This window comes from Longicatena sp. 210702-DFI.1.196 (assembly GCF_020563125.1).
Taxonomy (GTDB): domain Bacteria; phylum Bacillota_I; class Bacilli_A; order Erysipelotrichales; family Erysipelotrichaceae; genus Longicatena; species Longicatena caecimuris.
This window is the reverse complement of record NZ_JAJCPX010000001.1, coordinates 57,672-115,342: the sequence shown is the minus strand read 5'-3', so window position 1 is coordinate 115,342 and position 57,671 is coordinate 57,672. Positions and strand designations below refer to the sequence as shown.

Here is a 57,671-nt window from a genome sequence, read left to right as displayed (position 1 = left end):
TGTGATACAGGTAGTCTGTAAAACAGCCAAGCACATGTTTCTCTTTGATTCCCAACAATTCAACATCTAACACTTTCTTTACCTTAAGCATCAGTTCACACCTTTCATATCGCTTGGTTATTGTTTATCATTACCAAGCAAGTACGCTTTCCAAGCGTCCTTATCTTCGCACTTCACATGACAATCCTTCTCTGATTCTGACGGGCAATCATTAATACAACAAGGAGACTGCCGTGCCATATCTGCAAGTATTTTGCATGCTTTATCTAGCGCGTTATCAAATATCTTAATATCGTTATCCTTCTCAGCATTTGTCATTTGTCATTTTCTCCTCTTACCTCTTCAACGCTTCGATCAAAGTTTTTTGCGATATATCCTTTTGCTCCAAGGACCGTATCATATCCTCATCGACGGTTCCTTTAGCAATCAGATGGTAGATCATTACGGTGTTCTGCTGCCCTTGTCTATGAAGCCTTGCATTTGCTTGCAGATACAGTTCCAAGTTCCAGTTGGGCAAGGTATACCAGATGATAATATTGCCCCCTTGCTGAAGGTTCAATCCATGTCCCACAGAAGCCGGATGAACGAGCAGCATCTCGATCTTTCCATCGTTCCAATCCTTCACGTCTTGCTGGCTTTCGATCGCCCGGATCTCTACATTAGGGAAATAATCGATGATTCTATCACGGTCATGCTTGAAGTAGTAGAACACCATAATCGGATTACCGTTAGCGGCCTCTAGCAGGTCCTCCAGGGCGTTTAGCTTTACTTGATGTATCTCTTGTACTGCATGGTTTTCGTCGTACACAGCGCCCGCAGTGAACTGTAGGAGCTTGTTAGTGACCACTCCGGCGTTAGCTGCGGTGATGACACCATCCTCACAGATCTGCAATATCTTTTCTCGCTTGAAACGATGATAGGCTACCATCGTCTTCTCATCCAGGATGACCTCATGATTGATATATCGACATTTAGGTAACCGTAGCCAATCTTCGGCTTTTAGGCTCATGCAGATATCTCCTATGGCATCATAGATTCGTCGTTTTGCACCTTCCTGCAGCAACCATTCATAGATGACGTTGCCATTTCTCCTACCAGGTATCAGGAATCTGCTTCTGAACGATGTCAGTGTTCTTCCCAATCGTTTCCCTTGATCCATCAGATAGAGCTGTGGCCATAGATCCGGGAGTCCTTTCGGTGCAGGTGTTCCGGTCAGACCGATGAACCTCTCTACCAAAGGTATAACTTTCCTCAGTGCCTTGAAACGTTTTGCCTTGGGATTCTTAAAGCTGGACAACTCATCGATCACGACCATATCGAATGGCCAATCATGATCGACCTCATCTACCAACCAAGGAACATTTTCACGATTGATCAGATAGATATCAGCCTTTTCTTCCAAGGCTTTCATGCGATGTCCTTTGCTTCCCAGCACACGGCTATAGGTCAGATGTCTTGTGTGATCCCACTTTTCAATTTCATCCGGCCATGTAGTTTGGGCGACCCTAATCGGTGCTATGATAAGCACCTTCTTCACCTGAAACATGTCATACATGAGATCTTCTATGGCGGTCAGTGTGATGCTCGTCTTTCCCATCCCCATTGGCAGGAACAGCCCCGACTTCTTCTTGTTGATGATCCAATCGTATGCCTTGATCTGATACTCATGCGGCGTATATCTCATTCTGGCAGGACACCTTTCATCATCTGCTGCACCAAATGGTCGACCTGCTCCTTGTTCTTGATCACATATGCCTTCATTCCTTGCTTTCTCAATTGCTCGATCCTCCACAGCTGCATATCTGAAACGCGTCCACCTTTTGGTCTTTTCAGTTCTACGAAGCAGATCAGGCCATTCATGATGATGATGCGATCGGGAACACCTGCCGTGCCCGGTGATGTAAATTTCCAAGGCAGTCCCCCAAGGTTCGTTATCCTGTTGACCAGATATTTCTCGACCTGCTGTTCTGGGTCACTTCTCGTCGTACTATTCCAAGCCATCTGGATCCACCCAATATTGCTGACCTTTAACCGGGACCGATACCAATCCTAGAGATTTTTTGATTATCTGCATGTCCGCTTTTGACGTTCCTGTTTCTTTTCTGATCTCTCTGATCAGATCTACACTGATCCATGGTCTTTTTTGTATTAGTTCACTTATCGTTGATTGTGCGTCTTCCATCGTTTTTTCACCTTCCTGTTTCTATCGTGACAACAGTGGAACAGTCCTCGCGCGCGTAGCGTTACGTCACATTAGGCGGGTATGGTGTGCTATATCTACCTAAATATATATTTATATTAAAGTATATAAATAATTGTTGTCACTGTTGCCAATCACTTCTAAAGCCTTTATTTAAAAGTCTTTTATAGACAACAATCAATCATTTTTTATGTTGCCGAATTTGTTGTCATTGTTGCCACCGTTTTTTTGACTTTGTTGTCAGAGCCTTACTTTGTTGTCAATCTTTTATACGCTCTTTGTCTTCCGTATTCGTCATTTATACGTACCGGATTAGGTAGTTTTATCCACCCTTTTAGTCTTGATAAGATGCCATTCAATTCTCTTGCATCTGCATTACTCATCGTACCTTTACCGCCATTAAATAGCTCACACCACAATTCTAAAGCACATATCCTGGTACGTTCTTCTGTACCAACATTATCTTCATCCTCCATCCATGCTATACGTTCATAGCAGCTCATATCGTTCCATCCTATAGGTACTTTTCGTTCGACATAATCAAGTATGAGACCCTCTTTCGGACTTCTATAGGTATATCTTTCCTGTATCTCTTTAGCTTCATTTTCCAACTTGCTTTCCAAGAATAGAGGTTCCTTTTCTTTGAATCTTGCTACTGCTTCCGCCCATAGCTGATCACGTACATCAGGGGTGAGATCCTTGAAGATTGATTTCTTCCGTTTATCTGCATCAGTATCGACTGGCCAGAATCTTCTATTGCCTGTATAATCTCGCAGGAACTCATCGTCGTTTGTCGTCCCAAAGAAAACACACTGTCGTGGATTATCGGATACCCTGCGTGCGTACGCCTTCCTATAGCGGTCCTCTCGCTTTGATATGAACTGCTTTATAGATTCCACTTCCTGCTTCCTTGTCGCTGTCAGCTCGGCCATCTCAACGATCCATGAACCATGTAAAGCCTCGTATCCTTCTTTGCCCGATATCGTGGTAATAGAATCAGAGAACCATACACCGCCCATTACAGACAGGATATGAGACTTTCCTATACCTTGTTTTCCGACAAGTACAGGCATGTAGTCATATTTACATCCTGGCATGAATATTCTTGCCACAGCGGCCGTAAATGCCTTCCTGGTCACTGCTCTAGTATAAGGTGTATCGCTGCTTCCCAGATAATCGATAAATAATGTATCTAATCTTTCTATGCCATCCCATCTTACTGATTCTAGATATTCTCTTATAGGATGAAATGCGTTCTTTTCATGTATATACATAATTGCATCCTCTGTCTTTCCTTTGGCTACGATGCCATAATCTTTTTCTAATAAATATCTTAATGCTGCATCATCTGCATCTGACCATGATGGTTTATGTGGATCATATCGCCACCATGGAAGCGAACCTTTCTTGACCGGTTTCTGTGAGAATACATCGATACCTCCTATGCCGTCTTTAAGTCTCGGGTCATTTTGAAGGATGATCACTATATTGTCTGTTGTTGCTTCATAGTTACCTCGTTTATCAGTAGCTAATCTTGACAGCCAATCAGTATCCATCGTATTAAAATCATCTTTGAAGTCTTCCATAGCTGTTTGCAGTTTCTCTTCACCAAGTGTTTGAAGTGTCGGCTTGTCTTGTCCGATGAAGTCCATCATGGCCACCCAAGAAGGCAATTTGTTTACAGGTATCTTTGGATCAGCATCGATATCGAGTTCTCCAAATTTATGTATCCTTACGAGATCGAATGCATTGCATAATTTCATGCTGCATGGATCCGTTGCATGATTACTGTATGCGAAGCGATCGTTGTATGTAACGAGGCCTCCTGCAGTGGATCCTTTAATATATGTATATCGGTTATTATCTTTACATCTCACATATACATCTGGTAGGAACGTTTCAATCGCTGAATGGATATCGTAGGTCCTGCAAAACGCGCCAATGAGACCATCTTTTTCTAATGGATCACCCTGCTTCTTTGCCATCTTCTTCTTGATCTCAGTAACTCTGGAAGACATAGGCCAAAAGCTGATATCATGCCAATCAGGATAACGATCGAGTATTGATTCTGGATCCAATATCGGAGCGTCCAGGTAATGGAATACGTAGTCACCATCAATAGGTGTGGATGGCCAATACATCAATCTGGAAGCCTGAAAGGTCGTATCATCGAAGTAATCGATATTAAAATCTTCTGCTATCTTTCTTGCAATGGCTTCATACTCTTCCGGTCCGACATTTTTAGCTAAGGGGATGATGAGACGATATCGTGCATTCCCTTTTCTATGTTTGTGTGTACTATACAAACAGCACGCGTTTCCATAAAGCATATCGATATCGTCCCATAGATCCTCAGGAGCATAATCGACATCCAACGTGATGAGTGAACGCGATAGGACGTTCCCATCCAAACGCCTGCCATCTTTCAACGTGCCGCCGACGAAACCTCCGATATCTTTTATCTCATCTTGTTTCTTCTTTGACAACTTGAGATATTCATCCATCGTCTCTCGTGTCCTATAGGTCTCTTTGAGTCGGTCAAGGAAATCCACCCACGACATGGACATATTTTTCCATTGTTTCTCAAATCGGCTCTTGCCTATGGCTATTTGGAACTCCACATCGTGCATATATCTTACCTCCGCTATTTCTTTTTACGTTTATGAATCGCTGTCATCAATTCAGCTACCGCTACACCGGTTTCTGTTAACTCTTTATCATCATGACGTAGGTGATTCTGATTCAGCCTTGCATTTGCAGCTTTCGTGATTGCCTTTAGATTGTCTAATTCAAAGTTGCGATTGTTTCCATCAAGAAAGATCACGACGTGTCCTTTAGGCAAGGGACCATGTTCATCTTCCCAAATTTTCACATGCTTTAATTTCCAATTCTTATTCAGCTTTCCATCTTGTACCTTGACTTGAATATAACCATCTTTGTCATCACGTTCACTACCTATCGGCAATCTGTTTGCTGGTGTGTTACCTTTCTTGAACATAGTAGGCTTCGCTTTATCATACAGCTCTGCCGGCATCTTCTGTCCTTTGTTCGCAGGCACATGACCTTTTTCAAAACGTCCTGTAAGTCCTGAACTGATTCTATGGTTACACTTATATCTTTTGATCTGCAGCACTGTAAGATTCATATCAAATCTAGCGTTGATGAGTGCTGTAAGTTCTTTATTTGTCATACCTATGACATGAGCCTTTAAGAAATCCGCCTGCTCGTCATTCAACAAACGATTCGTGGAATGATCAACAAATTCCCAAGGCTTCTTTCGAGAGCTGATCTTATGCCTACACCTATATGATCGGATTTGAGCAATACTGAAATGAGTATCGAACTTCTCATTTATGAACTTGGTGCATTCCTTAACGGAATGATATAGGGCGATCTTTCTAAGATAGCTATCCTGTTCTTCCGTCAAGAGCCTGCTCATTTTTTATTCTCCAGCATGCCTGGCAGATGGATCTCACGATTTCCATATTCTGCTCGCAATTTTTCAGCGCTCAGCCCAAGCGCTGCGTTTTCGATGATCTTGCTCGATACATCTGTCATTGCTTTCGCACGTTTTATTTCTTTATCTAATTTTTCATCGTCTAATTCTTCATCGTTCAAACGTTCGATCTGTTCAAATAGATGATTATTTAGATCTACTAACGTATTCTTCATTATCGTTTCTCTCCTTTAGTCCTTTCTGTAATATTCACTGAGGAACCCATCAGCGGTCAGGATCAGTCCAGGTGCCCACGGTATTGGTTTACCCATGATCCTTTCTATATCTTTCAAGCAACTTTCGGCTGTACCACTAGGTACTTCAACGACTACCTCATCATGGATATGCATGATGATCTTATAACCGACCTCATCCAGCTCCAACATCGCTCTGGCCAGGCAATCTCTTGCAATGGCCTGTATCAAGTTCTCGAATAGTTTACCGCCCCATGTCTTCTGTCTTCCCCATCGATGTGTCTTTTGATCCGTTCCATCATATGTAAGTTCATTTCCATACTTCCCTTTGACCAGTTTAGGTCGAACATAAGCCAGTCGTCTTTTGGAAGGCAGCTCTGCAAACAATATCCCCGATGAATAGAAATAATTTACACCATGAGCTACAGAAACACGCTTACGTTCCTGTACTGCTGAATAAGCAGCTTCCTGTACTTGATACCACATTTTTTTGATATTAGGCGATGCTAGTCTCCACTTGTTTACTATGTCCTGCATCTCTTCTTCAGATAGTCCCATATCAGCACCACCCATTCTTTCCAAAGCAGACACACCACCGCCATAGCCTAATGCCAGCTCCGCCACTTTGCCTTTCTTACGCAAGTCTGATCCCTTTGTCACAGATTCGATTGGTACATGAAACATCTGTGCAGCAGAAGCTTCATATATCTTACCAGTCGTCGCAAAGACTTCTTGTCTCCACATTTCATTACAGAACCATGCAGTTAGTCTTGCCTCGATAGCAGAATAATCAGCAATCGCAAACATATATCCATCTGGAGGAATCACTGCTGTTCTGATCAGTGTACTGAACACTTCGTTATAGCTGCTATATAAAAGATTTATTATCTCAAATTCTTTGTTCTTGACTAATTCTCTTGCCAATCCAATATCTTCGAATGCGTTCCTTGGCAGGTTCTGTGGCTGGAAGATACGTCCCGCCCATCTTCCTGTCCTGTTCGCTCCATAGAACTGTAGGATGCCATGCAGCCTTTCATCCTTGCATAAGGCTCTAGCTATCGCATCATATTTCTTCACAGATGTCTTGCCTGCTTCTTGTCGTAATTCTAACAAACGCCTTGTATCACTGCTGATCGTTTCATCCTGGAGCAGCATAATGACATCGTCTTTTGTAAGACTGTTTATCTCTCTATTTTCTTTTTTGCTGATCCATTCTTTCAACTGCGAAACGCTATTTAGATTGATGCCGTTCGTGATCCTTCTACATTCCTTTTTCATATCATCTTCATTGACGGAACCAAAGGACAGCACATCTCGCATCAGTTCTTTATCAATCTTTGCACCATAGTCATTCATACGCTGATCCCAACACCATAGACGATGCTCTTGATCCGGTATTGGAAATCGATCTAGCTTATAACTGATCTCTCTTTCAGTCTCAACATCACGCTTACAATATTCTTTGAACAGCTCCCATTTTTCCGGAGCATGTTCAGGTAGATTTCGTGTTCTATAGCCATTAGTCCTGGTGGGCTTACATGGCTTACAGAAATAGGATATAAGGGCCGTTCCGGTTCTAAGCTTTTGCTTATCTTCTGATAGGCCTAGTGCAGCTCCCACGTCTTTTAATGCACCTGGAAGTCCTAGCATCAATGCATGTACCATGGAACAATGCCATGTTTCCGGCTGTAGATTGATACCAAATTCTCTTGACAAACACAGCCTTTCAAAAATTGCATTATGAGCATACTTTATGGCTGTATCCTCATCATATATGGCTTTGCATACTTCATCAGGTATCCTATTATCTTCTTGTGTCAAATCAATAACTTTAACAGGCTCATCATCGAATGCATATGCAAAGAGGAGGATCTCAAAGTCCTCGCTCTCTACATACTTATATACACCACATGATATCAGATCTACAGAGCTATAGGTTTCCAAATCTATATGTAGTGTCCTCATGAGATTAGCCTAACAAATCGTCTTCTGTATCATTAAATCCTGGAAAACTTGATTCATCCTTAAATTCATCAGCGAAATCTACTTCTCCAGAAACGCGACCTCCAAGATTATCTCCATCTCTTGTTTTTAAAACATTGTTCAATCCGACACCGATACCAGTATTACCTGCTTTACTATAAGGATAAAGGTTGAACGTGACTTTACCATAGCATCCGGAATAGACGATTTCTAGATCATCCATTGTCAGTTTTCTAGTACCAGTCTCTTTTGAATAGACACCGGGTGCTGTGGAACACTTACAATTCATGATATATTTCCCAGCATAGGTTTCTTTATCATCACTATATCTTGGATCGGTATCGCCATCACGCACTAACCCGGTCTTGTCCCCAGGCTTACACATCAGGTCATTGACCAACTGACCAAATTTCTGACCAAACTTATTGATACCATTCTGCTTTGCATTCTTATAGGCTTGACTGATCGCTGCTGCCGTTTCTTTGTCATTCTTATCAAAGATGATCTGTACAGAATACTTTGCATCCTGCCCTTCATCAAATGCGTGGGGTTCAAATAGATGACAGTACGATAAACGCACCTCACCTGTCTTAACCTTTGTGCTCAATTGTCCATTATTTGCCATTTTCATTTTCCTCAACTTTCTTATTTATTAAATGCTCTAAGGCATATCTGTTTTCAAACAGATCCGCATGTTCTCTTGCGAACCTTACATCTATAGGATAAAGGTCATTCATATCTGTACATGCCGCTGTATCTCCTGTGTGATACCATACGAATGCTTTATTCTCAAAATATGGATTAATCCGTTTAACTTTTCCAACCTTGCATTTGTATCCAGGGTCATATATGACCAATTGACCAACTTCAACTCTCATAATATATCCTACCTCCTCTTCTAATCGCATGTTTCGCTTCTTTCCAGAACCCTTTGCTGCCTTCATTTGAGCGTAGATTTTCAAGCATGTAATCCTTATATCTTTCAGCACCATAACGTGATAGCTTTATATCACGTTCTTTGATGCACAGGGCTATTAGATCAGCATGTTGATCTGCCGAAAAGAAATATCGCGTATAGCCTTGGTCGTTCGTATGTTCATGCTTCACATTGAAACCAATATTATATCGATATGATAGACGCTATTGGTAGAATATGCGTCATATCTCTGAATCTTAAATCCGGCTTTTGCTAACCCTTCTACCAAGATGGCAGCCAGTTCTTTCGTATCAGCTGGGCATCGCTTGCAATTCCTCTTGAAAATCGCTCACACCGCTGTTGTATTCAGGGCGTTTATCACTCACAGGTGCAATTGCCGGTGAACCCTTAGGTTTTTCAATACATCCAGCAGATATGATCGCAAAATCTTTCTTTCCTGCCAGTTTCTCTAATTTTGTGACGGGTTGCAGCTTCTTTTCATATAACAACGCTTCTTCATATCCTGCGTCCTTCATATTATCGACCAACAGCTTCTCATCTGTCACCTTGCGGATGCTGCGTCCTTCCACGACCTTGAAGCCGGGAATTTGTGCCCCTTTGAGCATGGCATCGAGCGCATACTCTTTTACATCAGTGGTCCATCTGGTGAGTTCGTCCACTTCTGCAAGGATCTTACTGATTTCCTCATTATTCAGCAGATCCGGATCCATGAAGCCATATCTGCGGAGATGCTCATTATGTTCTGCTCTTGCTTTACATGCCCCTTTGGCACGACACCAGCGGCACGTTTCTTCGCTTGGATGATATTCACCTACACCTTCGAATGCCTGTTCTGCAGCGGGCTTCACGACCTCGTCGCCCCAATTGATCAGATCATCCACTGACATGACCTCTTCACTTATTCCATCGCTCACACGAGGCTGATAGATATGCATATGTACCTTTGTGAGATCATAAAGCAATTGATATTCTCTTATGGCCCCCAATGCATAAAGCCTGATCTGCGGATTGTTCTTTGCGCTGACCGCAACACCTTTTCCATACTTCAGGTCGATGATATGCAGCGTGCCGTCACCAATGATGATCGCATCTGCCGTGCCACCATCCTCTTTGATCCATTCCTTCAGATCGAGCTTTTGTTCAATTTTAAAGACTGGATCCGTACAGTCCTTTTTGACCCGATTATATACTTCGATGACATAGTCACGATAGCCATCAGTATAGGTATCCATATCCTTATCTTCACAGACGATCTTGTTTCGTTTACGGTTGATCCATTTATTTAATTTTTGTTCAGCGATAGAGTGTGCTAGCGTACCTTCCTTTGCAGCTTCACTTTCCCCTTTTTCAGGAAAGTTCTGTTCCAGCTTTACCGAAGGGGTGCAAGATAGCCATTGTTTTGCACTGGAAGGGCTGAGAAAGGCATGAACCCCTGGCATATCACTGTACCTCCTTTTGCAATCTTTCATATAATGCCGGATAATCAGCAGTCATGAATTGGGATAGCTTTTCTTTATCATATTCCTTAAAGATATCATGAAGGACATCTTTTCCCTTATCTAGCTGCACCTTTCTTGCCAGTGCTCTTACCGTTTCAAGTGTATAGCTCTTTTCGGTTTCTTTTTTTACCGTACAGGCCTTGATGACCTTATCCCAGTTAGCAGGTCTTACACCACCATACTCGCCATTTTCGCTATATTCTGCCAAAATCTCTTTTGCCTTAGTTTCTCCTACTTTATCCAAGGCCTTGCACATCTCATCCCATTTATCATAGGTCGTGATGCCATCATCCTGCAGGCCATAATGTAAATGTTTGACACTGATATGTTCTTCGAGATGATCTGCTGTGGTCATTTCCGTATCACTCAATGCCGCTTGATCTTTCTGTTCATCTTTTGATTCTTGAAGGACAGTCATCGTATTTAAGTTGTTGTTCATTTGATTCGCTTGATCATCATTCATTGATAACGATCTTTCTGTAACGCTTGCTAAGCGCTCCAATACATTCAATAACCTGTTTTCTGCTTTGATTAATAAAACTAATTCCATTTTTATCTACCTCCATGTGATTTTATTTCCCGTTTAAGCCGGTCTGACTCTCTTTCTGTTTAAAAGTTTTTCTATGTTCCTCTATAACTTGTGCTACCGTAAACATAAATTCTGAATTCGTTATCCGACACTTATAAGGTGTAATGCCAATGATCTTCTGCATCTCATCTTCATAATCTGCCCTTATAGCCACAGAGATTGCATAGCGTATACTTCGTTCCACACGCCCTGGTGTCGATCCTGTTTCTTTGCGATATCCGGATATAAGGATTTCGTTATCTGATGATACTTGCTCTTATCAGCAATTATTAAACTTATGCCTTGCTTGATGCTGTCGAATCCTTTCAGATTTGGTGTGATGCCTAATCTAAATAAGATACTGGTTATATCGTCCATATGGTCACTTGCTCCTATTTTCAAGCTCATGAATTCGATTTTCCAAGATTGCTACTTCTCTCAACTTCTGATCAAAAGCACCTTGCATATTTTCCATATCCATCTTTGCATCTGCTGCTTCCTGCATCTTATGATCTGCATATTGCTGCAAACGCTCATTTTCTTTTTGCCAATTAAAGTTCACTACGATGAGACCTACACAAAAGAAGGATAGCAGCACGATGATAGCTGTCTTGCTGATCTTAGGTATGGCCATTTCTGATGTTGTGATTGATTTTTGCATTTCTTTCCCTCCTTGCTTTTTACCTTCGATTCCCTTATAATAAAGACGAATCTTTATATAAAGGTTTGATGTTAGACACTCGTTAGTTTGGTCGCCGACTGAGTGTCTTTTATTTTGCGTTCTTGATTTGCCATGCGTGTGATATCACTTTCGTTTATTCCAGTAAGTTGTAATAGATGCTTGTAATATATCTTACCTTCTAGATTCGTTTTTCCTTCATCAATGCATTTTTGCCTACAGGCCTCAAACAATCTATTTGCTTTATCATTGCCCCAATGCATGAAGTTTCTGACATCTGTTTTTGTTAAATAAATCTTATGCAAAATCATTTCACGCTCAATGTTTATATCGTTTCGATATTTTTGCCTCATGTTTTAAACTCCTTATGCCGCATCCATAAAATGGTTGTACTCTTTATCATTTTGGTAATCACTTTTAAAATTTCCATCAATTTCAATTACAATTTTTGTACCTGCATAATCTGTTTTGCTAGCAACTGATAAAACATCTTTGATCTCATTACCGTTTATAAACAGCTTGCCATCTTTGTTTAGGTACACTTCATTCATAAACTTCACCATCCTTTCTTTTACATACGTTATTTTTATTTGTGTTTGCATAATTGACCTTTCCCATACGTGTGATAATATTTACTTATACTGGGAAAGGGGGTGAAAATGTGAGTGTCAAAATCAAAAATTTTAAAGTGAATATAGATAAAGATAAATTAAATCAAGCTATCGAAGAAGCCGCTAATCTACGAACATATGACGTAACATGTCCATTCTGTAAGAATATAGTCAATGTCCCAACCGGTAAAAGCCTGTGCCCTTCGTGTGGTAAAGAAATTGATTTAACATTGAACATCACTCACAAAAGTTAATCTTCAAATCCATGGAAGCTAAGTCATTCGCTAATGATTTGGCTTCTTTTAATGTTTTCACAAGACGCTCTGCCTTTTCAGATGCCTCATCAATACCGTTTATCTCAATATTTAGCTCAACCTTTCCATTCGCTTCTTGATAACTGCTTACGTTCTCCATTTCATCACTCTCCTTTCTACAATAAATCCTTGATATCTACGCCAAAGTAATCGGCTAAGATTGTGAGCATTTTAACACTTGGCTTGCATCGCCCACGTTTCCAATCACTTATTGATGATTGAGGAATACCGGTTTCTTTAGCCAATCTATACGCAGTCACTCCTTTCTTTTTCATCAATACTTCGATTTTTCGATACAAAATTACACCTCCTATCTTGATATACTAAGAAAATGTGATATACTTTGATTGGGTTTAATAATAATCTTAGTATTTTGCTCGGATATTTCCTAGTACGTACATATCATACTTTAAATGTTCCGTTTAGTCAAGCAAAAATACTAGGAATTTTCCATGTGATTTTAGAGAGGACTAAATATGTTTAATTATGAAAGAATAATAAAAATTCTCGAGGAAAAGAATTTAACACCGTATCAGGTATCAAAAGATACAGGTATATCACAATCAAGTTTTTCTGATTGGAAAAGAAAAAAAGCAGCACCGAGCTATAAAAAGTTGCAAATATTAGCAGATTATCTTGATGTCGATATAAATTTTTTAGGTGGAATAACTGATGAGCGTATAAAAAAACCAGATATAAAAGAACATCAAATTCAAATGCCGTTGTTTGCAAGATTGTCATGTGGTACAGGCAGTTTTGTTGACGAAGATATTATTGAATATATATCTTTACCGGATACCATCCTAAAGCCTAATAAAGAATACTTTGCTAATTATGCAAAAGGTGATAGTATGATAGATGCAGGTATTAATGATGGTGATTTATTAGTATTTGAAAAAACCAACATCTTAGAAAATGGTAATATTGGCGCATTTTGTATCAATAATGAAGAGGCTGTTTGCAAGCGATTTAGAAAAAGTGAGCAAGGTTTAATCATGCTATTGCCTGCAAACGAAAAATATGACCCAATTATCGTAGATGTGGAAAATACTTGCTTCAGAGTAGTTGGCAAATTAGCTTTAGTTATTAGTAAAAGGTAAACACATCATATGATGTTTACATAAAACAATATGGGAGGAAGAGGGAAATGAAAAAACGTTTTATCTTATTTGTGTGTATCGTTACGCTTTGTTTACTTAATGGCTGCTCTAATGCAAAGGATGCAGAAAAGAAAAAAACTGATGATACATCAACTTCATCGTCTAATACAAAAAAAATAAATAAAGAAGGCACAGAGAAAGCTATTAAGATATATAAGACCCTAGAAGCAGGAGGGATACCGGTTGTATATTACATAGCATATACAAATGAAACTGATCCAAATATAATATGTTCTTATATTGGTAAGTTAAATTTTTCTGATTCTACCGTAGAAAAAACTTACAATAAAGAAGAACCATTAAGTGGTTCAATTGAAGTTTATAACACAAAAGACGAAGCTGAATTAAGGGCAATTGAATTATCTACATACGAGGCTACTCAAATGGATAATTATGGTAATCATATATTATTGGAAAATATATTAATTAGACTAAATAAAAAAATGACAAAAAAGCAAGTAGATCAGTATGCAAAATGTTTAAACGCTGAAGTATACCGTTATCATGATAGCATTCAAGATTCAGAAGAAGTAGTTAACAATGAAAAACCATTAGATATTCTGCCACGTATAAAAGCAAAAATGTCAACTAAATTCAATGAATTTAATGGCAATTACAGATATGATTGGGGCGATAATGGAGAATATCATTTGTTGTTCGAATTTTTTGATGATAGCAAGGATAATAACGCAACATTCTCCGATGACAATTCTGGAACAACCGTAACATATTTCTACAATAAAAATTTGTTATGGACAGGGAATTGCAAATTGAATGCTGATAATTTAAAAGCAGAAGATGGCTCACAATGCACAAAACAGAATAAAAAAGATGTATCAAAAATCAAAGATCTAGTAAATAAAGTTTTAAATCTTGTTGACCTATCAATAGACGATTTAAAATCAGTGTAATAAAAAACACCCGCCGGCGGCATCCGGTGAGTGTCTATAGAAAAATGTGACTTGCTCGGTCTACACTTTTTCTATACCCTATTTTAACAGAAATGGAGGTATTAAGCAATGGCTGTAAAAAAAGATGAACGTATGGTACGTAGCAAAAAGAATAAAGAGAAGATGGTCAAAAAGGTGACGTACAAGTGTGAAGGTAGCTATGTAGACCTAAACGGCACGCCACATCGTTATCACAAAAGAGGATTTGCGAGTAGCGCAGAAGCAGCCGAATGGGAACGCGAATTTTTGTTAAAAATGAGAACAGAAATTGATACAAATATGACTATGAATGATGTTTTTGTTTTATACTTGGGCTCAAAGAAAAATATCGTTAAAGACAGAACATATTGGGAGTTGCAAAAAACATATAAGCGCTATCTTTATCCTTATTGGGGGGATTTAAGATTACGTAAAATACGCATCGAAAATATACATGAATTTCAATCGTTTTTGCTAAATGCTAAAACCATCAAAAACACCCTGTACTCTAACGCCATGATATCAACAATACAAACAAGGTTAAAATCGATATTACGTTATGCATCTCATAACGGATATATATCTGACCCTAAATTAACAAACTTTAATATTGTAAAAAGAAGTAACGAACCGAAGAAAGAGATGTGTTTTTGGCATCCAAATGAATACAAACAATTTATAAGCGTAGTAGATGATCAAGTGTATATAGCGTTGTTTAATGTACTTTATTGGTGTGGGCTAAGAATCGGCGAAGCTTTAGCATTACGTTGGTCTGATGTAGATTTAAAAGCTAAAACTATTTCCGTCAGTAAGACTTATACCAAACACAGGCGGCAAACCACAACACCTAAGACACGTAACAGCTATAGGACTGTAATTATGCCAAACGAATGTTTTTTGTCTGTACAAGCACTTTATGAGCGCCATAGCAGTATCATAGGTTTTGATAAAGATAAGCTTTTATTTAATTTTGATAAGCCACTTGATGATAATACAATACGCTTAAAAAAAGATAAGTGGATAGCCATTGCTAAAGTTCCCAGAATACGTATACACGATTTTAGACACTCTCACGTATCTCTTTTAATCAATTTAGGATTTAGTCCATTTGATATAGCAAAAAGGTTGGGACATACCGTAGAAATGGTCAATGACGTGTACGGGCATTGGTTTGATGATGCACAACAAAAAATGGTAGATAAGCTTAACACCATTACTTAAGACAATAAAAATTTGGTGTAAATTTGGTGTAAATTTCTAAAACATACAGACAAAATCTAACGAAATATCCCTCTTTTAACCATATAATACACCAAAAAAACATATAAAATACTGATTATATGAATCCCTGAGGGGTCACCATTACATAAACAAACGGAAATTTAATAAAATTTCCGTTTTTTATATTTCTATGCCGCTCTTCTGGACCCACAATAAGAAAGCTTGCTCTGCCATAGCATATCATCTATGGTGCTCATATGATAATTAAAAAATGAAAGAAAAACGATCTTTCATTCATTAAGCTAAATTTTCATAACAGGCAATTAAATGAGCAATGAGTTGTTCCTTCCCTACATCTAACACAAATGCCAGTTCATCACAAAGGCGCTCCTGAATACGCTCCAAACACTCCTGATTTTTCATGCCACATTTTCTTTCTGCATATTTCCAATTCATTAAATAAATATAAACATCCACCAGTGCATTCATATCAATATTCGAATAATTCCGCATTTTTAAAAGTTCACTTAATTCTTTTCCATAATCCGCGTGAATCGCCGGATGAAAAATTCTGTCCAGAATCAATCGCGCTGTAGCAATATCCATGATTTCTCTGACACCGGCCTTATCCATATTTTTATATGGAATGACGCTTTGGTTACCATCTAAAGATATCATCGTGATACGATCACTTTTACGGTCATATTCCGTGATGGTACAAATGCCCAATGTGGGATGAAACACTTTTTTTTCGTTAGTTGTCATTTCCTTACCTCATATAGTAAGTGTATGCTTTATTTACACGCTTGTCAAACGAATTCTTTTTTAAAACACTTGCTATTTGAAATTATTATGTTATACTGAAGAAGTAATAACGAGCAAAATAACTATGATTTCAATATTCACATATCAGAAATTGTAATTATCTCAAAGTACAATTTCACATATGTGTTTTTTAATACCTTGAGGCGCCTCTTATACAGAAAAATGGAGGTACTATAACATGAGTACAGGAAAAGTAAAATGGTTTAACGCAGACAAAGGATTTGGATTTATCACTTCTGATGAAGGAAATGATATTTTCGTACATTACACAGAAATTCAGGGTAATGGTTTCCGTACATTAGAAGAAGGAGCGAAAGTAAGCTTCGATATTAAAACAAATGATCGTGGAGATCATGCCGCAAACGTAAACGTTCTATAATCATCACTTGTTTATGTAGACATCCCAGATGGGGTGTCTTTTTTTATATATGGTGTAGCACAGCTGCGGATGCCCAGCCCAATCCATTATTGATAAGGAATGGATGCTTTGCACCTTTTATTACTTTTGTTATCCTTCCTGATTTTATCAATAATTGATCTTTTGAATACCAGATACCTCCATCACTGGCTGTCCATAAGCCATCAAAGCGAACAAGCTCACCCACATGGAAATGAATGGATGGTTTTTGTGCATCTTCAATTACCTTATTATTTGCCCAGCCAATATTATGCTCGATAAGATACGGATGTTGCGCTGTTTTTATCACTTTTGTTATCGTGCCTTCTTTCACCCTCAGTGAGCTAAGAGGATACCAATTGCCACCATTGCTTTGTGTCCATAAACCACTGTAATGTACATGATCCCCTACATGATAGCGTAAATATGGTTTTGGTTTCTCTGGTTTCGAGGAATTTCCATCATCTTTACTGAACCCATTGAAGCCTTTTTCCTTGATAATTTTTGGATAATCCTTATAGGCATAGTCAAAATCCAACCATCCACGATATCCATTAATTGTTCCCTTATCACTAAATTGCCACATGCCATATGGTTTATCATATGTGATTTTGCTAGCCCATTGTGCTACCCATTTATCAAATCGATCTAATCGCGGCGAATTTATACGATGCTCAAGCCAATCCAAATTTGCATAAACACCGGGATAATATCCTGCTTTTTCTAAGGTATCACAAGTATAATATACCGTTTCGATATTCATTGCATCACTCACACCATGTCTGGCTTTCCAACCATCAGCATCTTCCATATCAATAAAACAAGGATACGCTGGCTTACAGGAACGACACTGTCGTAAAAAACCTTCTGCCTCCTCTTTCATTTGTGCATGATTGGCAACATAGGAATAATGATAAAGGCCATATGGTATCTTATATCTTTCACATTCTTTTACATTACGACGAAATTGCTGATCTTCTACAAAATGTCCATAACTTGATCGTATAATGGCAAACTCTACTCCAGCCCTTTTTATAGCTTTCCAATCAATGATGCCATTATGTTCAGAAACATCTATCCCGAATCGTTTCATTTTCTTCACCTCTTGTTTTACTCTATGTATCTGAAAGAAAACGGTTTAGGTTGCAGCCATGATACCATCATAAAAAATGAAGATGATATAGGGCATAGCATCTTCAGGTAAAAAAGCCATAAGCAGAACCAAAAAAAGTAACTATCAAATAAACCTTACTAAAATAAAAAAGAAATAATATAATCTTTGATAAAACATCAAAAGATCTTTATTTCCTTTTTTTATGATAACACCTTTTCCAAGATATAATCATCCATGATGAAACCACGACCGATATCTGTCTGCACTGCATTGATATCCTGAAATCCCTTGCCATGATATACATCCAAGCTATGCTGATTATATTTATTACAAGTCAGATAAATCGCTTGTTTGTTTTGTTCTTTCGCAAACTTGATTGCTTCCTCTAATAAATAAGAAGCCAAGCCCTGCCCACGTTTATCTTTTCTTAAATACAGCTTACTTAAAAATAAGCGTTCCTTTTCCGGTTTCACCCCACAATAGCCAATCAATTCAGTTTCCTCAAAGGCTAAAAAATACGTATACTGTTCTTCCTCTATGGCTTTTTTTAATGCCGGATAGCTTTGAAATTTCTCCACCATATATTCTATTTGTTCGAATGAAATAATATCTATAAAATACTCATGCCATATCTCATTTGCCAGCTTTGCTAACTGTTGGATATCCTCATCACTTTGACACTTGCGTATCTGCATATGCCTCGCTCCCTTCTTATATAGCCATTATTATAGCACTTTCTTCCTAAAAAGCAGGCATCAAAATAAAAATCTATTCCTTTTTTGCAGCTTATCTTGTCGTTATCATTTGCTTCTTCTATCACCCTTTCATCCTAGAAACGTTTTCAGCTTTCCATTAAGCATGAAAAAAAGTGCTAATCATCAGCACTTTATAAATCATATGCAGATAACACCTGCATCCATTTTGCAAATAATGCTTCCTCTTTGATCGTGCGATTCGCATTGCTGGTACTAGGCAAATAAATTACTTGCTTATCCAAATGCGCAAAATGTTTTTGAAACAGTTCATAGCTTTTACGACCATTGCAGATAATGATTGAAATTTCTGGATACGCTTCTAGCAGCTCATCAATCGGATTCACTTTTTCATTGCGAATTGCCGAATCCAAGCTGCCTTCTCGTTCACATTCTCCAATGACATCCCATAAAATCATATGATGCGTTAAAATGATTGCCTTCTTTTGTTCATAGGTAGCTATTGGCATCCCAAATTGTGCATGCAAGATCTTCCAGAAGCGATTATGCGCAAACCCATAATATTCTTGCTTCTCTAAAGAAGTCACAGACGGCATAGAGCCTAAGATCATCACTCGCGGCTGTTTGGCAATAATAGGGGCAAAGCCTTTTAACACAAAGCTTCTCCGATCACATCATGAGGGAGGGCCTCGGTAATCTTAACCTGGACAAAACTTCCCAAGGCTAATGGTTGTTTACTTGTAAAAATGACCATACCATCCACTTCATCCGGTGCACTGTTTGCTCCACGTCCACGATATTTGCCAGTCAAGCCATCCTGTGCTTCTACCAAAACTTCCATCACCGTACCAATACGTTTTTGTTGATTGGCTAAAGAGATTTCTTCCTGACGCTGCATCAAAATTGCTAAACGACGTTGTTTTTCTTCTTCTGCAACACTTTGTTCCATATCAAAAGCCGGCGTATCTTCTTCCGGAGAATAGGTGAAAGCACCCATGCGATCCCAATGAACATCTTCTACAAACTGCATCAATTCATCAAAATCTTCCTGTGTTTCTGAGGGAAAGCCCACGATAAAGGTCGTACGTAAAGTAGGATCCGCATACGTCTTACGAATCTTTTTAATCAATGCCAAGACTTCCTCTTTAGTGCCTCGACGATTCATAGCTGCCAGCATACAATTGTTGGCATGCTGCATTGGAATATCAAAATATGGCAATACTTTCGGTAACTTCGCCATACCTTCAATTAATTCCTCATCAATTTCATCCGGATACATATATAAGATACGAATCCAATGAAAGCCATCAATCTCATGAAGCTTTTGTAACAGTTCTAATAAAGAACGTTTACCATATAAATCAACTCCATACTTTGTCGTATCCTGAGCAATTAAAACCAATTCCTTAACACCGCGCTGTGCCAGTTCTTTGGCCTCTTGGACCAATTGTTCCATGGGAAAGGTTACATTATCACCGCGAATCAAAGGAATTGCACAATAGGTACAGCGATTGCTACAACCTTCGGCAATTTTCAAATATGCCGTCCATGGCTTGCTTGATACCATACGCTCACTTTTGCCATAGCTGACAAGTTCTTTCCCATCCAATAAAGAGTGAAGAATCTCATGTAGATGCGGGTATTCGCGAATACTGATGACGGCATCGATTTCCGGAATTTCCGCCTCTAAGGTTTCCTTATAACGTTGCGCCAGACAGCCAACCACAATCAACTTTTTACAATTTTGTTTTTTATATTCCGCCATCTTAAAAATCGTATTGATGGCTTCTTCTTTCGCAGAATTAATAAATCCGCATGTATTAATGATGATGGCTTCTGCTTCCTGCGCATCCTTAACCAATTCATGATGTCCACTTTTCAACATGCCCATCATCTTTTCACTATCAACTAAATTTTTACTACAGCCTAAAGAAATAAAACCTATTTTCATATACTACACCTCGCTAGGTACTACTATACCATGTTTTTTCCTATCCTAAAAGCCATTTCCTTTTATTACCTCATTAGGTATGGAAACAAAGAAAGCTCTTTTTTTAAAACTGAATTTCTCTTTGCATAATCGCTTCTATAAGATGTATTCCTCTAAAAAACAGCCAACGCCACTTTCTGTATTCGCCTTTGCCACAGCATCTGCCATGGCTTTGGTATCTTCACTGCCATTGCATAACCATACGCCCAAACCAGCATCACGCAGCATTTCATTATCATTGCTGGTATCTCCAAAAGCAAGAACCTCTTGCATCGTTATTCCAATATCCTCACACAGCTTTTGAATACCACTGCTTTTATTTACTTGTGGATTTACAAATTCAAATAGATCTGCCGCTGTTTTAAAACAAACACATTGTGCATTGTGATACTGCTTACCATGAGCCTCTACCTTTGGCATATCTTGTGGATAGCATTGCACAATTAGCTTATTACGTGGGACATCACATAAAGTAAACATGTCTGTCTGTACTTCCTGCTCACAATATGATGCGGCAAGCCTTTTGGTTTCTTCATCACTATAGCTGACATAACGCTTAGCACCATCAAAGATGATAAAGCGTACTTTCCAGCCAGCATAATGCTCCATGATTGCTTTAATGATCGCGCCATCTAAACGATGATATTCTTTTTTGATTGCTGTTTTACAATGATAAACAACACCGCCATTCATGCCAATGACATAATCGACCATCTCTTCCATCTGCCATTGTTTGATGAGTTGTAAGATCCCCTCCACCGGACGTCCGCTGACGATGGCAAATTGCATGCCTTGTTTACGACAGCGTTGAATCATTTCCTTATTCTTCTCACTAACTTCATCCTTCTCATTTAATAAGGTTCCATCTAAATCGCAACAAATCAATTGATACGCTTGGTTCATATTCTTCTCCTTTTTCTTGTTTGCTTTCCTAATAAACGATTGAGCTATTCCATATGCTTTTCCCAGTTCTAAATATCTTGTTAATGCCGGTAGCACCTATGATTGTTTCCTGTTGATGCAGTTAGCACCTTTGCAATTCACCTGTTGAGGCAGTTGGCTTTTACCTGTACATGCTCATTAAAAGAAATAGCTCTGTTTATTTCTCAAAAGCTTTCCCAGCAAAACATCTCATGATGTTTTCTATATCTATTATAGCGAAAAATCACGCAAATACCTACCTGATTTTTATGTATCTAAACCACATTACTTTCTTTGTATAAGCATGCTTTTCAAGAACAAAAGTGGCTAGTTTTTCACTAACCACCTATTGCATTGTCAAATTGTTGTAAATCTTCTCTGGTGTCAATATCCTGTACTTCTGCTTCATTGACTTCCATTAAGATACAAGCTTCTTGATGTCGCATGGCAATCGTTTTTCCACCTTCCTCATGTACTAAGCTATTAAATTCTGAAAACCAGCAGCTTGGAAACAGCATGGGATTGCGAATAGCTCCATGAACCGCAGCACAGATAATATGTTGTGCATCTGCCATATGGCATAATTTTTGTAAAGTTTCTGCCTTGATTTTAGGCATATCACCGGTAAGAAAGACAATGGCATCCGCATCTTTGGCGGCTTTTTGACCTAATTGAAGAGAAGATGACATTCCTTTTTGCGGATGATCATTCTTAACAGCGTGCATACCTCTTGTATGAGCCAAAGCCAACACTTCTTCATATTGACTTACCACATGAATCGCATGAAAGTCCACTTGTTGACAAGTATCCATCACATGTGCCAGGATGGGTTTTCCTTGCCAGACATGTAACAATTTGTTTCCGTGAAAGCGTCTGGCATAACCGGCAGCTAAGATAACCAGATCAATCTTCATCTTTTTTCAACAGGATTTTTTCTGCGGTAATCGGTAACGTTCTGATTTGTACACCACTGGCATGAGCAATCGCGGAGGCAATGGCTGGTGCCGGCGTATTGATGACAACCTCACCGATGGACTTTGCCCCAAAAGGACCATGGTCTTCATAACTGCTTTCAAAGTCCACACGAATCGTGCCGACATCCAATCGTGTTGGTATCTTATATTGCAGGAAGCTGCGATTGCGCATCTTTCCTTGTTTGCTATAGCTGATATCCTCATACAAGGCCATACCGATACCTTGTGCGATACCGCCTTCCGCCTGTATTTTAGCCAGATTCGTATTGATGACCGTACCACAATCGACAACCGAAACATAGTCCACTAATGAAATTTCACCGGTCAGCTTATCGACATCCACTTCGGCAATTCCAACCATGAACGGTGGTGGTGAGGTAGGTGAACAATGGGATGCATTGGCAATCAACACTTCCCCCTTGCCTCCTTCAAAACACGTATTGGCAAAATCTTTTAGGCTCATCTGTTTCTTATCTTCAACGGCCGTAATCAGTTCACCATCAAAGCAGATATGTTCTTTTGGTACTTCCATCAATATAGACGCTTCGTTGATGATTTTTTGTTTCAATTCTTCACATGCCTTGACTACCGCCATGCCGGTGACATAGGTCGTTGCAGAAGCATAGGAGCCGGTATCATAAGGAGATGCATCGGTATCAACCGCCTGTGTAACGACTTGCTCAACTTCACAGTCTAAACATTCTGCTGCCATCTGTGCTAAGATCGTATCACAGCCGGTACCCATATCGGTAGCACCGATAGATAAGGTGTAGAAACCATCATCCTGTAGCTTGATGATAACCGAGGCAATATCGACATTGGCAATGCCGCTTCCCTGCATGGATAAGGCAACACCCAGACCACGCCGCTTATTCCCCATATCACGACATAACTGTTTTTCTTTCCAGCCAATCATTTCCATAGCTTTTTTCAGACAGCGATCTAAAGCACAGCTGTTGAGATGTTCATTATAGTATTGAGACATGATTTCATTTTCACCAACGATATTCATGAAACGCAGTTCACAAGGATCCATATGAAGGGCATCGGCCAATTCATTAACAGCGGATTCCACCGCAAATTGTCCTTGCGTTGCCCCATATCCACGATAAGCACCGGCTTGCATCGTATTGGTGTATACGACATCATAGGTAAAACGACTAGCTTTGACATGATTGTACAGCGGCAAGGACTTATGACCGCTTAAGCCAACCGTTGTTGAACCATGCTCACCATAAGCGCCGGTATTGGATAAGGTATGTAAATCAATCGCCAAGATCTCACCGTTTTTCTTCGCTCCGATCTTTACATGCATCTTCATCTCATGACGAGAATTGCTAGCCGTAAAAGTTTCTTCACGACTATAAACGATATAACTAGGACGCTTTAATTTCCACGTCACAAAGCCGGTGAAGATTTCACAACAACCGGTTTGCTTTGCGCCAAAGCCACCGCCAATGCGTGGTTTTACGATCCGTATCTTAGCTTTTGGAATCTCTAAAGCATTGGCAACCATACGGCGAACATGGAAAGGTACCTGAGTAGAGCTGACGACATTCAAACGCTCAAAGGCATCAACATAGGCGTAAGAGCGAAAGGTTTCCATCATTGCTTGGGCATTGGCTTTTGTATGATAATCTCTTTCTAAGATAACATCACAATCCGCAAACGCCGCATCAATATCACCGACACAGCTTTCCCCTTGTGAACAGATATTGCGCATGCGCGCATTCCCTATCTCACATAGCGTACGATAATTATCTTCTTGATGTACGATGATATCATTATCGATGGCCTTGGTAAAGTCTAATAATGGTTCATATACCTCATAATCAACCTTGATCAACTTCATTGCTTTTTCAGCTGCATCTAGCGTTTCTGCGGCAATAATGGCTACTTCATCGCCTACATATCGCACGATTTCATCTAAGATCTTACGATCATAAGGAGAAGGTTCCGGATAGGTTTGTCCAGCTAAGGTAAAACGTACATCCGGGACATCTTTCCATGTATAAACAGCCACAACACCGGGCATTTTCAAAGCTGCACTTGTATCAATTGCTTTGATGCGCGCATAGGCATGCGGAGAGCGTAACAGCTTTAGGATCAAGGCATCTTTGGGCACCATATCGCCGGTATAGACAGGCTTGCCACTCAAAAGGGCATAGGCATCCTTTTTTACAACGGGCTGTGAGATATGTTTCATGCCTGTTCGCCTCCTTTTTCTTGTAAATAAGCTTCAATCGCTCTAAGCTGTCCCATATAACCGGTACAGCGACATAAATTGCCGGCCAGGTAGTGATTGATTGCTTCACGTGTGGGCTGCTGCAATTCCTTTTTCATTGCTAAAACATTCATGATCAAGCCGGGAGAACAAAATCCACATTGCTCAGCACCTTGTTTTGCCATATAGTCCGCAAATTCATGTGCTTCTTGTTCAACGCCTTCTAAAGTCGTAACGGCATGTCCATCACAGCGAACAGCCAACATACTGCAGGATAAGATGGGTTTACCATCTAGCCAAACCGTACATAACCCGCAATTGCTTGTTTCACAACCGCGTTTGACACTGTAACAGCCATGTGCACGTAAAAAATCTAATAAAAGCATATCCGGTTTGATATCATCTGTGATACGCTGTCCATTGATCATCATCGTTATCTGCATGTTGCTTCCTCCTGAAGTGCTGTATAGCTTTTTTGTACAAAGGCATGTACTAATGCTTTGCGATATTCCTTAGAGCCACGCATATTATCCGCTAACTCAATTGCGAAAAGGGCTTCTTCAATCTGCTTATCATCATAGCTTACCGGTAATACCACCAATTCTGCACGCTTTGGTCTGGCACCAATAGCAATGCGATAGTTAGTCGCCGTTTTGGCGATGGCAAAATTTAATACGGATAAATCTGTAGCACTTTTGCGCATACATAAAAATTTTGTCAAAAGGGGTTCTTTACGGATGCGGATATGGGTTAAGATATCACGCTCATAAGGCTGTTTGCTGTAATCACTCAGCTTTATTTCTCCTTGATGATAGAGTACTACGCTTGTATCTAATACCATGAAGGCTGTAAGTATATCAGAAAAGCCAAAACGTGAATACAAACTGCCGCCAATCGTTGCCGTATTGCGAAATTGTACCCCTACAATATCTTTGATACTATCCTGTATCAGCGTACCAAAGGCTTTTAAAAGAATCGGGCTTGTTTCCAACTGGCGCAATGTACACATCGCACCAATTTCAATATAGTCTTCCTGTTCCTTGATTTCATCCAGATGCAATGCCTGCAGATCAATTGCCATTGGTACCACACGATCTTGCATTTTCAGCCACTGCATGCCTCCTAAAATTTGATGATTACGATTTTTCATTAACAGCGTATACGCCTCATCCAGCGATGACGCTTTTACATATTGTTGCATATACAGCATGATCTTCTACTCCTTCCATACCAGATAGCCAGAGCTATCATCCCCTGCTAAAGCAAAGTGTTTTCCATATATTGTATTATAACATTCACAGCACCTTCTGCGTAAGAAGGGTTCTTCTTTTTTCAAATGCGTATATATCCTTCCTTCATGCAGAATGTAAATATCATCTGCATATTGCAAAGCCAAATTAGGATCATGGATGCTGATGAATAAGGATGTTCCTTGCTGTGCCAGCTGTTTTGCCTGTTGCAAGAAAAGATGCTGGTGCTGGAAATCTAGATAAGTACATGGTTCATCCATGAGAATGACCTCACTATCCTGTAAAAAAGCTCTGGCTACATAGGTCATTTGCAGCTCTCCTCCACTGATTTCATGTAAATATTTATCCTTGATATGGGCAAGCTGAAACTTTTTTAGGACAGCGTTTGCTTTGGCATATTCCTTTGCGTCAGGAACTTCAAACAGTGACAAACGTCGTGTACAACCGGCAACAATACAATCCATCACCTTGATATCCGCCACCATTTCCTTGATCTGGGGAACATAGCTAAAACAGGCAGCGCGTTGCTTTTCGTTGAGCTTGCGCAAGGATTCTTGCTTCCATAGGATATCCCCTTGCACGAAAGGAAGCTTATCCAACATGGCTTTCATCAGCGTTGTTTTGCCACTGCCATTTTCTCCTAACATCATCACGATGCGACCTTTGGGAATGGTTAAGCTGATATCATGCAACACTTCTTTTTGCTCATATGTCACACTAACATGAACCACTTCGATCATAATGAAAACCTGCCTTTCACAAAGACGATGATTAGAAAAAACGCACCAAACAAGGAAGTCAATATACTGATGGGCAGCTCTATCGCTAATACAGCTCGTGCTAAGGTATCACAAACCAAAAGGAAACAGGCTCCCCCAAAAAACGTCTTGCCAAGTGCCTTGCTTAAAGGCTGATGATAGAGCAAGCGTACGGCATGCGGTATCAAAAGACCTACCCAGCTCACGATACCGGCTACACTGACAACGGTGGCAATCATACAGGTAGATAACAATAACGCTATCCAACGAATCTGCTTTTCTCTAACGCCTAATGTTGTCGTTTCTTCACCAAATGACAGCATTTGAATCTGCCAGCGTAGAAGATAAAGTGAAATCATACAAATCGCACTAACACCGATGCATAGTAAAGCCTGTGTCCAAGTAGCATCGCCAAAGCCCCCCATCAGCCAGTATTCAATGCTAGCTAATTCCTGATAAGGATCTGCGGCTAATTTCAATAACATTAGGAATGAAGTTGCTACAGCTTGTAAGATGATGCCGGCAATGACTAAATTCAAGATGCGATTTCCATGTACTTTTGTTGCCAATAGCATGGTGAAAATAACAAGCAGCAATCCACAGCCAAACGCCAAGAGCATCGTAATCCATGGTTCATCATGAAATAGCACGATGGCAAGGGCAGCCCCTAAGGAACAGCCACTGCTTGCCCCAATCACATCACCGGAAGCTAATGGATTCTTGAAGATGGTTTGATAAATCAATCCACTGACAGCCAACGCCCCACCACCGGCAAGTACCAATAAGATACGCGGTATGCGAATATTCCAAACAATAGCCTGTATACCGGCATCTCCATGGAAACAAAGGGCAGCCAACATGTCCTGCAGATTTGTACCATAGCGCCCTGCCAGTAAAGCAATCACAAGCAGAATCAGCAGCAGGAGTCCACAGCTGAAATATCTTTTCATATGCATCACCTACTCTTTTCTGCCCTTGGCATTAAGCATATACACATTCCCAGTTCTTTTCGCTTAACATCCCAGCTCTTCTACATCTACATCTATTTGGTAAAATTGTTGATAAAAGCATCTTGCTTCCTGTTTTACGATATCCATAGAAACACGTTCAGGATACAAAATTGCATAGGTCCATAAAACGCCTAAACAGCTTGATAAATTAGGGGTATCCCAAGTTTCTAAATGTGCCGGGAAAACATAGACTTGCTTATGTTTTACAGCATTGACACTCGCGAAAGCTGCATCTTTTGTAAAGTCACTCACCTTAGCACCTTTTTGTTCAATAAAAATAATATCCGGATTCGCTTTGATAAGTGTTTCCTTATTGATACGCAGCCAATTGCCCTTACCATTTTCTTTCATAACATTCTCAGCACCAGCCACCTTCAACAATTCACTTTGAAACATATCTATACCTGCGCTCTGCAATGCCTTTGTTCCTGCAAAATATACTCTTTTATTTGCGTTTTCATCTTTGATATATGTTTCATATAAGTTTTTACGATATGCAAAATAAGCCTTTGCCTGCTTTTGTGCCCCACAAGCCTTGGCGATGATATCCACTGCCTCATCATAGCTATCCATGGTTTCCGGCTGTAACAAGATTACCTTGATATTCAGACTTTCCAATTTCTCCACATAGCTTTTCAGACTTACCGGCAAAAACACAACATCCGGTTTCACTTTGGCACATTCTTCTACATTAAACATTTTCTTATTGCCCATGGCTGGCAACTTAACGATTTCGGGCGCTGCCATTTTATAGATCGGACGTTTATCCGCTTTCATCTCTACCCCAACCAGCTTGTCCTTTTGACCTAATCCAAGCAAAGTAGAAGTCGCAATATAATAGCCACTAACTACCTTTTCCGCTGGTTTTTCCAATGTCACTTTACGGCCTGCTTGATCAACGATCGTAATACCTTCTGTTTTTGTTGTTTCCTTGTTAGGTTGCTGCGTACAGGCACTCATGCCAACAAGCAAACTTATGGTCGTCACTAAGATTCCTAATTTTTTAAATATCTTCATTATATCACCCTTCTTCATCGGTTTTGTTGATATGGCACAAGCTTGTGAACGTGCGTTCTATGAGCTAATCTGTGTACACAATATTCACCATCCAACACTTATGGTAGAAACACTATAACATCTTTGTAGAAGATGATCGTTTTTTATAAAGATTCACGATAGTTTCATCGGCTTTTTAATAATGCCAACACCTTGTTATAAACCTCATCATAATTCATCACATCCAAATCAAAAACTTGCACATCTTCTCTGGCGGCAATCGCTTGTATATATTGTACCTCACATTTCTTCAAAACACCAAGGACGTTTTGCGCCTTTGCAATACTATCTTGTAAGAGTTTTAGATACGCTTTTTCCTCTTGTTCCAAACGTCCGATTTCATCTACTATCAAGACCGGTTTTTGTTGTTGGTTTTCTATTAAAAATTGCCTTGCATGCTGTAACACCGCTACTCCAAATTGATCAAACACCTGAGGGATGACTTCATTATATGTAGGATGCTGTATCGAAAAACGCACATCGTTATAAGGATTCTCCCATAAAGCGTGCATATAAAAGCCAAGGCGTATCCCTTGTTCATAAAAAGGAAGTGTCTGAAAGCCGCAAACGGCTAACGAACACTCCTCAATAAGTTGTTTGATACAGGTTGATTTTCCACACTGGATACGACCTGTCAAAAACACCTTCATATTATGCCTCTTCGATTTGCTTAGGATCTTCTTTATCTTTAGGTAAGACAAGATTTAATACAGTTGCTATCACAAAGGTCATGATAATGCCATTCTGGGCAAAGATATTGCCTACCCAGCTAGGCAGCTGTGCTAAGACTGCCGGTACATTTCCAATACCGACACCCAAACCGATTGCCAAGGCCACGATCAGACCATCACGTTCCGTTAATGGCTTTCTGGTCAAAGATTGAATACCACTCACTAAGATCATCGCAAACATGATAACTGCAGCACCACCTAATACAGACTGTGGCATAACAGAGAATAAAGCACTCAGCTTTGGACAAAAACCACATAAGATCAAGAAAACTGCGCCAGTCATGATGACAAAACGATTCACGACCTTGGTTACCGCTACCAAACCAACATTCTGAGAAAAGCTAGTATTTGGCAATACACCAAAAATGGAGCCTAACACAGAGCCAAGACCATCTGCCATGACACTACCCTGCAATTCTTTATCTGTTGCTTCTCGATTCAATCCACCATTCGCTACTCCACTGGTATCACCAATCGTTTCAACCGTTGTCGCAATAAACATGATGCCCATTGCAATGATTGCCTGCATATTGAAATCAAAACCTACTGGCATAAAGGATGGTAACGCAATCCAATCAGCTTCTACCACCTGTGTAAAATCGACCATACCTAAGATGATAGCCAAAAGATAGCCTGCAACGATACCAATCAAGATAGATGCGTTATTGATAGCTCCCTTGAACTGTTTTGCTATCAAGATAACCAAAATGACAAAGGTACCAACAGCCAAATGATTTACGGCACCAAAATCGGCAGCTCCACTGCCGCCGCCAAAGTAATTAATACCAACTGGCAGTAAAGATAAACCAATAGAAATAATAACTAAGCTTGTAACAACCGGTGGAAACAACTTACGCAATGGTTTAATGAAATACCCAAGTACCATTTCAAATAAACCACCAACAAAGCTAGCTCCCATCAACGCCCCATAACCAAAGGCTGCCCCAATGGCTTTTGCTGTACCGATAAAACCAGAGCTTGTTCCCATGACGATTGGTAAACCACTACCAATTTTCCAGAAGGGATACAGCTGTATCAAGGTTGCAACACCGGCAACAAACATGGCGTTCTGAATCAAGGTCATCTTCAACGCGCCGCTCATCTGCAGCATACCGCAAATGATGATCAATGGTGAAATGTTACCAAGAAACATTGCTAAGATGTGCTGAATACCTAAAGGCAGGGCCTTTTTCAAAGGTACCGTGCCATCAAGTTCATAAATTGTATCTTTCTTTCTCTCTTCCATAGTTTCCTCCATAAAAAAATTCTCGTATACGACATACGAGAATCAGCCATTCCATAGTAAAAACGTCTGATTTCGTAGTCCCAAAGTATGGATTGGGGTAGAAACATCTGCCCCATACCGGCAGACGTATACGAAACTATGACATTTTATCACAAATTTCGACAATTTACTATAGTAAGTATAGAATGCATCTTCTTATCTGAAATGTAAAGTTAAATTCAACTTCAAAAGGCCAAACAGTGCGTGTTTTCTATGCAGCATAACATGTTTTTCTCATGCGGCAGCATATCGCTTAAAAATTTATTCGCAAGCAATTAAAATGTTACATTCATGGCATGTAGAATTGGTAAGAAAATGGCTGTTTCCGCGTATTTCTTTATGATATACAAATAAGTTTCTTTTGTCTTGACTTTCACAAAAACATACCGTAAACTTATCATATCAAATAATTTTGATATGAGGTGATAAGATGCAAGATCGTTATACAGAAGATGCAATCATTTTTAAGGCTTTATGTGATGAGAAACGCTTACGTATCATAGCGTTATTAAAGAATCAAGAAAAATGTGCCTGTTCGCTGATTGAAGACATGCAAATCGGTCAATCTTCTTTATCTTATCATATGAAGATCTTATGCGAATCCGGCATCATAACTAGTCGCCAGGATGGGAAATGGACACATTATCGAATAAATCCTGAAGGTTGTGCCTATGCTTTGAAACGTTTACAAAAGATTCTTGCAGGAGATGATTAAAAAAACAAAGTCGTGCTAGCTATGACTTTTCTTAACATCACTCACATCAATTTTTTTTAATATGAAAGCAAGGAGGTATTTCATGCGCATTGTACAAAGCGTAATATTATTTCTACAAGATCAAGTGCTTGGCATGCAATGGTTAAAAGATATGTTTGCGGCATTTCTTCAAGCCATTGGCGTCGATATACAAAGTCGTCTTGGCGCAAGTCTGCATTTTTTCTTTTATGATGTGGTAAAGATAACCTTGTTATTGTGCTTGCTTATCTTTCTCATTTCCTATATTCAAAGTTATTTTCCTCCGGAAAAAAGTCGTTCTATCGCTGCACGTTATCATGGCATCAAAGCAAATCTGATATCGGCATTGTTAGGAACCGTAACCCCTTTTTGCTCTTGCTCTTCCATCCCCTTATTTATTGGCTTTACCAGTGCCGGGTTGCCTTTGGGTGTTACCTTTTCGTTTTTATATCTTCCCCGATGGTTGATTTAGGCAGCTTGGTATTATTAATGAGCATTTTTGGCAGTGAAATTGCAATCCTATATGTTTTGTTAGGATTGCTCGTTGCGATTCTTGGTGGTGCCTTCATCGAAAAGATGCATCTTGAACAGCAAGTGGAAGACATCATTTCGCAAGCCAACTGCATGGCAATACATGAGGTGCAGCTCTCACGCAAGGATCGTCTGCAATATGCCAAGGAGCAGGTAAAAGAAACCTTTCAAAAGGTATTCCCCTATATTGTAGTCGGCGTTGCTCTCGGCGCATTCATTCATAACTGGATACCAAAAGAATGGATAACTTCTTTGTTAGGAAGCCATAATCCCTTTGGTGTTATTCTTGCTACCATCGTTGGCATTCCAATGTATGCCGATATTTTCGGGACTATCCCCATTGCCGAAGCTTTATTGGCAAAAGGAGCAGATCTTGGCAGTGTCCTAGCTTTCATGATGGCGGTAACTACCTTAAGTTTGCCATCTTTGATTATGTTAAGAAAGGCTTTGAAACCTAAATTGTTAGGCGTCTTTATTGCCATCTGCACCTTTGGTATTATCGCTGTTGGTTATTTCTTTAACATCTTACAAAACTTTTTATAGAAATGAGGTACGATTATCATGAACATATTTAAGAAAAAAGAAAACAACTCTTGCTGTAACACAGATTTTACAAAAATGAACCAAACTGAATTCAATAAGGATGCTTCTGAATTACTGATACTAGGTTCAGGATGTGCGAAATGTCAGAAATTAACATCTTCCGTCATGACAGCCTTAGAGGAACTGCAATTACAGATTCCTGTCCGTCATGTAACTGATTTTGCCCAAATTGCTGCTTTTGGTGTAATGAGCACACCTGCTATTGTCTATAAAGGAAAACTATTATCTTATGGGAAAGTATTAAGCGTAGAGGAATGTAAACAGCTACTCACACAAACATTCCGCAAGAATACCCATGAATAAACCTAAAGTCGCCTTTATCTGCGTGCATAATGCATGTCGCAGTCAAATAGCTGAAGCATTGGGAAGACATTTAGCAGGTGAGATATTTGAAAGCTATTCAGCCGGGACGCATATCAAATCTAATATAAATGCGGATGCAATTCGTTTGCTGAAACAGCACTATCAAATCGATATGGAGAAAGAACAATATCCAAAACTTATCAAGGACATTCCTTCGGTCGATATCGTCATTACCATGGGCTGTCATGTACAATGTCCTACCATAAGTTGTCAATATCGTGAAGATTGGGGATTACTTGATCCGACAAATCAAGATGATGATGTGTTTATGGATATCATTTTGCAAATCGAAGCCAAAGTGATCACTTTAGCAAAACGAATTTCTGATAAACAACTAAATATAAATTGAATAAAAAAAGAAAATGTCATATGCTGCTTTCAGACGTAAGCATATGGCATTTTTATATGAATTTATCACTTTAATCATTGTTTACATATAGACATTCTGTTAGATGGTTGATAGCTTCGATTGTTTGAGAAAATGAAATGTCTGCTGCATAATTAAATTTTTTCTGATATTTATTCCACATTGCATGCAAATCCGTATTATTTTTAAGTATCTTTACAATACTTTTGGTATCTGCTATTCTTTCATAACTACCTCTATGCTTAGCAGTCGCAATAAACGCTTCTCTTCCTAAATCCGAATCATATTCTTGTGTCTTTTCTAGGATGAATATATCATAATAATCCCTTGGGCGAGTACTAAAAACTCCTCTACTGAAAATTGCCTCTAATTTTTCAGCCATAACAGTTTCGATATTATACACCCATAGCTTTATACGAATGGAATTATCAAACATGCCAATAAATTCATAAGGAACTGCTGCTAGTGTGATGATATCACCTGTCGATATATCTAAAGATAAAGGAGTTACAATGGTTTCATAAAATGCTTGCATTTTTACACAATAACCACCATACACATCATCTTTTCTAATACATTCAATAGATTTTATTTCAAATCTAACATCATCATCTAAATGTTGAGCGCAAATTTCTCTAACGGCTTTTTCTATTTCTTCCTTTTTTAATGGTAAATTCCGCAACGTTGCATCCAGATCCATTGTAGCCCTTGTATCTATTCCCACTAAAGATGCAATCAGCATTCCTCCTTTAATCACAAACATTTGACTGTACTTAGATCGTGAAAGCCTTGCCAAAAAACGTTCAAACATAAAATTTTGTAATACTACTTGAGCAGCTATGTTATTTTTTATAGCATAGTTTTTTATTTTAGCTTTCAAGCTCATTGCTTTTGCGTTCATAACAACACCTCAAGATATTTTTTTAGTGTTTTATCAACTCGCAATATAGAAGCATATGTAAAAAGTCGATTCAAGTCCTTATCAGCATACCTTGCATAATTTTTCACTCCACTGATAACAGTTTCCTCATCACACCGATTTCGACTTCTAAGCAAGTCACATACAGTACGTTCCGCATTATAACAATTTACAGTATTACCAAAAGTTGTTTTTTCCTGAATCATACCGAGCTTATGAAGTTCGGGTTTAATGTAATAACATACACAATTTTCTTTTATACTTTTAGATAAAGACGTATTACTAGGAATCGTTATGATATGCATAAATGGTGTTCGATCAGATAAGCCATTTAAAAACAATGCTGTATCATGAGAAAAAATTATGTTATCTGACCTGCACTGCAATAGAAACATGTCATCGATAATTGTATGTGGTGTTGTGTAAACTCCATGTCCAATTCGTTCTAAAAGGCCTTTTTCCACATATTGCGATAGCAACATTCGTGAAAAACCGAGTTTCACCGTTTGTTCTGTAGTTAAAATTTAAATGATAACTCAATACAAATATCAGCGACTTTTTGGTTTATCAAACAAGAAAGACATTATGAATTAAAAAACATCTTTAAAAATCCGAATACATTCTTTAATAAGCATGAAAGTCAAGTCACTTTATGCCTGCTTTCCTAGCTTATATGCCTGCAACAAAAATTCCTCTTTTTCCTTCATCTCATTGACATCGGTAACTCCAACACCTCGTACAACGCCTTTTAAAACCGTTTTATCAAAACACTCGATCCAACCACCAAGACTTTGTACTGTACGCTCCATGATATCTTCCTCTTCTTCAGCAGCACTCATTAGTAAATAAATATCGCGGAATTGATACTCCGCTGAAAATAGTGGATTACTGCGATCCAATAAGGTTTTCATCTGCCCACTCATCTCATAATAATAAATTGGTGTAGCAAATACGATACTATCTGCAGCTTTCATGGCCGCTAAAATAGATGTCATATCATCTTGCAACACACAGACACCACTTTTCTGACAAGCTAGACAACCGATACAGAAATGGATATTTTTATCCAACAGGCGAATATAGGTAACTTCATGTCCCGCTTCGATAGCCCCTCTGGCGAATTCCTTTGCTAATCTATCTGAATTACTGTTTTGACGAAGACTTGTTGATAAGATAACGATTTTTTTCATTAAAACACCTCCATAGTATCTTTATCCATATTATATAGTCAACTCCTATTCCAGACAAATGCTTAAATGGTAAAGTAATCTATGCCTATAAAGCATATAAGCCAAAAAAAGAGGACAATACCCAATGCACGATCCTCTAATATACTACGTTTTCTTAAATCCTGATTTATCACTACTTACTTCAAATAGGCTACAACATCACGCATATCATCAATAATGCTGTCTGCTTTGCTTTGATCAACACCGTAGCGTTCATCACGATACGCAAAGACTTTCATTCCGGCACGTCTTGCCGCTTCGATACCATAAGAAGAATCCTCGATGGCTAAACATTCCGCTGGTTTTACTCCCAAAGCCTGTGCCGTATGCAAATAAATTTCCGGATTTGGTTTGCTTTCTTCAAACATCTCACCACTGATTTTCACATCAAAACAACCATCCAAGCCACAATCTTGTTCCATCTCTTCAATCTGTGATAAGAAACTGCTGCTTGCGACTGCGGTTTTATATCCATGTTCTTTTAACCAATCCAAGGTTTCTTTTACATAAGGATTGCCGACTTCGCCATAACGAAATGGATGCTCAGCCGCATAGGCTTCATAAATTTCACTGAATTCTTTTACGCTCCAATCATTTTCCATGATACGAATGCATTCCTCACATGTAAAGGTATAAGAACTGCCAACTAAAAAAGCTAAAAATGCATCATCTGCATGCACATTATAGCCTTCCATAAACTCCTTTAACAATCTTAAATTTTCTGGTTCGCTATCCACCAGCACACCATCCATATCAAAAATAACTGCTTTTATCATTTCTTCTTTTCCTCCCTAATACGTTGTATTGCTAAAATATAAGGTGCTTGTTTGTGATTCACCATACGCATCTGCAATACATTGAAACAATGTCCATCCAATTCTTCACACCAGCTGTTAAAATACGCACTTTCTTTTTGTCCCTGTTCATGTCCTGGATACACGACCAAAACTAGCAAGCCATGTTTATGTAAAAGCTTTAAAGCCTTTGCTACCGCTAGCTTGCTGGTATCTAGCATCGTGGTAATGGTTTCATCTCCATGGGGTAAATAACCAAAATTAAAAATACCGATATCATAACCATCAAGAAACGCATCACAATGCTCATGCCCAACAAGATGTAGCTTTGCCTTTTCTAAAAGTCCGGCTGTTTTCAGTTTTTCTTCACTCATCTTCACAGCTTCCTCTTGAATATCAAAACCATGAACAATCTTTACGTCAGAAAGTTGTGCAAGAAACAGCAAATCATTGCCCTGTCCCATCGTAAAATCAACTGCTATACTATGTTCACCTACATGTTCTTCTATCAGTTGATGTGCCATTTCAACTATTTTTTTCATTGTTTCTCCTTTTTTCCTGAACGATATCATTATATAATAACCCTGAGGTAAAAGCTATGAAAAATAACATTCCACCATCTATGATCAAGATTGTAACCATATTAAAGGAAGCTGGCTATGAAGCTTATTTTGTTGGCGGCTGTGTTCGTGATATGCTAATGCAACGTAAAACGCATGATTATGATATCACCACCAACGCCCTACCCCAAGAAACCATGCAGATTTTTGCCGCAAAAGGTTATCAAGTGATTCCTACAGGCATCAAGCATGGCACCATAACAGTTTTAGTAAACAAAGAACCTGTGGAAATCACAACCTATCGGATAGAACAAACTTATCATGATCATCGCCATCCTAGCGCAATCATCTTCACAAAGGATCTAAAAGAAGATTTAAAACGTCGCGATTTCACCATGAATGCCATTGCTTATGATCCTACTTATGGCCTTTACGATCCCTTTCATGGAGCACAAGATATTGCACAAAAACGCATTCGTTGCGTAGGTGATGCTACCACGCGGTTTCAAGAAGATGCCTTGCGTATGCTTCGTGCTTTACGCTTTTCCTGTGTCCTTGATTTCACACTTGATAAAGCGTGCGGAAAAGCCATACAGCAAAATCATAACTTATTACATTATGTTTCCAAGGAGCGTATTCGAGAAGAATTCAATCGTTTGTTAATGGGAGAAAAAGCAAATACCTTACAGCTGTTATACGACTTCCATGTACTGGATGAAATCTTACCAGGCTATAGTGCTTTGTATGGGCATGAACAAAAAACACCTTGGCATATTTACGATGTGTTTCAGCACACCGATATCGCTTTAAATCATACCAAAGGATATCCCTTAGAAAGTAAGCTTGCTATTATTTTTCATGATTGGGGCAAACCTGCTTGTGAAAGCTTTGATGATAACGGCATTGCGCATTACAAAAAGCATGCTTATGTCAGTGAACAAATCGCATATGAGCAAATGAAAGCTTTAAAGTACGATAACAAAACGATTGAAACCGTATGTCTGTTTATTCGCTATCATGATTACTATGTGCATGAAAAGCGCTCTACTTTACGACGCTTTGTTGCTCATTTCCACAATGACTTCACCTTGGCAAAACAGGCTCTAGATATCCAGCTTGCAGATGATATGGCAAAAAATCGAACAAAGTCTGATGAAAAAATCGTCATTATAAAAAGCTGTCAAAGACTTTTGTCAATCATGGAAAAAGAGAAAGATATGCTAAGCATGAAAGATTTGGCAATCAATGGCCATGATCTCATACAGCTTGGCTTTCAAGGTAAAACCATTGGCGATGTATTAAAAGCAGTTTATGAGTGGGTGTTGGAGGAGCCATCACGCAATGAAAAAGATATCTTAGAAAGATATATTAAAACAGAATTCCTTAACGTTTGTGAATACATAGGAGATGCTTATGAAAACTAAGAGATTACATATCCGAAGATTTCAACCAGATGATCTTGCGGATTTATTTAAATTACTTTCCGATAAAGAGGTTATGCGGTATTTAGAAAAACCATATACTTTAAAAAGAACAGAACAGTTTTTACAAGAAGCAGGTTTACACAAACATCCGCTTATCTTCGCAGTAGAAGATATGTGTGGAAATTTAATTGGATACATCATCTATCACCCGTATGATGAAAGCAGTTATGAAATAGGGTGGGTATTGTATAAAACAGAATGGCGAAAAGGTTATGCACAAGAATTGACCGAAGCTATGCTATGCGATGCTAAGCAAAAAAGGAAAAACTTAGTTATTGAATGTGTTCCAGAACAGGAATCAACAAAGCGCATAGCCCTTAAAAACCATTTCCGTTTTATTGATCATATAGATCATTGTGATATTTATAAATTAAATCTATTTTCGTAATGAAGCTGTTTATCAGCTTTTTCTTTTTCCTTTTTTATTATCTGCTTTTTTATGGTCTTCCGCCCCTTGGAGGCATACCACCACTGGGCTTTCCCATCATACCACTGTTTCCATAAGTGGTAATGGTTTCTTCTATCGTTAAACTGGTAAGCTTGTCACCATTTGTTGCATTCGTTGCCATGATATCACGCTTTTTATTTGCCGTACCATTTGTCATGATTTGATAAACAGCGTTTTTCTTTATATCAGAAGAGCTAATAACAATGGATTGTATCGTACGCGTAGGAACTGCACCTATCACAAACTTTCCATCAGCATCCTCTAAATATATGGCTTTTCCTGCCGCTAATGAAGCATCGACATTAAGCATTACACTGTTTTGTTTACTATTGCTAGATGGAGCCATTGCCATGCCACTACTGCCTAAGGCAATAAGTGTTCCACCATTCATTTGAAAACGGCCATCATAATCCAAAGCACTATTCCCGCCAGTATCAGGTCCCATGATAAGCAACGTACCATCTTCCATTACGATATCCTGATTGCTATCCACACCATCGCCATAAGCATCGACATACGTATATCCACCGAAAATCTCCAATACTGGATTGCCTTCTCCTGCTGCATTTATTCCATCATCGCTGGCACATACCGAAATTTTACCACCTTTAATAACGATATGTAAGGCTTCCAAGCCTTCATAGCTTTGTTTCACCTGGAGCGTACCATCCTCGATTGTAAGCTTTTGATCCGCATGGATACCATCATCATCACTCTTTAAAGTAAATGTTCCTTTTTTTATTTGTATTGTCGTATTGCTATGAATTGCATCATCATGGGCATTGATAGAGAAACTACCATTTTCAATAAGCATCGCTTTTCCACTCTTCATACCTTTACTGCTTTTTTCATCTGTCTCCTCATGATCCTTAAAATCACCCCAAGGCTGCTGATTCTGTGCCACTTCATTAACACTTCCTTCACCACTTACAATCGTGTACGTTCCATTTAAGATACGTAAGGTCGTAGCTGCCTGAATGCCATCTTGCTTTGCTGTGATATGAAAAGTTCCTTTTTCAAGGATCATGGCACCTTTTTCCTGATTCGTCGTTACGAATCCATCTTTATTGGCTTTGATCGTATATGTGCCATCGCAAATATACAATGCATCTTTCCCTTTTACTGCATCATTAGCTGCGCTTATCTGTAAGTTTGCATCTAGCAATTTCAGTTTATCTTTGCTTTGAATACCATTTTTATATGAGGCATTCACCTGTAATTCGCCACTGCCATTGATGGTCAAATCAGCCTTGCTAAAGATGGCTGCCGTCGGTTCTTTATCTGTATTGACTTCATAGCTATCCGTGTCAGTTATACTATTTTTAGTTCCTTGTGGTAAGGATAGTATGACCTTCTTTGCCTTTTTTACATAAATAGGTGCTGTAGAAGCACTTTGTATGCTAGCATTCTGTAATACAATACGCACTACATCATTCTCCTTGGCATCTACGATGATACTGTGCTTCTGTAAACTCCCTTCTAAAACATAACAACCAGCACTTGTAATCTTGACATCTGTGGTTTGGGAAGATAATGCAATGGTCGTTGTTTCTTCCGTTTGATAATCGCTGTAATAATCATTTTCCTTAAAGACATCTAAGCTGCTTTTCTTTGATGTCGTTTCTTTAGTGGCGGATGTTGTTTTTTTCGTTGTTGCTTCTTGTGATTGTGTACAACCACTCAAGCATAATATCATCATGATACATAAAAAGGTTTTCTTTGTTCTATAGTTCATCTACATTCACCTGTCTTCTTGCACAGATTACGCTTAAATTCCCATTTCTAACCCGAATCGCGTCAATCATTTCTTTTTCCATCATGCTATCCTTTAATTCTATCTCATATAGCAATTCAATCATGGAGCCTAACTGCATGGTCTTTACCCGTATTAACTCTTGCTTCTTCGTATACGTTGCTAAAATATCCGTAAAAACTTCTGTGTAATCTAAATCTTCAGGAATGACGATCTTTAATTCTTTAAACTGCGTGGATGGTTTTAATAAAGGGATTTTTTGTAAAGCGATGGAAAATATAGATATCAATAAACTCATAAAAAAAGCAAAACTAACAAAGCCCATACCGATGGCTAAGCCGATGGACATCGCAAAGAAGATAAAGGTAATCTCACGGCTGCTGCCAGGCACTGATCGAAAACGAACCAAAGAAAAGGCTCCTACAACTGCAACACCAGTACCTAGATTTCCATTCACCATCATGATAACAAACTGGACCAAGGAAGGTAAAATAGCCAGCGTTAACATAAAATTACGCGAAGCCACATGCTGTATACGATAAACTAAAGCAATCAAAATGCCTAAACCTAGTGCACTAAAGGTACAGATAACTCCCTGTCCTATCGTTAATCCTTCACTTAAATCTGTTAAAATGCTTGTAAACATGTTTGTCTTCCACCTTTCTGTTTTGCTTCCTTCATTACGATATTGGCAACTTTAGAAAAAGAAGTTGGATAAATCTGCAGCTTAGATAAAGCCTCTACCAACCAAAAGGGATAACTTCCACATGCTTTGATTTCCATCAGCACTTGATCTTTTTCAAATAAAGGAAATGTCCCTTCTTCATCCTGTAAATTTAACTTATGCATGCGTCCTCTGATGTGTTTGTCAAATGTAATGCGTAATCCTGGTTCTTGCTTACCTACATAAGAGCATCGATCGTAGGCGATATATACTTTAGGTAAAGCTGCATGAAAGGCTAGTGCATAACACAATTCACGTGCAATCTGTGAATCCTTTCGATCATGTCGTTCTAGCATATACATGGCTTCCTGCAAAGGCAGTTCTAACCGTCGCTTACATACGGTTTGTCTATATTTTTTCTTTATTTCCAAAAAAACCATACTATTATCTTTTAAGCTCATTGGTGCATAACTACGCAACCGTAATTTTTCTTTATATAACGGCTTCTGCATAGAAGTTGTAATCATATGATAATCATCTCCATCTAGATATAAATTATAAATATGACTGGTTGGATATATATCCTTCATAAGATAGGGTGCTATCTGCGTAAAGATCGTTTCATAAACAGCTGTTGATAATACATATTTCTTTTCTACCCGTTGAATCGTCTGTTGTTTCATTCTCATCACCTCCACTTAAGCATATCGAAGTTTAGCGATGTAAAGATGGCTGTTGTCTGAAGATTATGTGAAAATACTGTTTGCATTTGTTCTTTTTGCTTCTTTCAACACAACTATGAAAAAAAGCATGATGTCATGCTTTCGTCGTATTCGTCTTACTAAGTTTTGCTAGATCCTCACAAAGAGCATCTAAGGTTTCTTCATCCAGCTGTGATAAAATATAGCTATGGTAACGACAATACTTCCTTTTGATATCTTGTATCGTTGCCAACTCATTTGGATCGTCTATCCGATTTTCTAAAACCGTTAAAACATCACCGCATAATTGAATCGGACGATCATAGATCATCGTAATATCTGTTAGCTCCTTTATTTGTATATCTGTGCGTATGCGCATCGCCTGTTGTAAATGCTCTTCCATTCGTACTGCTTTTGTATGTATCTGAAAACCTTTCATAACTATCGCCATCCTTTCTGATAGTTTCATTTTAGAATACTTTGTGACAATATCTATGTAACAATAAAAAAATACCTAAAGTTTTTATTTACTTTAGGTCATAAACTTATCGTTCCTATAAATAGTCTTCTAAATAGCTTTATGCTTAACTTATGCCAAAAAATGAAAGTAGTACAGCACCTACACCACATAAAAACATAACGACGATCGGACTTTTTTTATACTTGCGCAAGATAAAGAAAGCAACAGCAAACAAGCCAACACTTTCCCAGCTGATGGTTGCTAACTGCATTTTTCCATCCGGCCAGAAAGCTGACATTGCTAATGATAAACCTGCACTGGCGATCAAGGCAACAACTGCTGGTCTTAAGCCTTTTAAGACCGCTTGTATGGTATCCAACTGACGATATTTATAATAGATAAATGCCAGGGTTAAAACAATGATGAAACTAGGAATTACCACACCGACACTTGCCACGATAGCACCGGGCAAGCCCGCTATTTTCGTACCGACAAACGTAGCACCATTGATAGCGATAGGACCAGGCGTCATTTGTGAGATCGTTAAAATATCCGCAAACTCACGCATCGTGATCCAATGATGTAAATCAACAACCTGACTTTGGATGATTGGCAAAGCTGCATATCCACCGCCAATACTAAGCAAGCCGATCTGTAAAAAGCTTAACAATAACTGTAAATAAATCATTGAATTGGCCTCCTTTTCGCATAACGTTCAATTAGAAAACCAAGAATTCCACAGCCAATGATGATAATTAACAAATGCAGATGCAATACCACATTCGCAAAAAAAGCTATTAACATGACGGCAATATAAATTTTCTGAGGTTGTGACGCCACTTCTTTTGCCATCGTCCAAACAACATCGCAAATTACAGCCGCAACACCTGCCTGCATACCAAATAACATGATCTGAATCCATTTAATGGATACAAAGGCCTCATAAAAATAAGAAATTACAGAAAGAATGATCAAAGGCGGCAAGATTGTTCCAAAAACAGTAACAAGTGCCCCCAAGACACCACCACAGCGATATCCGATAATGACAGATGCATTTACTGCTAACGCTCCAGGACTGGACTGGGCGATTGCTACCATGTCCATCATTTCTTTCTCATCAATCCATTTCAGCTTTTCCACAAATTCCTTACGCATCAAAGGAACTATGACATAACCGCCACCAAATGTGAATGCACTCAAATAAAATGTTGAGGTAAACAATTTTCTATATAAAGTAAAATTTCTTTCCATTCCATCACCTTCTGCTTTTATTATATGCTTTCTTAGTTTATAATGAAAATAGTATTATCATATATAGTTTATAAGATTTTATTATGAAAGGGGCTTTTTTATGACATTACGACACTTACGCATCTTTGCGGCTGTTTGTAGATGTGGCAGCGTTACAAAAGCTGCTGCTATGCTCCACATTGCACAGCCTAGCGTATCCTTAGCCATTCGCGAATTGGAAGAATACTATCAAATCACCTTGTTTGATCGTATATCACGCAAGCTTTATATCACAGAACAAGGTGAACGCCTTTTAAAGTATGCAACACATATCACCTCTTTATTCAATGAAATGGAGGAATCCATTCAAAGTGTCAGTGAATATGAACCATTGCATATTGGCTCTAGTATCACCATAGCGAACTCTTTTCTATGTGATTTTCTTGCCCAATATCAACAAAATTATCCAAAACGAAACTGTCAGGTTTTAATTGAAACAAGCGCTATGCTGGAAAGTAAGATCTTAAACAATGAATTAGATCTAGCAATGGTAGAAGGTATCCCAACACATCCATCCATAGAAAAATTACCTTTCTTTCAAGATGAGCTGGTCATCTTATGTGCCAATGAGCATCCGTTTACCAAACATGAACATTTAAGTTTTGCGGATCTCTTGCAAGAACCTTTTTTGTTAAGAGAACGCAGCAGTGGTACCAGAGCTGTCATTGATTCTATCCTACAGCTTTACAATATGAATGTCACTCCTATTTGGGAAAGTGCCAGTACCAGAGCTTTGGTAAAAGGAGTGCAACGAGGCTTTGGCATTTCCATATTGCCCTATCAGATGGTGAAAGAAGACTTACAAAACCAATCCATCCAGCGTCTGTATGTAGAAGACATTAATCTGCAGCGTAAATATTTCATTATCTATCATCACAATAAATATGTTACTCCTGCCATGCAGGATTTCATCAACATTGCTTTACAGGTAACAACCTTACAATAATGATATTCATACTGCCTGTATCCTATGGTATACTTAAAAATGTGATAAAACAAAATGAAAATAGGAGGTCTTATACTTTATGAAAACAACTACATGTCCCATTTGTGCATACACCCTTGATGATACCAATGATGAAATCATCTATTGTCCTGTATGCGGTACTGATTTAATAAAGGTAAACAGTGAAAAGATTATAAGAAATTCGCCAGGCACTTATACTATGGAGGATAAGCAATTTTTTGGAAAAATGAGTGCAAATGCGACGATCATACTTACGAATCAGCGCTTTCTTGTCATACCGGAAAAATTAGAGGGTTTTAATCGTTCCACGGTTCTCACTGCTTCCATCATGAATAAAATTACAAGTAATTATGGTGTAGTTTCGGTTCCTATTACAATGATAAAGGAAGTACGTGATGGAAAATTCGGTCTGTTGGGAAAAGCTTTGATTGTTGAAACGAAAGAAGCAAATGTGATTAAAATCACCGCACCGAAATTAAAAGAATGGAAAGAAGTATTAAGTAACACCCTACAAGCTTCTTCATAACAAGAAAGATAATAAGAGACAAAGCAAAAGAAGATTAGCAAAGCTATTTAATTGATGATGTAATAGCTTGTAATCTTCTTTTTTCCTATATCATCTACACTTTTTGCTTGTTATTTACCCTTCATGAGCCCATTCACAAATAGTTCTTTTAACATCATCAATACAATAAAACATCTTCCAAAATTGATATGTATTTTTCAAATACTGTGATTCTCTCAAATACGTAAAGTAATAACAGTTCTACTTGCTGTTCTTTCTTATGCCTTGGAATAAACGATTTCCCCATCAATAATGGTATGGTATACCGTTGTTTGCGGATCCAATATAGAACCATCACATATTACCATATCTGCATCCTTACCAACCTTTAAGCTGCCAATGCGCTCATCCAAGCCTAATATTTTTGCTGCATTAATGGTAATCGCCTTGACTGCTTCTATTTCCGGTAATCCTTCTTTCATCGCCAATCCTGCACACAATGGCAAATATTCCTGAGGTACTACCGGAGAATCCGTAGTTATCGCAATCAGAATACCTTCTTTATATAATTCATAAGGTGTTTTAAAAGATTTATTAGCTAACTCATATTTTGATTTGTGGGTTAAGGAAGGTCCAACAATTGCCGCAAAACCGCTGTCTTTTATTTGTTTCTTAATTATTTCCCCATCCGTACAATGATCCAAAGTCACCTTAATATCAAATTCTTTCGCAATTCTTAAAACAGTTAAGATATCATCACAGCGATGGGCATGGCATTTTAAAGGCAGTTCCCTCTGAATCACCGGAATCATCGCTTCTAGTTTCATGTCAAAAGCAGGCATCTTCGTGATATCCCCTTGTGCTGCTTCTTTTCTTGCAAGATATTCCTTGGTCTTAAATAAGGTTTCTCTTAATAAAGCAGCTACGTTCATTCGTGTTTTGATACGAGAATCCTGATACACACGTTTTGGATTTTCACCAAAAGCACATTTCATAGCGACCGGATTTTTAATTGCCATTTCATCCATGCTGACACCATACGTCTTATATGCAACAAAGGTTCCGCCAATGACATTGGCACTTCCAGGACCAGCCGCTACTGTTGTAATACCGGCATTACGAGCATTTACAATCGTTTCATCCAACGGATAGCAGCCATCAATGCCTCTTACCTGCGGTGTGATAGGATCACTGCTCTCATTTACATCATTACCTTCACTGCGAATGGCACTTTCTTCCATACCTAAATGACAATGAGCTTCTACCATTCCCGGGTAAACGCGTTTTCCATTCAAATCAATGCATACTTCATCTTCCGTTTCCACATGCCCGATTGCCGCAATTCGCCCATTTTGAATTAAGATATCGCCTTTTATGACCTGTTCTTCTTCCATTGTATAAATCTGTGCATTTTTTAATAACATTATCCATTCTCCTTTTATTTATAACTTATTTATTACCCTAATACTTCTTATGACAAAAGACATAGTTGCCTATGCCTTATTCAAATATTCGACGATTTTATCTCCCATCTCGCTGCAAGACAGATGTTTTTTCCCGTCTTCCATGATATCGGATGTGCGATAGCCATCTGCTAATACATCTTCTACTGCTTTTTCTATTTGCGCATATTCCGTATCTAAATCGAATGCATATTTCAACATCATACCTGCCGCTAAGATCGTTCCGATCGGATTCGCAATATTTTGCCCTGCAATATCTGGTGCAGAACCATGGATTGGCTCATACATACCACGCTTGCTATCCCCTAAAGATGCACTTGGAATCAAACCGATACTACCAGTAATCATGCTTGCTTCATCACTTAAGATATCACCGAACATATTTTCTGTGACGACAACATCAAACTGCGCAGGATTTTTTACGATTTGCATCGCCGTATTATCTACCAGCATATCCGCAACCTCAACATCGGGATATTCCTTGGCAACTTCATGTACGACCTTACGCCATAAACGTGAGGTATCTAATACATTTGCTTTATCCACAGATATGACCTTATGATGACGTTTACAGGCAGTTTGGAAAGCCGTATGGGCAATGCGGCGGATCTCATGTTCCGCATAATTCATATAATCACTTGCGACAAGTTCGCCATTGATTTCTTCTGTCTTCTTTTCCCCAAAGTATACACCACCGATTAACTCCCGTACGACCATAAAATCAATACCTTTTGCTACAATATCCTGACGTAATGGCGATGCATCTGCAAGTTGCGGAAAGATTTTAGCTGGACGTAAGTTTGCATACAAGCCCAATTCCTTACGAATACCCAACAAGGCCTTTTCAGGACGAATACTAGGATCTACATCATCCCATTTAGGACCGCCAACAGCGCCTAATAAAACCGAATCAGAATTCAAACATTGCTGCAGACTTTCTTCTGGTAGGCTTTTACCAAATTGATCAATGGCACAGCCACCTGCAATGACATGCGTATACGTAAATTCATGATCATACTTTTCAGCAATACAATCTAACACTTTAATAGCTTCTTTTACAATTTCCGGACCTATTCCATCTCCGGGAACTACTGCGATATGTTTTTTCATTCCTTCCCCTCCTTGATAGCATTCATCAAACCATTATGTTTCATAATGTTTTGGATAAAAGCAGGAAATGGTTCTGCTTGATAACTTTCCCCTTTTGTATGATTGATAATTTCACCTGTATCGAAATTAATTTCAATTTCATCCGCAGTATCGATTCGCTCACTGGCTTTCGGACATTCTAATATCGGCAAGCCGATATTGATAGCGTTGCGATAAAAGATACGGGCAAAACTTTTTGCAATCACGCAGGAAATTCCACTAGCCTTAATGGCAATTGGTGCATGCTCTCTTGAAGATCCACAACCGAAATTAAACCCTGCCACCATAATATCGTTGGCTTTTACTTTATTTACAAAATCCGCATCAATATCACACATACATTTTTCGGCCAGTTCTTTTGGATCACTAGTATTCAAATAACGTGCCGGAATGATAACATCCGTATCTACATTATCACCATATTTATGTGCATAACCTTTTGTTTCCATCCTTTATTCTCCTTCCCAAACAGCAATATGACCGGCGATTGCACTTGCCGCAGCCGTTGCCGGACTTGCCAGATATACTTCAGATTCCACATGTCCCATACGTCCGACAAAGTTACGATTTGTCGTTGCTACACAGCGTTCCCCTTCAGCTAAGATTCCCATATAGCCGCCTAAACAAGGGCCACAGGTTGGTGTTGATACTACACAGCCAGCATCGATAAAGATTTCCATATACCCACGTTTCATACATTCTTTATAAATAGCTTGCGTTGCCGGTATGATAATCGTACGTACTCCTTTTGCCACATGCTTTCCTTTTAGAATTTTTGCCGCTGTTTCCATATCAGATAGGCGACCGTTCGTACAAGAACCGATGACGACCTGATCAATGACGATGTTTTCTTTTATATCCTCCATCGTTTTCGTATTTTCTGGCAGATGTGGAAACGCAATTGTCGGTTTAATGGCACTAAGATCAATATGATATACGTTTGCATAGTCTGCATCACTATCTGCTTCATATGTTTTATATGGACGATGAACACGCTCTTTCACATAAGCTTCGGTAATTTCATCATAGGCAAAGATACCATTTTTTGCCCCTGCTTCAATTGCCATATTGGCCATCGCTAAGCGATCATCGATTGTCAAATTTCGCAAACCAACACCGCTAAATTCCATAGACTTATATAAAGCACCATCTACACCAATCATTCCGATGATATGAAGTATGACATCCTTCCCACTGACATTCGGCGCTAATTTCCCACGCAAATCAAACTTGATCGCTTCAGGAATTTTAAACCAACATTTGCCCGTTGCCATACCGGCTGCCATATCGGTACTGCCTACACCTGTTGAAAATGCATTTAAAGCTCCATACGTACATGTGTGTGAATCTGCTCCAATGATACATTCTCCAGGACCGACGATGCCTTTTTCTGGCAATAACGCATGTTCAATGCCCATTTCGCCTACATCATAAAAGTGTTTGATGTTCTTTGCGTATGCGAAGGTACGGCAAGCTTTACATTGCTGCGCAGCTTTAATATCCTTGTTCGGCGCGAAGTGATCCATCACCATCGTCACCCTACCAGGATCAAATACCTGTTCAAATCCATACTTCTCAAATTCTTTAATAGCAACCGGTGATGTGATATCATTCCCTAATACCATATCAAGATCAACTTCAATCAGTTGTCCGGCTTTGACCTCAGCAACATGTGCATGCTCTGCTAAGATCTTTTGTGTCATTGTCATACCCATTTTGTTTTACCTCCTACACGATGTACATGAAGTACATTGAAATATCGTCTTTTTGTTCACTATGATATAAAACTTTTGTATTATTCTTGCTTGTATGTTTTCATACGCGAAGCCAATCCTTATGCAGATGGCTCTATTGTCTCTATCTTTTCTTATTAGAATCTTTACTATCCCCTTATCAGAGACAACCCTTTACTGTAGTTAATCAATTTCCCCTAGTTCTGTTGTTGTGTTGCTCGTTTTTGTATAACAGCTCGATTAATAGCCGCAAATAAGGCCTTCACACTGGAAGCGATAATATCCTCATGTAAACCGACACCCCATTGGTTCTTTTGGCGACAGTCAATGATTTTGACATAAGATACTGCCTTAGAAGTAGATCCCTTGCTTAAGGCATGTTCTTTATAATCTAAGATATCAAATGTTAGATTCATGTTATCACGCAAAGCGTTGCTAGCAGCATCTAAACGTCCATTTCCAACACCGGTAATGTATCGATTCATCCCTTCATAGGTGATGTTCATCGTACAAGTAACTTTATCATTTTCCCTTATAAAATGATAATCGTTTAACGCATAAGGTGCATTCACATTCATATATTCTTTTTGGAATAAATCATTGATTTCATTTGGCAGCAATTCCTTATGTTCATGATCGCTCACATTCTTCATGAAATAGCCAACTTCTTCTCGCATATCATTTGGAAGTTCATAGCCATAATATTCTTCCAGCATATAACCAACGCCGCCTTTGCCACTTTGTGAATTGATGCGAATGACATCTGTCTCATACACTCTGCCGACATCTCTTGGATCAATTGGCAAATATGGAACGGTCCAGTGTTGTGGGTCTTTGGCATCGCGATAATGCATCCCTTTCGCAATAGCATCCTGATGTGAACCGGAGAATGCCGCAAATACCAATTGCCCGGCATAAGGCTGACGCATACCGACTTTCATGCGTGTACAGGCTTCATATACCTCAACGATATGAGGCATATTTGAAAAATCCAATTCAGGATCGACTCCCATCGCATACATATTCATTGCTAAAGTGACAATATCGACATTTCCAGTACGTTCGCCATTACCGAATAAGGTACCTTCAATACGATCAGCACCTGCTAAAATACCCATCTCTGTATCCGCAACACCACAGCCACGATCATTATGCGGATGAAGGGAAACCACAACATTTTCCCGATAGTTCATATGCTTACACATGTATTCGATTTGACTGGCATACACATGTGGCATGCTCATTTCCACGGTTACCGGAAGATTAATGATAACCTTGTTATCCGCTGTAGGCTGCCAAACGTCCAAGACCGCATTGCATACTTTTAAAGCATAATCGACTTCGGTTCCTGTAAAGCTTTCCGGAGAATATTCAAAGCGATAATTTCCACCATCTTCTTCGGTCAGCTGTTTTAACAGTTTTGCCCCTTCTACCGCAATCTTTAATACTTCTTCTTTGCTTTTCTTAAACACCTGTTCCCTTTGTGCATAAGATGTGGAATTGTATAAATGAATCACAGCATTTTTTGCACCTTTCACTGCTTCAAAGGTACGGCGGATGATATGCTCACGTGCTTGTGTCAGCACCTGGATCGTAACATCCTCTGGAATGCGGTTCTCATCGATAAGTTTCCGTAAGAATTCAAATTCGGTTTGTGAGGCTGCAGGAAAGCCAATTTCAATTTCTTTAAAACCAATTTCTACTAGTAATTCAAAGAAATCCAGTTTTTCATCTAAGCTCATTGGCACGATCAATGCTTGATTGCCATCTCGTAAATCAACACTGCACCATGTTGGTGCTTTCTCAATATATTCTTTTTTGGTCCAATCCATACAATCCGTTGGAGGCATATAATATTGCCGTTTGTACTTTTGATATCCTTCCATGTGATGTCCTCCTCTTTCTACCTTGTAATAAAAAAGCCTTCCATCTTCTTATTTTGAAGACGGAAAGCTGTCTGCTTTATCCGCGGTACCACTTCACTTGATGAACACTCATCCACTTAGTTCTTATCCTGTTGAATAAGAGCTCAATGATAACGGTAGAGCAGTCCCGGTGATGCTTACTTATGCAATGCATGTTCAGATCACAGCTCACGGGTGAGTTGATTCCAGTGTCCACATGCCTTTCACCAGCCGGCAATTCTCTACGGTGTGACGTATCTTTCATCTGGTCCCGATCAATGCTATTTCATCATTACCAAAAGGATATATCATTCTATGTAAAATGTCAACAGAAAAAGTAAATTTCATTTAATTTTTTTCTGAAAATATTTTCAATGTTGAATTTTCTGATTTGCTGCTTCCCTTTTCAATACGTTTTGAGCCGAACGTGCCGTTTGTGCAAAAAATGACATAGCTTCTTTCGGATAAGCTCCAGCTGCTGTTTCTCCTGTCAGCATAATTCCAGATGCACCATGATATACCGCATAAAAAATATCACTCACCTCAGAGCGTGTAGGCGTTGGTTGTGTCATCATAGAATGCAACATCTGTGTTACGACCATATAAGGCTTATGATAAGCATGACAAATATCCTGGATATGTTTTTGTACCATCGGCAATTCATACAATGGCATGGCATTGCCTAAATCTCCACGTGCTATCACAATATGATCGCAATAGGGCAGCAATTCTGTTAAATGTCTGACTCCATCCATGTTTTCAATCTTTGCATAAATTTCTAAAGATTCCGCATCCAATTCTCTCACTATTTGTTTCAATGCTTTTAAATCTTCTGCATTTCTGACAAAAGGCTGCATAATACCCGTAATTCCATATTTTTTAGCCAGGCGCAGATTTTCCATATCACTTGGTGTCAAAACCGGCATCTGGATATGCTGATGCGGCAGTGCCAAAGATTTTCTAGAAGTGAGTTCACCACCATGAAGAACCTTACAAATAATATTTTTTCCTTTTACTTCCTGCACTTCCAATAAGAATTTACCATCGTCTAATAAAATCCTTTGCCCAACCGGTACATGTCCATAAACTTGTTCAGGAACTGCTATTTCTGTTCCCAAACAAACGATACCTCCTTCGATTAAATGTATAGGCTTATCTAATTTTCCTATACGCAATTCCGGCCCTTTCATATCGATCAACAGTTTTGGTTCCACATTTGCTTCTCCTGCGGCCTCATGTAAGATTGTCAGCCATTCTTGACTATCTGTTAAATTCACATGTGATAAATTCAATCGAATACCATTCATACCACTGAAAAACATCTGTTTCAGTATTTCTTTGTTTGCACATGCTGGACCTAATGTACCATAAATTTCTAATTTTTCCATATACCCTCACACTATTTCTTTTTTTACATTATAACAAAGCCGCTCAAAAATAACTATTAGATTTTTTATGAATCTATATCATAAACGTGAACGATACCACCTAGTATCACTTACCGTGTTTTTTAACCTTAACATGTGATGCGGCATAACCGTTTTATCCGATTTGCTGTTTTCCTTTATCTTTCGATAATATTAGAAGTCACAATCATGATGTTTTGCATCATCTAAAGCAATTTTAAAGGAAGTATCACTTTCTCATAAATTTTCTTTCACTAAAAAGAAAAAGGAAGCGTTAAAATCATTAATGACGATTTATGACTTTAATCTTCCTTATTTGATATTAGGAAATTACTATTCCATAAGTTTATCCGTTCGTAATAGCGGCCTGTGCTGCAGCTAAACGTGCAATTGGTACACGGAATGGGCTACAGGATACATAGGTCAATCCCATACGATGACAGAAGTCGATAGAACTTGGATCTCCACCATGTTCACCACAAATACCAAGCTTGATGTTTGGACGTGTTTTACGTCCGCCGGCTACTGCCAGTTCGATAAGTTTGCCGACACCCTTTTGGTCAACTCTGGCAAATGGATCTTGTTCAAAGATTTTCTTTTCATAGTAATCATTCAAGAATCCACCGGCATCATCACGAGAGAAACCAAATGTCATCTGTGTTAAGTCGTTTGTACCAAAGCTAAAGAATTCAGCTTCTTCGGCAATTTCATCTGCCAATAATGCTGCACGAGGAATTTCGATCATGGTACCAACATGGTATTTCATATCAATATTTTCTCTTGCTAAAATTTCATCTGCTGTACGTACGACAACATCTTTTACATATTTCAATTCTGCTTTATCACCAACTAATGGAATCATGATTTCCGGTTCAATGTTCCAATCCGGATGTTTTTTGTTTACATTAATTGCTGCTTCAATAACCGCTGTTGTCTGCATTTCGGCAATTTCCGGATAAGAGATAGCCAAACGACAACCACGATGTCCCATCATAGGGTTAAATTCATGAAGTCCACTGATAACATTTTTCAATTCATCCAGATCGATCTTCATATCTTTTGCTAACTGTGCAATATCATAAGAGCTTGTTGGTAAGAATTCATGCAGAGGTGGATCCAAATAACGAATGGTTACCGGCATACCTTGCATTGCTTCATAAATACCTTCAAAGTCGCCTCTTTGCATAGGCAATAATTTCGACAGCGCTTTTCTTCTTTGACCTTCTGTCTTAGAAACGATCATTTCACGAACCGCTTTGATACGATCACCTTCAAAGAACATATGTTCCGTACGAACCAAACCAATACCTTCCGCACCGAACTTCACTGCCTGTTGTGCATCACGAGGCGTATCGGCATTTGTACGAACCTTTAACGTCCGGCGTTCATCTGCCCAATTCATGAAACGTTCAAAGTCACCGGAGATTTCTGCTGGCACAGTCTTGATCTTTTCACCATACACATTACCAGTAGAACCATCTAGAGAAATATAGTCGCCTTTATTATAGCGGTTTCCTTTTACTTCAAAATATTTTTCTTCTTCATTAATCGCGATATCACCACAACCGGATACGCAGCAAGCACCCATACCACGAGCTACGACAGCTGCATGAGATGTCATACCACCGCGCACGGTTAAGATACCTTCAGATACATGCATACCTTCAATATCTTCCGGAGAAGTTTCCAAACGAACTAAGATAACCTTATGTCCTAATGCTGTTTCCGCGATTGCTTCTTCAGCAGAGAAAACGATCTGTCCGCAAGCTGCACCAGGAGAAGCAGGCAATGCCGATGCAATTGGTTTTGCCTTCTTTAAAGCTTCTGCATCAAATTGTGGATGTAATAAGGCATCCAACTGTTTAGGTTCTACCATCATCAATGCTTCATCTTTGGTGATCATACCTTCATCTACCATGTCACAAGCAATCTTTAATGCGGCAGCTGCTGTACGTTTACCATTACGCGTCTGCAACATGAATAGATTACCTTTTTCAATCGTAAATTCCATATCCTGCATATTCTTGTAATGTTTTTCTAAGGTAGAACAGATTTCTACAAACTTATCATAAGCAGCAGGTGCAATTACCTTTAATTGATCAATGGTCTGTGGTGTACGGATACCGGCTACAACATCTTCGCCCTGCGCATTCATCAAGAATTCACCATACAGCTTGTTTTCACCGGTACTTGGATTACGTGTAAAGGCAACACCGGTACCGCAATCATCACCCATATTACCAAATACCATCATCTGCACATTTACCGCAGTTCCCCAATCACCCGGAATATCGTTCATCTTACGATAGAAAATCGCACGTTGGTTGTTCCAAGAACGGAAAACAGCTTCGATTGCACGATACAATTGTTCTTTAGGATCCGATGGGAATTCCTCATCTAGAGATTCCTGATAGAACTTCTTAAAGCGTTTTACCATGACCTTCATATCTTCAGCATCTAATTCCGTATCCTGTTCAACGCCCTTTGTTTCTTTCATTTCATCAATGATCTCTTCAAATTTAGCCTTGTTTAAACCCATGACAACATCAGCAAACATCTGAATAAAACGGCGGTAAGAGTCATAAGCGAAACGAGGATTGTCCATCAGCTTGGCAACACCTTCTACCACTTCATCATTCATACCTAAATTTAAAATGGTATCCATCATGCCTGGCATAGATGCACGCGCACCAGATCTTACGGATACTAACAATGGATTCTTTGGATCACCAAACTGTTTTCCAGCCAGTTCTTCCAATTTCATTAAATATTCAAAAATTTCTTTGCGAATTCCTTCATTAATAGTTTCATTGTCTGCATAGTACTGATTGCAGGCTTCGGTTGTGACTGTGAAACCATAAGGCACAGGCATTCCAAGATTCATCATCTCTGCCAGATTGGCACCTTTACCACCAAGCAGCTCACGCATGTTTTCATTTCCTTCACTGAAAAGGTAAACATACTTTTTACTCATCAAGCATTCCTCCTCTTATGTAATCGTTTACATTTACTTGCTTACATTATACCAAAGTTTCGTGTGTTTTCCTAGTGCTAATTTCACTATCCCTTCCTTTCTCACTCGCTAAAAACTAATAACAGCTTATGAACAAAGGTTTTTTCGCATGCTAAAATAATTTCGACAAAATTCGCAAAATTTAAAGGACAAGTTCCAGTCATAATAAAAAATAGCTACTCCATTCGCATGTAAGTACCTTTTCGTTTTTGATAAGGTACTTACATGCATTACACGAACAAAAGAAACGCTTCTATATGCTCACTATGTTTGCCGTATATAGCTCCTTTTTACCCTATGGTTTGTTGACATACACGATTTCCACTTCCACAACATGAACACCGAGTTTTTCATACGCTTGTTTGCATTGTTTCTGTATCTTTTTCGTTTGATACTTTTTTTGCGCTGCTTCTGATTTCACATAAATACGTAAAGTGATTGGCTGTGTTTTCACAATGGTCTCCGTCGGTGTATCATTCGCTATCTTCGCATATGGGAATACCTTTTCTTTATCTTCATCTTTGATCTGTAATAGGATATAATCTAGATCTTGCTTTTCCACAAGCGCAAAAACCGGCTGCTCAAATCTTTCTTCATTTAAAAATGCTGCTACCCGATTTTGCATATTGCCTTTTTCTAAGACCATCCAATCATAATCATCTTGAATACCTATATCACCTCGATAAGATAATCGAAAGTCTTTATCTATACTGTTTGCCACATCTATTTTCATAACATATGAACCGGATTTAAAATTATAGGATACCTCATAATCTGCAATATCTAATTCTGTATGATGTGTTTTTAAATATTCTTTCATATGTCTGGTTGCTATTTCTTTTGCGATAAAATTACCATTAAAGCTATTATAAAGCAGTAACAAAAAGATGACTCCGGCTGTTGCGATGATGAATGCAATCACTTTTAACACTTTCTTTTTCATGAGTTTTCCCTCCTTAAGGCATACGCATAACCAGCATAAATAAGAATGCCAATACTCATAAAAAACCAATATATTAGCGTATAAGGCAGCAAGGCTTCTTGATAGGATGCATCTATCATTTCTAATAATAGATGCATGATGGGAATCATTAGATATAATAGGAAGACATAGCGTTTCAATAGCCAATACCCCAAGGCGCCGATTATTGGCAATAGCAGAAAATTATGAAACTGGTATTGTGTTGCTGAGAAAGAACAAGCGAAAAGGATCATCAAACAAATTACACCCACCATCATGATACGCAAACGTTTTACTAATTTCTTTTTAATTGCTTGGGAATTGACGGTAATGTTTTCCTGCGCCAACAGCTTTTTACATTCTTCACAATGGCGGCAATGCTCTTGTACAAAGACTATGCTTGCCTCACTGGCTACATCATCTTTGACTAACGGTAGCAGATCTTGTACGATTTGACATTCATCTTTCATGATATCCCTCCTCACTTAATTTTTGACGCAAATATAGACGATTACGATAATCAATCACTCGCACAGAGTTTTCATTTAACTGTAAAAATGCTGCGATTTCCACATAGGAATACCCCTCTTGTTTCATTTTAAATATTTCTCTTGCTCGTAGAGGCTGTGTCT

66 protein-coding genes, 2 pseudogenes and 1 riboswitch (2 of these 69 cut by a window edge) are annotated in these 57,671 nt (G+C 38.9%); of the genes and pseudogenes, 13 read left to right on the top strand and 55 right to left on the bottom strand.

What is annotated here, in order from left to right; genetic code table 11:
- The 17 genes and pseudogenes from LI241_RS00590 to LI241_RS00510 all read right to left on the bottom strand — a co-directional run.
- On the bottom strand, nt 1-91 hold the start of the coding sequence (locus tag LI241_RS00590) for a hypothetical protein (RefSeq protein ID WP_227150876.1). Its footprint begins 374 nt before the window's first position; the window shows 91 of its 465 coding nt (coding positions 1-91); the start codon lies at nt 89-91; the stop codon falls past the left edge of the window.
- Between the two features lie 26 nt (nt 92-117).
- Entirely contained in the window at nt 118-318 is a 201-nt protein-coding gene (locus LI241_RS00585; RefSeq protein ID WP_196028319.1) for a hypothetical protein, read from the bottom strand.
- 16 nt (nt 319-334) lie between these two features.
- Nucleotides 335-1,684, bottom strand: coding sequence for a DEAD/DEAH box helicase (locus tag LI241_RS00580; protein ID WP_196028320.1), 1,350 nt, complete (start codon nt 1,682-1,684; stop codon nt 335-337).
- On the bottom strand, nt 1,681-2,001 hold the full coding sequence (locus LI241_RS00575; protein ID WP_196028322.1) for a VRR-NUC domain-containing protein: 321 nt from the start codon (nt 1,999-2,001) through the stop codon (nt 1,681-1,683). Before LI241_RS00575 ends, LI241_RS00580 begins: the two co-directional genes overlap by 4 nt.
- Complete coding sequence (locus tag LI241_RS00570; protein ID WP_196028323.1) at nt 1,988-2,182, bottom strand: hypothetical protein; 195 nt, start codon at nt 2,180-2,182, stop codon at nt 1,988-1,990. Before LI241_RS00570 ends, LI241_RS00575 begins: the two co-directional genes overlap by 14 nt.
- A gap of 266 nt (nt 2,183-2,448) precedes the next feature.
- Nucleotides 2,449-4,830 carry a virulence-associated E family protein gene (locus LI241_RS00565; protein WP_196028325.1) on the bottom strand — a complete coding sequence of 794 codons (2,382 nt, stop codon included), beginning with the start codon at nt 4,828-4,830 and terminating at the stop codon, nt 2,449-2,451.
- Nucleotides 4,831-4,844: 14 nt separating this feature from the next.
- Nucleotides 4,845-5,639, bottom strand: coding sequence for an HNH endonuclease signature motif containing protein (locus LI241_RS00560; protein WP_196028327.1), 795 nt, complete (start codon nt 5,637-5,639; stop codon nt 4,845-4,847).
- Nucleotides 5,636-5,872, bottom strand: coding sequence for a hypothetical protein (locus LI241_RS00555; protein WP_196028329.1), 237 nt, complete (start codon nt 5,870-5,872; stop codon nt 5,636-5,638). Before LI241_RS00555 ends, LI241_RS00560 begins: the two co-directional genes overlap by 4 nt.
- Before the next feature lie 15 nt (nt 5,873-5,887).
- Nucleotides 5,888-7,855 (bottom strand): DNA polymerase, encoded by a 1,968-nt coding sequence (locus tag LI241_RS00550; protein WP_227150878.1) that lies wholly within the window; start codon nt 7,853-7,855, stop codon nt 5,888-5,890.
- Between the two features lie 4 nt (nt 7,856-7,859).
- A complete protein-coding gene (locus LI241_RS00545; RefSeq protein ID WP_196028332.1) occupies nt 7,860-8,498 on the bottom strand; it encodes a DUF2815 family protein in 639 nt (212 codons plus the stop codon).
- Nucleotides 8,488-8,781, bottom strand: a complete 294-nt coding sequence (locus LI241_RS00540) for a hypothetical protein (RefSeq protein ID WP_227150880.1) — start codon at nt 8,779-8,781, stop codon at nt 8,488-8,490. The genes LI241_RS00545 and LI241_RS00540 overlap by 11 nt, the downstream gene beginning before the upstream one ends.
- 319 nt (nt 8,782-9,100) lie before the next feature.
- Nucleotides 9,101-10,249, bottom strand: a complete 1,149-nt coding sequence (locus LI241_RS00535; RefSeq protein ID WP_227150882.1) for a DUF2800 domain-containing protein — start codon at nt 10,247-10,249, stop codon at nt 9,101-9,103.
- A gap of 1 nt (nt 10,250) precedes the next feature.
- Nucleotides 10,251-10,859: a hypothetical protein gene (locus tag LI241_RS00530; protein ID WP_227150884.1), complete on the bottom strand. Its 609-nt coding sequence runs from the start codon at nt 10,857-10,859 to the stop codon at nt 10,251-10,253.
- A gap of 22 nt (nt 10,860-10,881) precedes the next feature.
- A pseudogene (locus LI241_RS00525) lies at nt 10,882-11,255 on the bottom strand (sporulation initiation factor Spo0A C-terminal domain-containing protein).
- A 4-nt stretch (nt 11,256-11,259) separates the two neighbouring features.
- Nucleotides 11,260-11,538 carry a hypothetical protein gene (locus LI241_RS00520; protein WP_196028343.1) on the bottom strand — a complete coding sequence of 93 codons (279 nt, stop codon included), beginning with the start codon at nt 11,536-11,538 and terminating at the stop codon, nt 11,260-11,262.
- A gap of 71 nt (nt 11,539-11,609) precedes the next feature.
- A complete protein-coding gene (locus LI241_RS00515) occupies nt 11,610-11,909 on the bottom strand; it encodes a hypothetical protein (RefSeq protein ID WP_196028345.1) in 300 nt (99 codons plus the stop codon).
- Between the two features lie 12 nt (nt 11,910-11,921).
- Nucleotides 11,922-12,107 carry a hypothetical protein gene (locus LI241_RS00510; protein WP_196028347.1) on the bottom strand — a complete coding sequence of 62 codons (186 nt, stop codon included), beginning with the start codon at nt 12,105-12,107 and terminating at the stop codon, nt 11,922-11,924.
- A 110-nt stretch (nt 12,108-12,217) separates the two neighbouring features.
- Between LI241_RS00510 and LI241_RS00505 the strand changes: the two genes are divergently transcribed.
- On the top strand, nt 12,218-12,421 hold the full coding sequence (locus LI241_RS00505) for a hypothetical protein (RefSeq protein WP_008979526.1): 204 nt from the start codon (nt 12,218-12,220) through the stop codon (nt 12,419-12,421).
- Here the strand turns inward: LI241_RS00505 and LI241_RS00500 are convergent.
- Both LI241_RS00500 and LI241_RS00495 read right to left on the bottom strand, forming a co-directional pair.
- Nucleotides 12,405-12,581: a hypothetical protein gene (locus LI241_RS00500; RefSeq protein ID WP_196028349.1), complete on the bottom strand. Its 177-nt coding sequence runs from the start codon at nt 12,579-12,581 to the stop codon at nt 12,405-12,407. The two genes, LI241_RS00505 and LI241_RS00500, sit on opposite strands and share 17 nt — an antisense overlap.
- A 16-nt stretch (nt 12,582-12,597) precedes the next feature.
- On the bottom strand, nt 12,598-12,780 hold the full coding sequence (locus tag LI241_RS00495; protein ID WP_196028351.1) for a helix-turn-helix domain-containing protein: 183 nt from the start codon (nt 12,778-12,780) through the stop codon (nt 12,598-12,600).
- A gap of 177 nt (nt 12,781-12,957) precedes the next feature.
- Between LI241_RS00495 and LI241_RS00490 the strand changes: the two genes are divergently transcribed.
- The 3 genes from LI241_RS00490 to LI241_RS00480 all read left to right on the top strand — a co-directional run bounded on the left by LI241_RS00490 (nt 12,958) and on the right by LI241_RS00480 (nt 15,791).
- Complete coding sequence (locus LI241_RS00490) at nt 12,958-13,581, top strand: LexA family transcriptional regulator (RefSeq protein ID WP_196028352.1); 624 nt, start codon at nt 12,958-12,960, stop codon at nt 13,579-13,581.
- A gap of 47 nt (nt 13,582-13,628) precedes the next feature.
- Entirely contained in the window at nt 13,629-14,552 is a 924-nt protein-coding gene (locus LI241_RS00485) for a hypothetical protein (RefSeq protein ID WP_196028354.1), read from the top strand.
- A 108-nt stretch (nt 14,553-14,660) separates the two neighbouring features.
- The gene (locus LI241_RS00480) at nt 14,661-15,791 is read left to right on the top strand and encodes a site-specific integrase (protein ID WP_196028355.1); all 1,131 of its coding nucleotides are present in this window, start codon (nt 14,661-14,663) and stop codon (nt 15,789-15,791) included.
- A 297-nt stretch (nt 15,792-16,088) separates the two neighbouring features.
- On the opposite strand, the gene LI241_RS00475 is transcribed toward LI241_RS00480, so the two are convergent.
- Entirely contained in the window at nt 16,089-16,556 is a 468-nt protein-coding gene (locus tag LI241_RS00475) for a hypothetical protein (RefSeq protein ID WP_008689060.1), read from the bottom strand.
- A gap of 238 nt (nt 16,557-16,794) precedes the next feature.
- On the opposite strand from LI241_RS00475, the gene LI241_RS00470 reads away from it, so the two are divergent.
- Nucleotides 16,795-16,995: a cold-shock protein gene (locus LI241_RS00470; RefSeq protein ID WP_008689062.1), complete on the top strand. Its 201-nt coding sequence runs from the start codon at nt 16,795-16,797 to the stop codon at nt 16,993-16,995.
- 43 nt (nt 16,996-17,038) lie between these two features.
- Here LI241_RS00470 and LI241_RS00465 read toward each other — a convergent pair whose 3' ends face one another.
- The 14 genes from LI241_RS00465 to LI241_RS00400 all read right to left on the bottom strand — a co-directional run bounded on the left by LI241_RS00465 (nt 17,039) and on the right by LI241_RS00400 (nt 31,000).
- Nucleotides 17,039-18,106, bottom strand: coding sequence for a glycoside hydrolase family 25 protein (locus LI241_RS00465; RefSeq protein WP_008689063.1), 1,068 nt, complete (start codon nt 18,104-18,106; stop codon nt 17,039-17,041).
- 221 nt (nt 18,107-18,327) lie between these two features.
- Nucleotides 18,328-18,822, bottom strand: a complete 495-nt coding sequence (locus tag LI241_RS00460; RefSeq protein WP_008689064.1) for a GNAT family N-acetyltransferase — start codon at nt 18,820-18,822, stop codon at nt 18,328-18,330.
- Nucleotides 18,823-19,013: 191 nt separating this feature from the next.
- Entirely contained in the window at nt 19,014-19,496 is a 483-nt protein-coding gene (locus tag LI241_RS00455; RefSeq protein WP_008689065.1) for a DNA-deoxyinosine glycosylase, read from the bottom strand.
- Nucleotides 19,490-20,791 (bottom strand): 30S ribosomal protein S12 methylthiotransferase RimO, encoded by a 1,302-nt coding sequence (gene rimO / locus LI241_RS00450; RefSeq protein ID WP_008689066.1) that lies wholly within the window; start codon nt 20,789-20,791, stop codon nt 19,490-19,492. Before rimO ends, LI241_RS00455 begins: the two co-directional genes overlap by 7 nt.
- A gap of 135 nt (nt 20,792-20,926) precedes the next feature.
- Nucleotides 20,927-21,733, bottom strand: a complete 807-nt coding sequence (locus LI241_RS00445) for a Cof-type HAD-IIB family hydrolase (RefSeq protein WP_008689067.1) — start codon at nt 21,731-21,733, stop codon at nt 20,927-20,929.
- Nucleotides 21,734-22,089: 356 nt separating this feature from the next.
- Complete coding sequence (locus LI241_RS00440; protein WP_008689068.1) at nt 22,090-22,665, bottom strand: nucleotidyltransferase family protein; 576 nt, start codon at nt 22,663-22,665, stop codon at nt 22,090-22,092.
- Nucleotides 22,655-24,931, bottom strand: a complete 2,277-nt coding sequence (locus LI241_RS00435; RefSeq protein ID WP_008689069.1) for a xanthine dehydrogenase family protein molybdopterin-binding subunit — start codon at nt 24,929-24,931, stop codon at nt 22,655-22,657. The genes LI241_RS00440 and LI241_RS00435 overlap by 11 nt, the downstream gene beginning before the upstream one ends.
- A complete protein-coding gene (locus LI241_RS00430; RefSeq protein ID WP_008689070.1) occupies nt 24,928-25,392 on the bottom strand; it encodes a (2Fe-2S)-binding protein in 465 nt (154 codons plus the stop codon). Before LI241_RS00430 ends, LI241_RS00435 begins: the two co-directional genes overlap by 4 nt.
- Nucleotides 25,383-26,159, bottom strand: a complete 777-nt coding sequence (locus LI241_RS00425) for a xanthine dehydrogenase family protein subunit M (RefSeq protein ID WP_008689072.1) — start codon at nt 26,157-26,159, stop codon at nt 25,383-25,385. The genes LI241_RS00430 and LI241_RS00425 overlap by 10 nt, the downstream gene beginning before the upstream one ends.
- Nucleotides 26,160-26,165: 6 nt before the next feature.
- On the bottom strand, nt 26,166-26,939 hold the full coding sequence (locus LI241_RS00420) for an ABC transporter ATP-binding protein (RefSeq protein ID WP_008689073.1): 774 nt from the start codon (nt 26,937-26,939) through the stop codon (nt 26,166-26,168).
- Nucleotides 26,936-27,907: an iron ABC transporter permease gene (locus tag LI241_RS00415; protein ID WP_008689074.1), complete on the bottom strand. Its 972-nt coding sequence runs from the start codon at nt 27,905-27,907 to the stop codon at nt 26,936-26,938. Before LI241_RS00415 ends, LI241_RS00420 begins: the two co-directional genes overlap by 4 nt.
- Before the next feature lie 63 nt (nt 27,908-27,970).
- Nucleotides 27,971-28,984 carry an ABC transporter substrate-binding protein gene (locus tag LI241_RS00410; RefSeq protein ID WP_008689075.1) on the bottom strand — a complete coding sequence of 338 codons (1,014 nt, stop codon included), beginning with the start codon at nt 28,982-28,984 and terminating at the stop codon, nt 27,971-27,973.
- A 164-nt stretch (nt 28,985-29,148) separates the two neighbouring features.
- The gene (locus LI241_RS00405) at nt 29,149-29,673 is read right to left on the bottom strand and encodes a nucleoside-triphosphatase (protein WP_008689076.1); all 525 of its coding nucleotides are present in this window, start codon (nt 29,671-29,673) and stop codon (nt 29,149-29,151) included.
- A gap of 1 nt (nt 29,674) precedes the next feature.
- Nucleotides 29,675-31,000, bottom strand: coding sequence for a uracil-xanthine permease family protein (locus tag LI241_RS00400; RefSeq protein ID WP_008689077.1), 1,326 nt, complete (start codon nt 30,998-31,000; stop codon nt 29,675-29,677).
- Nucleotides 31,001-31,055: 55 nt separating this feature from the next.
- Nucleotides 31,056-31,154, bottom strand: a riboswitch (purine riboswitch).
- A gap of 315 nt (nt 31,155-31,469) precedes the next feature.
- Here LI241_RS00400 and LI241_RS00395 point away from each other — a divergent pair.
- The 4 genes and pseudogenes from LI241_RS00395 (at nt 31,470) to LI241_RS00380 (ending at nt 33,618) form a co-directional block, all read left to right on the top strand.
- Complete coding sequence (locus LI241_RS00395; RefSeq protein ID WP_008689078.1) at nt 31,470-31,754, top strand: helix-turn-helix transcriptional regulator; 285 nt, start codon at nt 31,470-31,472, stop codon at nt 31,752-31,754.
- Between the two features lie 82 nt (nt 31,755-31,836).
- Nucleotides 31,837-32,846: pseudogene (locus LI241_RS00390) on the top strand (permease).
- A gap of 18 nt (nt 32,847-32,864) precedes the next feature.
- Nucleotides 32,865-33,209, top strand: a complete 345-nt coding sequence (locus LI241_RS00385) for a thioredoxin family protein (RefSeq protein ID WP_008689081.1) — start codon at nt 32,865-32,867, stop codon at nt 33,207-33,209.
- Nucleotides 33,202-33,618, top strand: coding sequence for a low molecular weight phosphatase family protein (locus LI241_RS00380; protein WP_008689082.1), 417 nt, complete (start codon nt 33,202-33,204; stop codon nt 33,616-33,618). The genes LI241_RS00385 and LI241_RS00380 overlap by 8 nt, the downstream gene beginning before the upstream one ends.
- 70 nt (nt 33,619-33,688) lie before the next feature.
- Here the strand turns inward: LI241_RS00380 and LI241_RS00375 are convergent, their stop codons facing one another.
- The 5 genes from LI241_RS00375 to LI241_RS00355 form a co-directional block, all read right to left on the bottom strand.
- Nucleotides 33,689-34,537, bottom strand: a complete 849-nt coding sequence (locus tag LI241_RS00375; RefSeq protein WP_008689084.1) for a nucleotidyl transferase AbiEii/AbiGii toxin family protein — start codon at nt 34,535-34,537, stop codon at nt 33,689-33,691.
- Nucleotides 34,534-35,079, bottom strand: coding sequence for a type IV toxin-antitoxin system AbiEi family antitoxin domain-containing protein (locus LI241_RS00370; RefSeq protein WP_213540241.1), 546 nt, complete (start codon nt 35,077-35,079; stop codon nt 34,534-34,536). Before LI241_RS00370 ends, LI241_RS00375 begins: the two co-directional genes overlap by 4 nt.
- Before the next feature lie 126 nt (nt 35,080-35,205).
- Nucleotides 35,206-35,745: a flavodoxin family protein gene (locus tag LI241_RS00365; protein ID WP_008689088.1), complete on the bottom strand. Its 540-nt coding sequence runs from the start codon at nt 35,743-35,745 to the stop codon at nt 35,206-35,208.
- A gap of 176 nt (nt 35,746-35,921) precedes the next feature.
- Nucleotides 35,922-36,560 carry an HAD family phosphatase gene (locus LI241_RS00360; RefSeq protein WP_227150888.1) on the bottom strand — a complete coding sequence of 213 codons (639 nt, stop codon included), beginning with the start codon at nt 36,558-36,560 and terminating at the stop codon, nt 35,922-35,924.
- On the bottom strand, nt 36,557-37,120 hold the full coding sequence (locus tag LI241_RS00355; protein ID WP_008689092.1) for a class I SAM-dependent methyltransferase: 564 nt from the start codon (nt 37,118-37,120) through the stop codon (nt 36,557-36,559). Before LI241_RS00355 ends, LI241_RS00360 begins: the two co-directional genes overlap by 4 nt.
- 56 nt (nt 37,121-37,176) lie before the next feature.
- On the opposite strand from LI241_RS00355, the gene LI241_RS00350 reads away from it, so the two are divergent.
- Together LI241_RS00350 and LI241_RS00345 are read left to right on the top strand one after the other, a co-directional pair.
- A complete protein-coding gene (locus tag LI241_RS00350) occupies nt 37,177-38,562 on the top strand; it encodes a CCA tRNA nucleotidyltransferase (protein ID WP_008689094.1) in 1,386 nt (461 codons plus the stop codon).
- Nucleotides 38,552-39,010, top strand: a complete 459-nt coding sequence (locus tag LI241_RS00345; protein ID WP_008689096.1) for a GNAT family N-acetyltransferase — start codon at nt 38,552-38,554, stop codon at nt 39,008-39,010. Before LI241_RS00350 ends, LI241_RS00345 begins: the two co-directional genes overlap by 11 nt.
- A 49-nt stretch (nt 39,011-39,059) precedes the next feature.
- Here LI241_RS00345 and LI241_RS00340 read toward each other — a convergent pair whose 3' ends face one another.
- From LI241_RS00340 to LI241_RS00315, 6 genes are all read right to left on the bottom strand, one after another.
- Nucleotides 39,060-40,805 carry a carbohydrate-binding domain-containing protein gene (locus LI241_RS00340; RefSeq protein WP_008689098.1) on the bottom strand — a complete coding sequence of 582 codons (1,746 nt, stop codon included), beginning with the start codon at nt 40,803-40,805 and terminating at the stop codon, nt 39,060-39,062.
- The gene (locus tag LI241_RS00335; RefSeq protein WP_008689099.1) at nt 40,795-41,469 is read right to left on the bottom strand and encodes a DUF4956 domain-containing protein; all 675 of its coding nucleotides are present in this window, start codon (nt 41,467-41,469) and stop codon (nt 40,795-40,797) included. Before LI241_RS00335 ends, LI241_RS00340 begins: the two co-directional genes overlap by 11 nt.
- Nucleotides 41,451-42,170: a polyphosphate polymerase domain-containing protein gene (locus tag LI241_RS00330; RefSeq protein ID WP_008689101.1), complete on the bottom strand. Its 720-nt coding sequence runs from the start codon at nt 42,168-42,170 to the stop codon at nt 41,451-41,453. The genes LI241_RS00335 and LI241_RS00330 overlap by 19 nt, the downstream gene beginning before the upstream one ends.
- A 133-nt stretch (nt 42,171-42,303) precedes the next feature.
- Nucleotides 42,304-42,627: a hypothetical protein gene (locus tag LI241_RS00325; protein ID WP_008689103.1), complete on the bottom strand. Its 324-nt coding sequence runs from the start codon at nt 42,625-42,627 to the stop codon at nt 42,304-42,306.
- 145 nt (nt 42,628-42,772) lie between these two features.
- Nucleotides 42,773-43,336: a chromate transporter gene (locus LI241_RS00320; RefSeq protein WP_008689105.1), complete on the bottom strand. Its 564-nt coding sequence runs from the start codon at nt 43,334-43,336 to the stop codon at nt 42,773-42,775.
- On the bottom strand, nt 43,333-43,899 hold the full coding sequence (locus LI241_RS00315; RefSeq protein ID WP_008689107.1) for a chromate transporter: 567 nt from the start codon (nt 43,897-43,899) through the stop codon (nt 43,333-43,335). Before LI241_RS00315 ends, LI241_RS00320 begins: the two co-directional genes overlap by 4 nt.
- 100 nt (nt 43,900-43,999) lie before the next feature.
- Here LI241_RS00315 and LI241_RS00310 point away from each other — a divergent pair, with 100 nt between their 5' ends.
- Entirely contained in the window at nt 44,000-44,884 is an 885-nt protein-coding gene (locus LI241_RS00310; RefSeq protein ID WP_008689109.1) for a LysR family transcriptional regulator, read from the top strand.
- A 79-nt stretch (nt 44,885-44,963) separates the two neighbouring features.
- Nucleotides 44,964-45,431 (top strand): transcription factor, encoded by a 468-nt coding sequence (locus LI241_RS00305; RefSeq protein WP_008689111.1) that lies wholly within the window; start codon nt 44,964-44,966, stop codon nt 45,429-45,431.
- A gap of 257 nt (nt 45,432-45,688) precedes the next feature.
- Here LI241_RS00305 and LI241_RS00300 read toward each other — a convergent pair whose 3' ends face one another.
- The 10 genes from LI241_RS00300 to LI241_RS00255 form a co-directional block, all read right to left on the bottom strand.
- Entirely contained in the window at nt 45,689-46,834 is a 1,146-nt protein-coding gene (locus LI241_RS00300) for an amidohydrolase (protein WP_008689113.1), read from the bottom strand.
- 69 nt (nt 46,835-46,903) lie between these two features.
- Nucleotides 46,904-47,983 (bottom strand): 3-isopropylmalate dehydrogenase, encoded by a 1,080-nt coding sequence (gene leuB / locus LI241_RS00295; protein WP_227150890.1) that lies wholly within the window; start codon nt 47,981-47,983, stop codon nt 46,904-46,906.
- Entirely contained in the window at nt 47,980-48,471 is a 492-nt protein-coding gene (leuD, locus tag LI241_RS00290; protein ID WP_008689117.1) for a 3-isopropylmalate dehydratase small subunit, read from the bottom strand. Before leuD ends, leuB begins: the two co-directional genes overlap by 4 nt.
- A gap of 3 nt (nt 48,472-48,474) precedes the next feature.
- Entirely contained in the window at nt 48,475-49,737 is a 1,263-nt protein-coding gene (gene leuC / locus LI241_RS00285; protein WP_008689119.1) for a 3-isopropylmalate dehydratase large subunit, read from the bottom strand.
- 215 nt (nt 49,738-49,952) lie between these two features.
- On the bottom strand, nt 49,953-51,641 hold the full coding sequence (leuA, locus tag LI241_RS00280; protein WP_008689120.1) for a 2-isopropylmalate synthase: 1,689 nt from the start codon (nt 51,639-51,641) through the stop codon (nt 49,953-49,955).
- Nucleotides 51,642-52,030: 389 nt separating this feature from the next.
- On the bottom strand, nt 52,031-53,047 hold the full coding sequence (pyk, locus tag LI241_RS00275) for a pyruvate kinase (protein ID WP_008689121.1): 1,017 nt from the start codon (nt 53,045-53,047) through the stop codon (nt 52,031-52,033).
- Between the two features lie 364 nt (nt 53,048-53,411).
- Nucleotides 53,412-56,039 (bottom strand): pyruvate, phosphate dikinase, encoded by a 2,628-nt coding sequence (gene ppdK, locus LI241_RS00270; protein WP_008689122.1) that lies wholly within the window; start codon nt 56,037-56,039, stop codon nt 53,412-53,414.
- Nucleotides 56,040-56,373: 334 nt separating this feature from the next.
- A complete protein-coding gene (locus LI241_RS00265) occupies nt 56,374-57,021 on the bottom strand; it encodes a hypothetical protein (RefSeq protein WP_008689123.1) in 648 nt (215 codons plus the stop codon).
- Entirely contained in the window at nt 57,018-57,509 is a 492-nt protein-coding gene (locus tag LI241_RS00260) for a zf-HC2 domain-containing protein (RefSeq protein WP_008689124.1), read from the bottom strand. Before LI241_RS00260 ends, LI241_RS00265 begins: the two co-directional genes overlap by 4 nt.
- A protein-coding gene (locus tag LI241_RS00255; RefSeq protein ID WP_008689125.1) for an RNA polymerase sigma factor crosses the window boundary here: on the bottom strand, nt 57,499-57,671 show its final stretch. Its footprint extends 316 nt past the window's final position; the window shows 173 of its 489 coding nt (coding positions 317-489); its start codon lies beyond the right edge, outside the window — the gene reads right to left on this strand; the stop codon is at nt 57,499-57,501. The genes LI241_RS00260 and LI241_RS00255 overlap by 11 nt, the downstream gene beginning before the upstream one ends.

Coding starts and splice junctions, on each gene's coding strand:
- LI241_RS00585 (WP_196028319.1), bottom strand. CDS start 318: ATGACAAATGCTGAGAAGGATAACGATATTAAGATATTTGATAACGCG.
- LI241_RS00580 (WP_196028320.1), bottom strand. CDS start 1,684: ATGAGATATACGCCGCATGAGTATCAGATCAAGGCATACGATTGGATC.
- LI241_RS00575 (WP_196028322.1), bottom strand. CDS start 2,001: ATGGCTTGGAATAGTACGACGAGAAGTGACCCAGAACAGCAGGTCGAG.
- LI241_RS00570 (WP_196028323.1), bottom strand. CDS start 2,182: ATGGAAGACGCACAATCAACGATAAGTGAACTAATACAAAAAAGACCA.
- LI241_RS00565 (WP_196028325.1), bottom strand. CDS start 4,830: ATGCACGATGTGGAGTTCCAAATAGCCATAGGCAAGAGCCGATTTGAG.
- LI241_RS00560 (WP_196028327.1), bottom strand. CDS start 5,639: ATGAGCAGGCTCTTGACGGAAGAACAGGATAGCTATCTTAGAAAGATC.
- LI241_RS00555 (WP_196028329.1), bottom strand. CDS start 5,872: ATGAAGAATACGTTAGTAGATCTAAATAATCATCTATTTGAACAGATC.
- LI241_RS00550 (WP_227150878.1), bottom strand. CDS start 7,855: ATGAGGACACTACATATAGATTTGGAAACCTATAGCTCTGTAGATCTG.
- LI241_RS00545 (WP_196028332.1), bottom strand. CDS start 8,498: ATGGCAAATAATGGACAATTGAGCACAAAGGTTAAGACAGGTGAGGTG.
- LI241_RS00540 (WP_227150880.1), bottom strand. CDS start 8,781: ATGCGATTAGAAGAGGAGGTAGGATATATTATGAGAGTTGAAGTTGGT.
- LI241_RS00535 (WP_227150882.1), bottom strand. CDS start 10,249: ATGCCAGGGGTTCATGCCTTTCTCAGCCCTTCCAGTGCAAAACAATGG.
- LI241_RS00530 (WP_227150884.1), bottom strand. CDS start 10,859: ATGGAATTAGTTTTATTAATCAAAGCAGAAAACAGGTTATTGAATGTA.
- LI241_RS00520 (WP_196028343.1), bottom strand. CDS start 11,538: ATGCAAAAATCAATCACAACATCAGAAATGGCCATACCTAAGATCAGC.
- LI241_RS00515 (WP_196028345.1), bottom strand. CDS start 11,909: ATGAGGCAAAAATATCGAAACGATATAAACATTGAGCGTGAAATGATT.
- LI241_RS00510 (WP_196028347.1), bottom strand. CDS start 12,107: ATGAATGAAGTGTACCTAAACAAAGATGGCAAGCTGTTTATAAACGGT.
- LI241_RS00500 (WP_196028349.1), bottom strand. CDS start 12,581: ATGGAGAACGTAAGCAGTTATCAAGAAGCGAATGGAAAGGTTGAGCTA.
- LI241_RS00490 (WP_196028352.1), top strand. CDS start 12,958: ATGTTTAATTATGAAAGAATAATAAAAATTCTCGAGGAAAAGAATTTA.
- LI241_RS00485 (WP_196028354.1), top strand. CDS start 13,629: ATGAAAAAACGTTTTATCTTATTTGTGTGTATCGTTACGCTTTGTTTA.
- LI241_RS00480 (WP_196028355.1), top strand. CDS start 14,661: ATGGCTGTAAAAAAAGATGAACGTATGGTACGTAGCAAAAAGAATAAA.
- LI241_RS00475 (WP_008689060.1), bottom strand. CDS start 16,556: ATGACAACTAACGAAAAAAAAGTGTTTCATCCCACATTGGGCATTTGT.
- LI241_RS00470 (WP_008689062.1), top strand. CDS start 16,795: ATGAGTACAGGAAAAGTAAAATGGTTTAACGCAGACAAAGGATTTGGA.
- LI241_RS00465 (WP_008689063.1), bottom strand. CDS start 18,106: ATGAAACGATTCGGGATAGATGTTTCTGAACATAATGGCATCATTGAT.
- LI241_RS00460 (WP_008689064.1), bottom strand. CDS start 18,822: ATGCAGATACGCAAGTGTCAAAGTGATGAGGATATCCAACAGTTAGCA.
- rimO (WP_008689066.1), bottom strand. CDS start 20,791: ATGAAAATAGGTTTTATTTCTTTAGGCTGTAGTAAAAATTTAGTTGAT.
- LI241_RS00445 (WP_008689067.1), bottom strand. CDS start 21,733: ATGAACCAAGCGTATCAATTGATTTGTTGCGATTTAGATGGAACCTTA.
- LI241_RS00440 (WP_008689068.1), bottom strand. CDS start 22,665: ATGAAGATTGATCTGGTTATCTTAGCTGCCGGTTATGCCAGACGCTTT.
- LI241_RS00435 (WP_008689069.1), bottom strand. CDS start 24,931: ATGAAACATATCTCACAGCCCGTTGTAAAAAAGGATGCCTATGCCCTT.
- LI241_RS00430 (WP_008689070.1), bottom strand. CDS start 25,392: ATGCAGATAACGATGATGATCAATGGACAGCGTATCACAGATGATATC.
- LI241_RS00425 (WP_008689072.1), bottom strand. CDS start 26,159: ATGCTGTATATGCAACAATATGTAAAAGCGTCATCGCTGGATGAGGCG.
- LI241_RS00420 (WP_008689073.1), bottom strand. CDS start 26,939: ATGATCGAAGTGGTTCATGTTAGTGTGACATATGAGCAAAAAGAAGTG.
- LI241_RS00415 (WP_008689074.1), bottom strand. CDS start 27,907: ATGAAAAGATATTTCAGCTGTGGACTCCTGCTGCTGATTCTGCTTGTG.
- LI241_RS00410 (WP_008689075.1), bottom strand. CDS start 28,984: ATGAAGATATTTAAAAAATTAGGAATCTTAGTGACGACCATAAGTTTG.
- LI241_RS00405 (WP_008689076.1), bottom strand. CDS start 29,673: ATGAAGGTGTTTTTGACAGGTCGTATCCAGTGTGGAAAATCAACCTGT.
- LI241_RS00400 (WP_008689077.1), bottom strand. CDS start 31,000: ATGGAAGAGAGAAAGAAAGATACAATTTATGAACTTGATGGCACGGTA.
- LI241_RS00395 (WP_008689078.1), top strand. CDS start 31,470: ATGCAAGATCGTTATACAGAAGATGCAATCATTTTTAAGGCTTTATGT.
- LI241_RS00385 (WP_008689081.1), top strand. CDS start 32,865: ATGAACATATTTAAGAAAAAAGAAAACAACTCTTGCTGTAACACAGAT.
- LI241_RS00380 (WP_008689082.1), top strand. CDS start 33,202: ATGAATAAACCTAAAGTCGCCTTTATCTGCGTGCATAATGCATGTCGC.
- LI241_RS00375 (WP_008689084.1), bottom strand. CDS start 34,537: ATGAACGCAAAAGCAATGAGCTTGAAAGCTAAAATAAAAAACTATGCT.
- LI241_RS00365 (WP_008689088.1), bottom strand. CDS start 35,745: ATGAAAAAAATCGTTATCTTATCAACAAGTCTTCGTCAAAACAGTAAT.
- LI241_RS00360 (WP_227150888.1), bottom strand. CDS start 36,560: ATGATAAAAGCAGTTATTTTTGATATGGATGGTGTGCTGGTGGATAGC.
- LI241_RS00355 (WP_008689092.1), bottom strand. CDS start 37,120: ATGAAAAAAATAGTTGAAATGGCACATCAACTGATAGAAGAACATGTA.
- LI241_RS00350 (WP_008689094.1), top strand. CDS start 37,177: ATGAAAAATAACATTCCACCATCTATGATCAAGATTGTAACCATATTA.
- LI241_RS00345 (WP_008689096.1), top strand. CDS start 38,552: ATGAAAACTAAGAGATTACATATCCGAAGATTTCAACCAGATGATCTT.
- LI241_RS00340 (WP_008689098.1), bottom strand. CDS start 40,805: ATGAACTATAGAACAAAGAAAACCTTTTTATGTATCATGATGATATTA.
- LI241_RS00335 (WP_008689099.1), bottom strand. CDS start 41,469: ATGTTTACAAGCATTTTAACAGATTTAAGTGAAGGATTAACGATAGGA.
- LI241_RS00330 (WP_008689101.1), bottom strand. CDS start 42,170: ATGAAACAACAGACGATTCAACGGGTAGAAAAGAAATATGTATTATCA.
- LI241_RS00325 (WP_008689103.1), bottom strand. CDS start 42,627: ATGAAAGGTTTTCAGATACATACAAAAGCAGTACGAATGGAAGAGCAT.
- LI241_RS00320 (WP_008689105.1), bottom strand. CDS start 43,336: ATGATTTATTTACAGTTATTGTTAAGCTTTTTACAGATCGGCTTGCTT.
- LI241_RS00315 (WP_008689107.1), bottom strand. CDS start 43,899: ATGGAAAGAAATTTTACTTTATATAGAAAATTGTTTACCTCAACATTT.
- LI241_RS00310 (WP_008689109.1), top strand. CDS start 44,000: ATGACATTACGACACTTACGCATCTTTGCGGCTGTTTGTAGATGTGGC.
- LI241_RS00305 (WP_008689111.1), top strand. CDS start 44,964: ATGAAAACAACTACATGTCCCATTTGTGCATACACCCTTGATGATACC.
- LI241_RS00300 (WP_008689113.1), bottom strand. CDS start 46,834: ATGTTATTAAAAAATGCACAGATTTATACAATGGAAGAAGAACAGGTC.
- leuB (WP_227150890.1), bottom strand. CDS start 47,983: ATGAAAAAACATATCGCAGTAGTTCCCGGAGATGGAATAGGTCCGGAA.
- leuD (WP_008689117.1), bottom strand. CDS start 48,471: ATGGAAACAAAAGGTTATGCACATAAATATGGTGATAATGTAGATACG.
- leuC (WP_008689119.1), bottom strand. CDS start 49,737: ATGGGTATGACAATGACACAAAAGATCTTAGCAGAGCATGCACATGTT.
- leuA (WP_008689120.1), bottom strand. CDS start 51,641: ATGGAAGGATATCAAAAGTACAAACGGCAATATTATATGCCTCCAACG.
- pyk (WP_008689121.1), bottom strand. CDS start 53,047: ATGGAAAAATTAGAAATTTATGGTACATTAGGTCCAGCATGTGCAAAC.
- ppdK (WP_008689122.1), bottom strand. CDS start 56,039: ATGAGTAAAAAGTATGTTTACCTTTTCAGTGAAGGAAATGAAAACATG.
- LI241_RS00265 (WP_008689123.1), bottom strand. CDS start 57,021: ATGAAAAAGAAAGTGTTAAAAGTGATTGCATTCATCATCGCAACAGCC.
- LI241_RS00260 (WP_008689124.1), bottom strand. CDS start 57,509: ATGAAAGATGAATGTCAAATCGTACAAGATCTGCTACCGTTAGTCAAA.